Source organism: Brevibacterium oceani (assembly GCF_017948325.1).
In the GTDB taxonomy this organism is placed as follows: Bacteria; Actinomycetota; Actinomycetes; order Actinomycetales; family Brevibacteriaceae; genus Brevibacterium; species Brevibacterium oceani.
This window is the reverse complement of record NZ_CP072846.1, coordinates 1,151,763-1,207,023: the sequence shown is the minus strand read 5'-3', so window position 1 is coordinate 1,207,023 and position 55,261 is coordinate 1,151,763. Positions and strand designations below refer to the sequence as shown.

Sequence of the window (55,261 nt, the reverse complement as noted above, 5' to 3'; positions counted from 1 at the left end):
GCGGTCTGCTCGTCATCCGTCAGCCCTGGCCGTCGATGCTGCGCGGCATCTGGAAAGATCCGGAGCGTTTCAAGGAGACCTACTGGTCACGGTTCGAGGACACGTACTTCGCCGGTGACGGTGCCCGCCGCGACGAGGACGGAGACATCTGGTTCCTGGGTCGCGTCGACGATGTGATGAACGTGTCCGGCCACCGTCTGTCGACCGCGGAGATCGAGTCCTCCCTCGTCGCCCATTCCAAGGTCGCCGAGGCGGCTGTGGTCGGTGCCGCCGACGAAACCTCCGGTCAGGCGGTCATCGCCTTCGTCATCGTCGTGGGCGGCGTCGAGGACTCCCCGGAGACCGCCGAGGAGCTGCGTCAGCACGTGGGCAAGGACATCGGTCCGATCGCGAAGCCGAAGAAGGTCCACATCGTCACCGATCTGCCGAAGACCCGGTCGGGCAAGATCATGCGTCGACTGCTCAAGGACGTCGCGGAGAACCGAGAGGTCGGCAATACGATGACGCTGGCCGATGCCTCGGTGATGGAGGGCATCGAGAAGTCGGTCGCCGAGTCCTGAGTCGAAGCCCCTCGGCGGCGACACGGTCCGTTCGCTGAGGACGACCCGCCGGTGACGGACGGCTGCAGCGCAGCTGCGCGGTCCGGATCCGGCGGGTTTTCTCAGTTTTCGCCCGGTTCGCCTTTGGCCGCAGGGCGCCTTCAGACTACTCTTTAGTTAGATTGTCCTCTCGTTCTCGATTTAGGAGCACTCATGGCCGAACGGTCGATCAGCGAACTGATCAAAGGCATCAGCGACGATTCCAAAGCGATCGCCGAAGAAGAGATTGCGCTGGCCAAGGCCGAGGCCACTGCCGGAGCCAAGAACCTGGGCATCGGCGCCGGTCTCGCCATCGTCGCCCTCTTCCTGCTCTTCCTCTCCTCCTTCATGGTGATCTTCGCCGGCGCGGCCGCCTTCCACGAGGGCCTCGACTGGCCGTGGTGGGGCAGCTTCCTCATCGTCTTCGGCATCCTCGCCGTCATCGCGATCATCCTCGTCCTCGTCGCCCTGCCGCTGTTCAAGAAGGGCAACCCGGTGCCGGGCACGGCGATCGGCTCGGCGAAGTCGCTGGTCGCTTCGGTCAAGCGCGCGGTCAAGAACCCCTCAGGCCCGAGGTACTGAACACGCTTCGCACCTGAGAGCCACCGCCAGAGAACCCCCGAGACACACAGGAGGCGCCGGACATCACGTCCGGCGCCTCCTTGCGTATTCACTATGCACCGATAAAGAAGCGCAAACTGTGCGAAAGCGTGTACTGGCAGAAGCGTGCCCGCTCAGTCGCCTGTCCGCTCAGAAGTCGATGGCGATGGGAGCCTGCTTGTCCCAGCCCCCCGCCCAGCCGAGGTGGTCGAGGGCGAAGTCGAGGATGCCGGCGGTGAAGCCCCACACCTTGAGCACACCGACGTCGAAGGCCGGGGTCGTGAGCCCCAGATCCGGGCGGGCGAAGGTGCCGCGGTTGGCCGGGGCGACGAGGTCGGCGATGGCCACACGGTAGACGGAATAGGACTCGCGGTGGTCCATCACCTGCACCGCTCCGGGTGTCCTCCAGTAGCCGATCACCGGGGTGACCTCGAACTTCGAGACCGGAATATAGAGCGGGTCCATCTCCCCGAGCACTTCGACGGTGTCCGGGTGGATTCCGGCCTCCTCTTCGGCCTCACGCAGCGCCGCCGCGGACATCGATGCGTCCTCAGGGTCGCGTCCGCCGCCGGGGAAGGCGACCTGGCCGGGGTGGTGCCGCAGCGTCGCCGCGCGTTGGAGGAGGACGATGTCGACGTCGGCGACGCCGAGGTCCGACAGGCGACTGGCCTCGGCCCGTCCGGCATCGGTTCGCGGCGCTCCCCCACGCCCGAAGAGCATGAGCACCGCGGCGTCCCGCGCCTGGTCCTCCGCCGAGTCCTTCTGCCGCCGCAGCCACAGCGGCGAACCGTGTGAGGTCGCGAGCTCCTCGAGCTGGCCCCTCAGCGCTCCGTCCGCGATCGTCGCGGACTCGGGTGGCAGGTCGGGGATCCCGGTGCTCACTTCTCGGCCTCGGGAGCGTCAGCGGTGGTCACGGCCGTCGTGTCGGCGGCGACCGCCTCGGCGGGGGTGGCCAATGGGGCCATTTCGAATCTGAGCATGGCGCGGGCGTTGTCCGGGTCGAGTTCCCCGATCCCGAAGGACGGGCACAGATCCGTCAGCGGGCAGGCTCCGCAGGCTGGCCTGCGGGAGTGGCAGATGCGGCGGCCGTGGAAGATCACCCGATGCGAGAGCAGGGTGAGGTCCTTCTTCGGGAACAGGGCGGCGATGTCGTGTTCGGCCTTGACCGGGTCGGTCTCCTCCGTCCATCCGAACCGGCGGGCCAGCCTGCCCATGTGCGTGTCGACGGTCAGACCAGGGGTGTCGAAGGCGTTGCCGAGGACGACATTCGCGGTTTTGCGACCGACACCGGCGAGCTTGACGAGCTTGTCCATCCGGTCCGGCACGACTCCGTCGTAGTCATCGACGAGTTCGTTCGCGAGCTTGACGATGTTGCGGGCCTTCGCGCGGTAGAAGCCTGTGGAGCGGATGAGCTCCTCGACCTCGATGAGGTTGGCCACGGCCAGGGAATGCGCATCGGGGAAGGCGGCGAAGAGGCCCGGGGTGACGGCGTTGACGCGGATGTCGGTGGTCTGCGCGGACAGGACGGTGGCGATGAGCAGCTGGAACGGGGTGTCGAAGTCGAGTTCGCATTTCGCGTTCGGATACACCTCAGCGAGGATGCGATGGATCTTCCGGGCCCGTCGCGTCCGCCCCAGCGGGGTCTCCTTCGCGAACTTCCGCGCGCTCTTCTCTGCCACCGTCAACACGACTCACCATCCTAATCCGTGCCTCCACAATCCGCAGTGAGGCCGCTCACATCAGGTGGTCAGGTGCCCGGAGGAGTAGAGTGGCGCGGGCTGTGACGTCGGCTCGGCGGTGATGTGAGGGTCGCGGGCAGGGCGGGTTTTCATACTCATGGGCCACACTCCCGCGTCTTTGCTGGTATCGATGCTGTTGACCAGGTAGATTTATGTGTGATTATCACGACAAGGAGGAACCAGTGGATATTGAAGTGGTGCGGGGCGCGACGCTCTTCGCAGGTCTGGACGATGAAGCCACCAGTGCATTGATGAAGTTCATGAACCCGCGGAGTCTCCGTCGGGGAACCGTGCTCTTCCATGAAGGCGATGCCGGCGATGAGCTCTACATCGTCTCCAGCGGCAAGCTCAAGATCGGCCGGGAGTCCTCCGACGGTCGCGAGAACCTGCTTTCCGTGGTCGGCCCCGGCGAGATCATCGGTGAGCTCAGCCTCTTCGATCCGGGCCCACGTTCGACCTCGGTCACCGCTGTCTCTCAGTCCGAGCTGCTCAGCCTCAAGCACGAGGACCTCACCACCTGGCTCCATGAGCGCCCGCAGGCCGCGATGAACCTCCTCAAAGCTCTCGCGCAGCGTCTGCGTCGGACGAATGAGACCGTCGGCGACCTCGTGTTCTCCGATGTGCCCGGACGTGTCGCCAAGGCGCTGCTCGACCTGGCCGCCCGGTTCTCGAAGCCGGCCCCGGACGGTGTCCTCGTCGCCCACGACCTGACCCAGGAAGAGCTCGCGCAGCTCGTCGGCGCCTCCCGTGAGACCGTGAACAAGGCTCTGGCTGACTTCGCCGCCCGCGGCTTCATCCGCCTCGAGGCCCGCTCGGTCGTCATCCTCGACATGGACCGGATGCGCAACCGCGCCCGCTGATCCTCCCGCGGCCCCGACGCCGCACGCGTGACGAACGCCCCAGCCGATCGGCTGGGGCGTTCGTCATGTCCGGGGCGAAAGTGGCGGTGGAGTCCTGGCCGCCACTCGGACGAAGGTGTTTCAGGCGTCGTCGGTCTCTCAGACGTCGTCGGCGGCGGGAAGGGCGTCGAGGTAGGCCAGCTGGGCCTTGACGATCTGCTCGGCGGCCGGTCGCACGCTCGCATCGACGTCGTGGTAGACGATGTCGCACACCTCGGCGGCGGTCGTCGCACCCTGTGTCAGGGCGGCTTTGACCTGTTCGATGCGTTCCAGGCGGTGGGAGCGGTAGTAGTCGATCACCTCGGCGGGGTCATCGATGCGCGGGCCGTGGGCGGGTTCGATGATCGCGAACTCGCCCTCGTCGAGCAGTGTCCTGAGGCGGCCGAGGGAGTCGAGGTAGTCGCGCAGCGACCCTTCGGGGTGGGTGACGATCGTCGTCCCCTCCCCCAGGATCGTGTCGCCGCTGTAGAGGGCTCCGGCGTGGATGAGGCTGATGCTGTCGCTGGTGTGGCCGGGGGTGGCCACGACGCGCAGGACGTCGGCCGGGGAGTCGCCGAAAGCGACCTCGTCCCCGTCGGCCACGGGATCGGTGTGCCGGGCGAAGCGCTCGAGCACGGCATAGACGGGCACCTCGGGGGCCCACTGGTCGATGCTGCCGAGCATCTCCGAATGGTCGGCGTGCTGATGGGTGAGCAAGATCGCGCGCAGATCCCGGTCGGCCACCTCGGCGAGGAAGGCCTCACGATGATCGGCCATCTCCGGGCCGGGATCGATGACGACCGCCGAGGTGTCGTCCTGGCTGGTGAGCACGTACGTGTTGGTTCCGGTCAGGGTCATCGGGCCGGGGTTGTTCGCGCGGATTCTCATGAGTCCTCACTCTCCTCGTCTGTTCGGTCGTCTTCGTCGTCATCGCCGCTGAAGGTCAGGAAGCCGGGGTTCTGGTCGTTGTCGTTCTCACCGACGGCAATCGCCCGGTCGCGCAGCGATCCCTTCCCGTGCGGGTCCTTGCCGGCTTGGATGACGACCTTCCACTCGCCGTCGACGCTGATGACCTCGGGGCGCAGCGGATGGACGTTGCGCACCTGTGCCATGGCTGCTCCGACGGTGGCGACCTCGGCGAGGCTTTCGACGATGAGACGGGCGCTGGCACCGATGCTGTTGGGGTCGCCTCCGGCCTCGGCAAGGATCTGACCGGGGCGTTTCCACCCGCCGGAGGTCTCGTTCGGTGACAGGAAGTCGACCTCCTGTCCGAAGGGTACGGTCGCGATGAAGAAGGTGGTGTCGAAGCGGTGCAGCTGGGTGGGCGTGTTGATCCAGCGCAGCCACGGTTTGCACAGGTCGGGGCGCAGGCGCAGGTCACGGTCACGCAGGATCTGCGACCAGGAGACTTCGTTGGTGAACAGCCGGGATCGGGTGCCTCGCCAATCTGTCTGCGGGGCGGCGACGATCTCACGGTCGACGTCTTCGGCGAGCAGAACGCCGGTGGCGGCGAAGGCGATGCGTGCGGCTGCGGAGAAGTGGTGGAGTGCGCGGGATTTGTTCTCGATGCTCAGTGCCCGTGCGCAGCGGGCGGAGTTCCACCCGGCCAGCGGCAGTTTGCGCACATCACCCGGGCGCAGGCTGGTGGTGGGAAATGCCCACCGGTTGCGGTCCTCGACGCCGCGGGCGTCGAGCTGTCGGGTGATGAAGACTTCAAGACCGTCGACAGCGTCCCTGATCAGCACGATCGCCGAGGTGGGGCGTGGGGCCTCAGGGACGGGCCACCGTCCGTCGGACTGCCACTGGTCGAGCAGCCAGCGCAGTTCCGACGAGACGGGAAGGGTGCGTCCGCTAAGCGGCATCGCCTGCGACCTCGACGACGACCTCGACCTCGACCGGGGTGCCCAGGGGCAGGGTGTTCACGCCGACGGCGCTGCGGGCGTGCTGACCGCGGTCGCCGAAGATCTCGCCGTAGAGTTCGGAGACGCCGTTGATCACGGCCGGCTGCTGGGTGAAGTCATCGGCGGAGTTGACGAAGCCGGTGACCTTGACGACGCGCACGATCTGATCCAGGTCGCCGATGACGCCGGCGATCGCGGCCAGGGCGTTGAGGCCGGCGGTGCGGGCCAGCTGGTAGCCGGTGTCGAGATCGACGTCGGAGCCGATGTGGCCGGTGGCCGGCAGTTTGCCGTCGACGACGGGCAGCTGGCCGGAGGTGTAGACGTAGTCACCGGTGCGCAGTGCGGGAACGTAGGCACCGGCTGGTGCGGCGATCTCTGGCAGTTCGAGGCCGAGTTCGGCGAGGCGGTCAAGGGTTTTCGACATGGTTGCTCTTTCGACGTTGGTGGTGTGAACGATGACGGCGGACCCGGGAGGGCTGGCAGCTACCTCGGCGCCGGGGTTTCGCTTATTCCTTCGGGCGCTTGAGGTAGGCGACGAGGCCGTTGTTGTCCGGACCGGGGACGACTTGGACGAGTTCGTAACCGTCCTCGCCCCACTGATCGAGGATCTGCTTCGTCGCATGGACGATGAGCGGCACGGTGACGTATTCCCACTTGGTCATGATTCTCCTCGGTTGTCACTTCAACATTGGCAGGTGCCAATCCCAACACTATCCGAGAAGACCTTTTTCAGTGAGGCCGTTGCGTCAAGTGGGGAGACACGGCGGCGGCGCTCTTGATAGCTCGCTGAACGCCGTCGGTCAGTCGATGAAGGAGGCGGCCGTGAACCAGGCGACGGTCCCGACGGGGCCGGCGCACAGCACGCCGAACCACCACCAGTAGAACCGCGTCCTCCGGTGCAGGATCACCCACACGAATGCGGCGGCGAAGAAGGGCAGACATACGAACGCGAAGATGATGAGACTGAAGGCCAGATCATTCTCGTAGCATCCTGAACCGACCGGTCCGTCGGGGCACTCCATACGATTGAGCCATTCCGAAAATCCGGCAATCACGAAGATCGTCGGTCCGATCGAAGCCACAGCACCGAGCAAGCACAGAACCGAGTAGATCCACTCCGCGCCTTCCGGCCACAGTCTGTTGCGCGATTCAGCAGGTGTTCTCTCACGCATGCCAATCACCTTGCCTGACCTCGACTGCTGACCGTCTGCCCGCCGAACCCATGTAGCGAGTCTACCGGCGTATCGCCAGGCACGACTTGGTTGTATCGGTTGCCGCCGGAGAAAGACACCTACCAAAGCAGCCTCTCACAATACGGCTCCGGATCGGCCGAAACAGATTGTGATAGGTGCGAGGTATGCCTGTCGCGCTATGAAGTATTGGTGAGGGCCGGAGAGTCCTCTCCGGAGCGGACAATGGTGCAAGAAACTCATTTCCATACATGGTGTTCGTAGTAGTAGCGCACCAGCGCCATGCCTGGGTCAGGAGTCCGTGTCGCGCTCCCCGGTGTGGCGAAAACACCAGGCAACTTGGTCAAGTTGTTGCTCATCATCGTGTGCACAGTCTGATCCCCCATCGTGATGTCGGCTGAGAACCCGGCAGTGTTCCGGTCTTTCGGCAGGGGGTTGAAGTCGTCACCAGACAATTCCCATATCGTCCAGTATTTCGTGTACCAGGTGTCATCACTGAGATACTTGATCTTCTTGCTTCCGACAGGCGTGAGCTTCAGCGTAGTCTCGGGCCCGCACTTCTTCACTTCCAAACCATCGCGGAGACCGATGATGACCTGTTTGACGGACACATCGGTGATCTCGTCGTTCGCGACGGCCCCAGATCCGAGCGGGGTGGACGTGAGAAGGATCTTGTCCGTCGAATAGGGAATGTAGGTGTAATTTGATGTCTCGTTGTCTAGCTCGCTCTTGATCTCATCGGTCGATCCTACGAACACCGGTAGATACGCGAAAGCCATCTGTCCGTCATCCACGTCTCGCCAGCCGCCCTCGTTGACTTCGTCAAGCGAGCAGTAAGTATCCGGGTCCTCATCGTGAGCCGCCTGCTGGAACTGTTCAGAAGTGTTCGTCGTTGGAGACTGTTTGCTCTCGTCTACGCCGTTGTTGTCACTGATGGGAGAGGCATTTTCGGAACCGCCGAGTACGGAACAGCCGGAGAGAGCGATCAGTCCGATTGCAATGCTGCTCAGCATTGTTCCGAAGGTTGCTGCGCGGCGAGGCGATCTGCTGGGCCGCGATGACGAGTACGACAATTTCACGTAGGGGATTTCCTCAGTGCGGGGAGGTCAGATCTTATGACTTTAGATCTCCGGAGCTTCCAGACTACATGAGCAATATATAAGCTTCCTGACCGGCAGTGACTACGAATCATCGTCGGTTCACCAGTGCGCGACTCTGAAGACTCCCCGGAACGACAATCTGTGCTCGTGTCGGTCAAATAGGAGAGAAATTGGACGTAGGCCGTTTGATGTCGCCCATCTTCAACGCTGGTCGCCCAGTAACGGGCACGGGCACCAGATCCTGTTGCGACTTCCGTGGGCTATAGTCGCTGCTCTCAAATCCGATGCGTCGAGAACTGGAAGGCTCCTCAAGTTGCGTAGCGAAGGGTGGGACCTACCAAGCGGGGTCGTTATCTGATAGACGCATCTATCAGTTAACGACCCCGCTTGTATGATCAGTTGCCGCCGAGACCTGGTGCCTCGTCGCCGCCGTCTCCGCCGCCGTCGCCGCCATCTCCTCCGCCGTTGCCGCCGCCACCGCCGCCATTCGACGAGCCGCCGTTCGACGAGCCGCCGCCACCGGTGCCACCGCCACCGCCGGTACCGCCACCACCGCCGCCGCTGCGGCCGTTGGTCGACGATCCGCCGCCGCCTCCGGAGCCGCCGCCCTGGAAGTACTTGCCGCTGGGCTTGGGGAAGCCGGTATTGCCCTTGGTCTCCTTGACCGCCTGGCTCATGTAGGCCTGCCAGGTCTTACCGGAGATCGTGGCACCGTAGACGTGTCCGCGCACGGCACCGGCGCCGTTGGTACGCCAGTCGCGGGTTCCGCTGGGGTCACCGGTCCAGACCGCAGTTGCCAGGGTCTTCGTGAACCCGAGCAGCCAGGTGTGGCCGACGTCGAAGTTCGTCGTACCGGTCTTCGCACCGGCAGGCACGCCGATTCCGAGACCGGTGGTCGTACCACCGTTGAAGGTCTGCGTCAGCGCATACGCGACGCCCTTGGCCACGTCCTTGTCGAGGACTCGTTTGCAGCCTTCGCCCGGAACATCGACCTTTTTCCCGTTGCGGTCCTTGATCTCGGTGATCGGCTTGGGGCCGCAGAACTCTCCTTCGTTCGCGAAGGTCGCGAATGCCGCGGCCATGGCGATCGGGGTGGTCTCGGTCGTACCGAGGATGGATGAGGGCGACAGGGCCTGGATGAAGCCCTGCTTGTTCTTGTAGTCGAGGGTCTCGCCGCTGCCGTAGCGGATGCCCAGATCCATCGCAGTGTCCATGATGTCGCACATGTTGAGCTGATTGCCCATAGCGGCGTAGCCCGTGTTGACGGACTTCTTCGTCGCTTCGAGCGCGGTCATCGAGCCTTTTCCCTCGCCGTCGCCGGCGTTGTTCGGATCCCAGTCGCCGCCCATGTTCGGGCAGCCGCTGTACTTCCAAGAGCTCGCTGGGAAGTTGCGCTTCGTGGCGTTGACTGTGGTGTTGAGGCTCTTGCCTTCCTTCAGCCATGTGGCCAGCACGAAGGGCTTCCATGTCGAACCGACCTGGAATCCGCCACCGCCGTTGTGCTTCTTGTCGACGGTGTAGTTGATCGAGGTCTTCTTGTTCTTGTCCTTCTTCTTGACCTCTCCGGCGGTGTACTCACGGTTCTCGGCCATGGCGATGACCTCACCGGTGCCGGGTTCGATCGTCACCAGCGCGTGACCGGCACCGGAGGGGTCACCGACGGGCACACGCTTCTTAACCTCTTTGTCCGCGATCTTCTGGATATCGGGATTGAGGCTGGTCTTGATCGTCAGGCCGCCACGCTGGAGGAAGGCGAGTCGCTTATCGACTGTGTCGCCGAAGGTGTCATCATTCATGATGACGTTCTGGACGTAGTTGCAGAAGAACTCTGACTTGCTCTTGGCCGCCGAGCAGCCGTTCGGCGTCTCATGCAGATCGAGGTCGAGGTCGGTCTTGACCGCCTTGTCGTATTCCTTCTGCGTGATGTGCTTGTACTTGAGCATCTGCCCGAGCACAGTATTGCGGCGTTTGAGTACCTGGTCGGGGAACCGCTGCGGGTTGAACGCGGAAGGGTTCTGCACGATTCCGGCGAGCATCGCCGACTGCTGGATGTTGAGATCCTTCGCGTGGATGCCCCAGTACCGGTAGGCGGCGGCTTCGACGCCGTAGACGTTCGGAGATCCCGAGTAGTTGTTGATGTTCATGTAGCGGTTGAGGATTTCTTTCTTGTCATACTTCTTCTCAACCGCAACAGCGAGCTTGGCCTCACGCAGCTTACGCGCGTAGCCGGCGGTGCCTTCGGACTCCTTCGCCGCTGCGACGCCTTCTTCGTTCTCCTCGGCGTGGGCGTTCTCGGCGAGCACGTTCTTCACGTACTGCTGGGTCAGTGTCGATCCGCCCTGCGTCGTCGAGGACACCATATTGTGCACCGCTGCACGGGCGATGCCCTCGATATCGACGCCGCCGTGTTCGAAGTACCGATAGTCCTCGACGGCGATCGTCGCATTCTGCATGTTGTCCGAGATTTCGTCCAGCGGCACCTCTTGGCGGTTCTGCCAGTAAAAGTCCGCGAGCTTGGACCCATCGGAGGCGAGCATCGTCGACTTCTCGCCGAGATCCTTGATCTCCAAGGTGGCGGGAAGCGAATCGAAGATCTCGACCGCGCTGTTCGCGCTGGCTGTGGCTACGCCGACTCCGGGGATGGCAAGACCGGCGGCGACGATGCCCGCCACCGCGCTGACGGCGACGAACTGCATGAACGCGCCCATCTTGGTCGGAGTGGGGTTTGACTCAGGAGACACCATGAAAACAAGTTTAGCGAATTCGCCTTGTGCAAATCTTCAGAAACCGCTGAACGAGTCAGACCCGGGCGACGAGTTCGAGGACGCTGACTTCCGGTCGGCAGGCGAAACGCACAGGTGAGTACGGTGAGAAGCCGAGGCCGGCGGAGATCTCGACGAGGCTGCCACGATAGGAAAAGACGCCTCTCGCGCGTGTCCGATCCAGATCGCAGTTCGTCACCGGCGCTCCCCAGAAGGGCACCCGGATCTGTCCGCCGTGCGTGTGCCCGGCCATGATGAGATCCGTCCCCGCCGAGGCGAACGCCTCCAAAGTCCGCGAATACGGGGCATGCGTCACGCCCACCTTGAGACCGGCCTCCGGGTCGAAGCGCGGATGCTCGAGCACGCCGTCTCCCGCCGCTTCCCCACTCCACCGGATGCGGTCACGGTCGATGTGGGCATCACCGAGCCCGGAGAAATCGATGCGGGTGCCCTTGATCGTCAGGGCCGCCTCGGCGTTGTCGAGGAAATGCCAACCTGCCCCGCCCGTCGCGGATTCGCCTTCGAACCCGCGAACAAGGGCCTTGACGTCGAGGTCGGGGTCGACACGGTGCTTGACCTCCGAGGGGGAACGCAGATACTTCGCCGGATTCTTCGCCTGCGGAGAGAAGAAGTCGTTCGACCCGAGGACGAAGACGCCGGGGACATCGAGGAGGCCGGAGAAGACGTCGAGGACGTCGGGCACGATGTCGGCAGAGAGGTTGTCGCCGGTATTGACGACGAGGTCGGGCTCGAGCCGGGTGAGCGCCTTGACCCAGGAGGCGCGGTGCTTCTGCCACGGTGCCAGGTGCAGGTCGGCGACGTGGAGGACGCGGATGCTCTGCGCACCAGCAGGCAGGATCGGGAGGGTATGGCGACGGATCGCGAAGAGATGCGGTTCGATGACCGCACCCCAGATGCCGGCGGCCGCGGGAACGGCGAGAGCACCGGCGAGGAGAGCGCGTTTCTTCATTTCCCCAACTCTATCCCCTCCCCTTGCTACTGTGAGGATTGATAGTGGCTGGTCTGGGACTGGCTGGCAGAGTAGGAACCGACCGTCCCATCGATCATCATGACTCTAATTGCTACTGACTCAGACGATGTCATCGTCAGGATCTGTCTGGTGATCGGTGGGCGGCCGGCCCCGGCTCGGCCCACATCGGTAACTTGATCAGAAGGTTGTCCGTTCCTGACCGAACGTGACTCATCACAGTAGTGTTCCGACGTGACTATCTCCCGGACCGGAGCCGACCGTTCGACGGTCGGACATCATCCGCTCTAACACGGGAGAATCACGAACCGTCATGACTATCATCTCGCATTTATATGCGTTTGTCGTCGGCGTCGACACGCATGCGAAGAACCACGTCTACGCCGTGCTCACCAACACCGGCGAGCACATCGATACCCGCGAATTCCCAACGACGAATGCTGGACTGGCACGAGCGTTGGCCTGGGTCGGTCGTCGCACCGGCGGGCACTTGGACACCTTGTGGGTGATCGAGGGTATCGGCACCTACGGAGCAGTCCTGGCCGAGAACGTCGCTGAGGCTGGATACACAGTCGCCGAAGCAGCGAGCATGAATGTTCGCGACCGTCACAGCACGGGCAAGGATGACCAGATCGATGCCCGCAGAATCGCGGCCACCGTTCTGCCCTTGGAGCAGTCACAACTGCGTGTGCCCAGGCAGGCCGATGGGCCGCGCCAGGGACTGCGGATCCTGGTGGGTGCCCGCGAGTCCATGACGCGGGAGAAGACCCGCACCATCAACGCGCTGACCGCATTGTTACGGGCGAACGATCTCGGTCTCGATGCGCGAAGGAAACTGTCAGTCGCCAAGATCCGAACGGTGTCGAAGTGGCGGGTCAGGAACGAGCCTGTGGCACGTTTGGAGGCACGTCGGGAAGCGATCCGGTTGGCCAAACGTGTCATCGAACTCGATGCGGACATCAAGGATTACGCCACACGGATTCTGGCTCTGGTCAAGGACAGTCCGGCTGCTGTGTTGCTGGCTCAGCCGGGGATCGGGCCGATCACTGCCGCCGTGTTCTATCTGGCGTGGTCGCATCCGGGGCGGGTGCGTTCCGAGGCTGCGTTCGCGAAGCTGGCGGGGGTGAGTCCGATTCCAGCGTCGTCGGGCAATGTGGTGAGGTTCCGGCTCAACCGCAGTGGGGATCGCCGGTTGAACTCCGCGTTGTACATGGTGGCCATCACTAAGTTGTCCTTCGATGAGGAGACTCGAGCGTACATGGCCAAACGGCTCAGGGAAGGGCTGTCGAAGAAGGAAGCTATCCGGTGTATCAAGCGGTTTGTGGCTCGGAGAGTGTATCGGCTTCTCGAGGCGACGAACGTGGTTGGGCAGGCCGCTTGACAAGCATAGAAGGATCCCGACGGCGGCCCAGCAACCTGGCGCCACGTTGCTGCGCCGCCGTCAGGTAGCAATTAAGGGGTGGCGGGCTGGGGTGTGTTGTGGTCTTTGGCCGCACGGGCGGCGCGGCGTCGGTGCAGGGACTTCATCCGGCGTCCCCCGACGAGGCGGCAGACGACGTAGATGAGGAACGAGATCGTCGTGACGAACGGGCTGATCGGCACCACGGGAGAACCCAGGGCGATGAGGATGCCGCCCACCGAGGCTGTCACCGCGAAGATCACACTGAGCACCGGCACCCACACTGGGGAGGCAGAGAGCTGCGTGGCCGCGGCCGCCGGGGTGATGAGCAGGGCGAGGACGAGGAGGACGCCGACGACCTGCACGCTCAGCGCCACCGCCAGTCCGAGGGTGAGCATGAAGACGATCGTCAGCAACGAGACCGGCACTCCCTTGGCCCGGGCCACCTCGGGATCGAGGCTGGAGAACAGCAGCGGGCGCCACACGATCACAAGCACCACCAGAACCGCGAGGGCACAGATGATCAGGGTGAGGATCTGGCTCGGGGTGATCGCGACGATCTGTCCGGTCAGCAGCCCGAACTTGTTGGCTGCACGCCCGTCATAGAGGGCGAGGAAGAGGATCGCCAACCCCAGACCGAACGGCATGAGCACACCGATGATGGCGTTCTTCTCTGAGGCCTTGGCTCCGCCGACTCCGATGATCAGTGCCGCCACGATCGATCCGACGATCGATCCGGCGACGACGTCGAAGCCGATGAGCAGGGCGAAGGCGGCTCCCGCGAAGGAGAGTTCGGAGACTCCGTGGACGGCGAAGGGAATGTCGCGGGCCATGACGAAGACGCTGATGAGGCCCCCGACGACGCCGAGCAGTGCCGCAGCGATGAGGGAATTGGCCAGCAGACCGACGAGTTCGCCGTAGTCTTCGAAGGTGAAGAGGTTGCCGAAGATCTCTGTGATGCTCATCGGTTCACCGCCGCATCCAGGTCGAATTCCTCGTCGGGCATGTGATGGTGGTCCACGCACTCCTCTTCGCCGCCGACGACGACGAGGCGTCCGCCGACCTGCACGACCTCGACCGGGGAGCCGTAGAGGCGGGACAGCGACTCGGTGGTCATCACCTCGGCGGGGGTGCCGACGAGGAAGTGTCCGCCGACGATGTAGAGGATCCGGTCGACGTAGGGCAGGATCGGGTTGATCTCGTGGGTGACGAAGACAACCGCGGTGTCACGTTCGACCCGCTGCTCGTTGAGCAGTGCCGCGACGACCTTCTGGTGATGCATATCGAGCGAGAGCAGCGGTTCGTCGCACAGGAGCACGGAGGGATCGTTGGCCAGGGACTGGGCCACTCGCAGTCGCTGCAGCTCACCGCCGGAGACGGTGCCCGCGGGCGCATCGGCGTAGTCGGTGGCACCGACAGCGGCGAGCAGCTCGTCGACCTTCTTCTTCCGGCCTCGCGAGAGCAGGCCCATCCCCCATTTGTGACCGTCGATGCCCATCCGCACGAGGTCGCGCCCGCGCATCGGGGTGTGCGGGTCGATTCCGCGCTGCTGGGGAATGTAGCCGATAGCCGGGTTGCCCGAATGCACCTGCCTGCCGCCGACCTCAGCAGTGCCGGCGGACAGCGTGTTCTGCCCGAGTAATACCTTCAGCAGAGAGGTCTTGCCGGTGCCGTTGGGGCCGAGGACCGCCACGAACTCCCCCGGCGCGACGTCGAGGTCGAGATCATGCCAGAGCACGCGGGGACCGAACCGCAGTTCGGCCCCGCGCAGGCGAATCACCGGCTCCCGGAGTGACGTCGGTGCGGAAGCGTCGGATTCTTTTGCCATTGTCAGTGTTTGTGTCCTTCGAGAGCAGTCGAGATGTCGGAGACGTAGCCGCCGATCCAGTCAGTGTAGTGCTCACCTTCCGGCATGGTCTCGGCGAGGTCGACGACCGGAACATCGGAGTCCTCAGCCGTGGACTTCAGCTCTTCCGCCTGCGGACCTGCCGCCTGAGTATTGTAACCAAGAACCACGGCTTCCCCATCGGAGATCTGCTTCTTCGCGGCCTTGAGCACCAGAGGCGGCACATCATTGCCTTCTTCGACGGCCTCGAGGAACTCATCAGAGGTGATGTTCTCCAGACCCATATCGTCAAACAGCCACAGCGGCACAGGTTCGGTCGCTGCGGCCTTCTCGCCGCCGTGCTCCTTCTTCACCGCATCGATATCGTCCTGCAGCCCCCCGAGTTCGCCCTTGTAGTCCTTCGCATTCGCCGCGAAGTCGTCCTTGTGCTCCGGCAGAGCCTCGCCGAGGTGGTCGGCCACTTCGTCGACGAGCTTCGTCATCGTCGGCACCGAGTACCAGACATGTTCGTTGAACTCGCCGTGATCGTGGCCCTCGTGGTCATGTCCTTCGTGCTCTTCCTCGGAGTGCTCATCGCCCTCGTCGGAGTGCTCGTGCTCGTCACCCTCTTCGTGGGTGTGGCCGCCACCGTGGGCCTCTTCCTCATCATCACCGTGTTCGTGACTGTGGTCGTGAGGTTCGTTGCCGAGGCCTTCAGAACCGGGAAGACCGGAGATCGAGACAGCATCGATCGTCTCCACATCAGCATCCGAGGCTTCGAGCATCGTGGTCATGAAGGCGTCGTAGCCGCCGCCGTTCTCGACGACGAGGTCGGCTTTCGACAGCTTGAGACGGTCCTGGGTGGTCGCCTCGTAGGAGTGCGGGTCCTGGTTCGGGTCATCGATGATCGGGGTCACTTCCGCGAAGTCGCCGGCAACCTGGGAGACGATGTCGGCGTAGACGTTCGTCGAGGTGACGACCTTCAGGTCCCCCGAACCGGAGTCAGAGCCGGAAGCGGCAGATCCTCCTCCGCAACCGCTGAGGACCAAGGCCGTCGAGGCGGCGATGGCTCCGGTGGTGAGAGCGATGCGGGAAGATGTCATGGTGGGCCTTTCAAAACTGAGTTCAACGTGGTCAACATCGACGACGATACTCAGATCAGCGGCTCGCCACTAATATAAATATTTATATATAGCAACGCTTTTATGTGTTGCGGCGCGCTCGCCGCCCCTCCGGCCCTCAGGTAGCGCAAAACTCGAAAAGCACGTCGCTGGCGACGCGTCTTTCGAGTTTCGCGTTACCCGAGCGGCCAAGCGATGCTCCCGCAAGACGACGAACCGCCCGGGAGAATCCTCCCGGGCGGTTCATGGTCTCAGCTGCCGCGCTGCCCCCAGCCTTTCGGGGGCCGATCGCGACGATCACCTCGCCGAGGCGGCTGCGATCAGGCGGCCTGTGCCTCGAGCTTCGCGGCCAGCAGGCCGGCGATCTGCACGGTGTTCAGCGCCGCACCCTTGCGCAGGTTGTCGTTGGATACGAAGAGGACGAGTCCCTTGCCGGCCGGTGCCGACTGGTCCGCGCGGATGCGTCCCACGAAGCTGGGGTTCTTCCCTGCCGCCTTGAGCGGGGTCGGAACCTCGTCGAGGACGACTCCGGGAGCAGCGGACAGCACCTCGGTGGCCTTCTCGGGGCTGATCTCCGAGTCGAACTCGGCGTGGATGCTCAGGCTGTGGCCGGTGAAGACGGGCACGCGCACGCAGGTGCCGGCGACCAGGAGCTCGGGCAGGCCGAGGATCTTCCGGCTCTCGTTGCGCAGCTTCTTCTCTTCGTCGGTCTCGTTCTGACCATCGTCGACGACCGATCCGGCCATCGGCAGAACGTTGAACGCGATCGGTTCGACGTAGTTCTCCGGTGCCGGCAGGTTCACAGCGGTTCCGTCGGTGGTGAGCTTCCGGGCATCGGGGATGCCGGCCTCGAGCTGGCTGGCGAGTTCCTCGACTCCGGACAGGCCCGAACCGGACACCGCCTGGTAGGTGGCGACGATGAGGCGGGACAGACCCGCCTCGGCGTGGAGGGCCTTGAGCACGGGCATGGCGGCCATGGTCGTGCAGTTGGGGTTCGCGATGATGCCCTTGGACACCGCGTCGAGAGCCTCGGGGTTGACCTCGCTGACGACGAGCGGAACCTCTGGGTCCGAGCGCCAAGCCGAGGAGTTGTCGACGACGATGACCCCGGCGGCGGCGAAACGCTCTGCCTGGGCACGCGAGGTCGCTCCGCCGGCGGAGAACAGGGCGATGTCGAGTCCGGACGGATCCGCCTCGGCGGTGTCTTCGACGGTGATGGACTGGCCCTTGAAGACAACGGTCTTCCCGGCCGAACGGGCCGAGGCGAACAGGCGCAGGGTCCCGATCTCGAACCCGGGTTCGTCGGCCAGGAGGTCGAGCATGACACCGCCAACCTGGCCGGTCGCTCCGACTACTCCGATATTCACACTCATCGTCCGGTACCTCCGTACACCACTGCTTCGTTGTCTTCGCTGTCGAGTCCGTAGGCGGCGTGCGCGGCCCGGACGGCGTCGTCGAGCAGGTCTGCTCGGGTGACGACGCTGATGCGGATCTCCGAGGTGGAGATCATGTCGATGTTGACCTGGGCGTCGCTGAGCGCCTCGAACAGGGTCGCGGTCACGCCCGGGTGGGAGCGCATACCGGCGCCGACGACGGAGAGCTTTCCGATCTGGTCGTCGTAGCGGACCTGGTCGAAGCCGATCTCGGCCTTGACCGCGTCGAGGGCTTCGAGCGCCTTGGCTCCGTCGTCCATGGGCAGGGTGAAGGAGATGTCCGTCTTGCCCGGCTCACGGGTGGAGATGTTCTGGACGATCATGTCGATGTTCGCCTCTTGCTTGGCCAGGGTCTTGAAGATCTCGGCCGCCTTGCCCGGGACATCGGGAACGCCGACGATCGTGACCTTGGCCTCCGACCGGTCATGGGCGACGCCGGAGATGATTGCCTGTTCCATGGTGGACTCCGTTTCTGATTCCGCTTCCGGGGTCGATGGTCCCCGTCCCTGTCGGAAGGCTTCTGGGATGGGTGAATCGGTCACCCAGGTTCCTTGGTTGCGAGAGAATGAGGACCGCACATGCACGGGCACGTTGTAGCGGCGGGCGTATTCGACGCAGCGGAGCATGAGGACCTTGGCGCCCGAGGCGGCCATCTCCATCATCTCCTCATACCCGATCTCATCGATCTTGCGTGCCGTGGGCACGATGCGCGGATCGGCGGTGAAGACGCCGTCGACATCGGTGTAGATCTCACACACATCGGCATCGAGGGAGGCAGCCAGCGCCACGGCCGTGGTGTCGGAGCCGCCGCGGCCGAGTGTGGTGATGTTCTTCGCGGTCTGGCTGACTCCCTGGAATCCGGCGACGATGGCGACGTATCCCTCGTCGAGGGAGGAGCGGATGCGGCCGGGGGTGACGTCGATGATGCGGGCCTTGCCGAACTGCTCATCGGTGATGACGCCGGCCTGCGAACCGGTGAATGACTGGGCTTCGAAGCCGAGGTTGGCGATCGCCATGGCCAGGACCGCCATCGAGATGCGCTCACCGGCGGTCAGCAGCATGTCGAGTTCGCGTGCGGGGGGCATGGGAGAAACCTGTTGGGCCAAGTCGATGAGATCGTCGGTACTGTCTCCCATGGCCGACACCACGACGACTACCTCGTGGCCGGCTTGACGGTACTCGACAATTCGTTTGGCCACCCGCTTGACCGATTCCGCATCGGCTACCGAGGACCCACCGAACTTCTGGACGACTATGCTCACTGAAGTATCTTCCTTATCGCTGATAAGTTCCGTGCCAGGCGATCGATTCCATGGTTCCAAACATGGAGGTCTCGTGCTCCATCGATCAGGATTTCAGCCGTGTCGGGCTCCCGGCACCTCGACCATTGTATGAGGTAGGTCATTTCGGTTCACCTTCGACCGCCATTCAGACAGCCTCTGACCGGGCCGGATGCTGGCCATCGGCGACCCCTCCGTTCGCTGTCCTGATGGGCGAGACGCGGGTTCGTCACAGGCCGTTCAGCCCCTGCTCAGAAATCGTTATATTGCAGGCCCTGCGAGCCGCCGAGACCTCGACCGCTCACCTCGGTCGGCGTTCGACCGTGAAGAGGTCTCCGGGCTGGCAGTCGAGGACCTCGCACAAAGCGATGAGGGTGGAGTAGCGCACGGCCTTCGCCCTGTTGTTCTTGAGCACGGAGAGGTTCGCCAGGGAGACGCCGACACGCTTGGACAATTCGGTGAGGCTGAGATCCCTCTGTGTGAGCACCGAGTCGAGGTGGCAGATGACGCGTGATGAGTCGAACTCTTCGACCATCACACAAGCCCTTCGAGTTCTTCTTGGGCCTTCCGGCCCGAACGGAAGCAGCGGCGCAGCAGCTCGGCCCCGCCGAGGATTCCGAGAACCAGCCACGACTGCATCACGGTGATGCCCGGTCCGACTCCGTCACCGATGCCGATATCGGCGGCGATCCAGTTGCTGCCGAGCATCATGGTGATGAAGTAGATGATCCATCCGATCACCACGATCCAGGTGAGCACGCTGAAGGCGCGGGACGCCCGGGACGTGAAAGGGGTGCCTGCGGCGATGTCGCGGATGACCGGCACAAGGGAGATCGCAGCGCCGAGAACGGTGAGGATGAGAGCGATCTTCGCGATGATCACGAAGACCACTGCCCCCGCGGAGACATCGCCGGTCGCCACGGAGATCTCGGTGAGCCCGCGCAACGAGGCGGTGCCGTTCGGGACGTCGAGCGCGGACACCACGTCATCCTCGAAGTCCACCGACAGCGAGACCTCGGAATGGACGAGTCCGGTGATGAGATCGGTGACGGCGTAGACGACGTAGAGCCCCACCGCCAGACCGATCCAGAGTTCGTAACCGGTGCCGAAGGCCTTGCGCTTCTGTGGATCATCGTGCGGCTTCTGTTCGGACGTCGGTGACATGACAGTGCCTTTCCGCCTCGACGGGCGATCGACCGAGCACCCGGTCCTCGCCCCGCCATTGTCGAACGCTTATCGTTTCTCGATATATCGATAAACAATATATTTCACGATTATCGATATGGTGTCAAGGGTTCGAATGACCGCGGTTCAGTTCAGGACAAGCCGACTGGGCGAAGGTCGGGACGGCGTTCAGTCGATCTCGCGGCGGCCGGAGAATGCCCGGCCGAGAGTGACCTCATCGGCGTATTCGAGGTCACCGCCGACGGGCAGGCCCGAGGCCAGGCGAGTCACGGTCACACCGAGCGAACCGAGCAGCCTGACGAGGTAGGTGGCGGTTGCTTCGCCTTCGAGGTTCGGGTCGGTCGCGATGACGGTCTCTTTGACCTCACCGTCCTGCAGGCGGGTCATGAGTTCCTTGATCCGCAGGTTGTCCGGACCGACACCGGCCATCGGGTCGATCGCTCCACCGAGGACGTGATAGAGACCCCGGTATTCGCGGGTGCGTTCGATCGCGACGACGTCCTTGGGCTCTTCGACCACGCAGATCATTGATCGGTCGCGGCGCGGGTCCTGGCAGACCGTGCATTCGGCCTCTTCGGACACGTTGCCGCAGATTTCGCAGAACCGCACACGTTTCTTCACGTCGGTGAGCGCCTGCGCGAGCGCGTTGACGTCGCTGGAGTCGGTCTGGAGGATGTGGAAGGCGAGTCGCTGCGCCGATTTCGGCCCGATGCCCGGAAGCTTGCCGAATTCTTCGACCAGATCCTGGAGGGCACCTTCGTAGACAGCGCTCATACTTCTCTTTCGTCAATGATTTCGCCGCCGAGGACGCGTGCGATCACGTCGACCCCGATCTGGGGTGCCTCGGAGACGTCGAGGTCCGTTTCCGGATCATACTCGTCCTCGTCCGATCCCGTGGCCTGCGGGTAGGGGTCGGACCCCGGCGCCGAGGCGGCGCTGGGCTGGGTGCTGGCCCCGGCGTTGGTCTGCGGGGCAGATCCGAAATCGGATCCACCGGGCGGAGTCGTGTGGACACCGTGCTTCTCCGCGAGGGCGGCGAAGCGGGACTTGAAGGGTTTGGATTCGTTTGCGCGGTTCGGCGGCGGGGTGTGGGCGAGGGTCGATGTCTGCACGGCCGATGCCGCGGCCTCTCCCCCGAAGTCACCGGTGTCACTGAGGTCGGGGTAGTCGAGGTCGTCGTCGGGTGGAGGCACGACCACGGCTCCGACATCGACCGCACCGCTGCCTGCGCTCGTCGTATCGACATCGGCAGAAGTGGTGACCGTCGGACCGGTGTCGGGTCCGTCGTGCCAGTTCGGCTCGTCCCACCGCGGCTGGACGTATTCCATCGGTGAGTTGTCGTCATCGCGCGACGGACCCGGTTCATCGGATGGCTGCGACTGCGCATCCGGTGAATGCGCGTGCCCTTCATCGGCCGGTGTCTCGCCCTCGGGATGGGCCGACCGACTGTCGGATGCCCAGTCCTGGTCGCCAGAATCTGGGCCGCTGCCACCGACACCTTCGGGCGCCTGGTCGACGGGAGATCCGAAGAAGTCGTCGTCGGAGAGATCGGGCACGACGATCTCAGGGACGTCGGCTTCGGCACCACTTTCGTCGGCGACGGTGGCGGGCTCGACCGGTGTGTCCGATTCGTCCGAGTGCGCCTGTGTGGCGGCACCTTCGTTCGCAGCACGGTCGTCGACAAGGTCGGCGATGCCAGACTCGGGGGCGCCGAACTCTGGCTTGTCCGGATTCGCCGGAGCCTGTTCGGACTCGCTCTCGTCGTCGGGGCGGTTGTTCTCAGGAGTCGGTTCGCTGGGTGGCCCCGGCTGTTCTCCCTCCTCGTCGTCGGAGGACCAGGGGCCTTGAGTCGGTCCGCTGGGCTCCCAGAACTTCTCGTGATCGACCTGTGGTTTGTCGACTTCGCGGGTGCCGACGACCGCGGCGACTTCCTGCGGGCTCGGGCGGCGCTGGCTGGGCGCCGGACCGTGATTGCCCCCGGTGTCGTTCATGGGCGGGGCCGAAGCTCCCTTGCCCTGATGTCCGCCGGATGCGTTTCCGCCTCCGATCCGGCCGACATCGCCGACGTCGATGCGCGCCTGGATGCCGAGCACGTCGTTGATGGCGGCGGCCAGTTTTGCGCCGTGGTCGCGCTGCTGGAAGCCCTGGACGGATCCGGGGTTGTTGAAGCCGAGGTAGACGACCCCGTCGGAGAATGACTGCGGAATCGCGTTGGCCGCGATGATCGCGCGGGTGAGGCGGCTGCGCTTCTCGACGGCGGCGAGGATGCTCGGCCAGGCGCGACGGATCGCTTCGATCTCTCCGCCGATATCTCCCGATCCCGCCACCGAGATGGCTTCGGGTGCCGCTGCCTGCTCAGTCTGCGAGGTCTCCCCCTGCCCAGAGGGCGAGGACGAGTCCGGTGCCGACACTGGCGCCTGTTCGGAAGCGGTCGGTTCGGGCACCTGGCGCTGCGGTTCGGGCCGCTGGTTCTCGGGCTGCTGGTTCCCCGGCTCCGGCGCGGATGCTGATGCGGCCGCAGATTCCGACGGGTGAGTGGGCCGCTCCGGCTGTGCGGACCGATCGGTCTGCGCGGATCGGTCATGCTGCGCGGGCCGGTCGGACTGGACCGGTCGTCGGTCCTGCTGGGCCTGCTGCGGCCGCTGAGACTCCTGAGACTGCTCCGGCCGCTGCACCGGCTGCGCCCCCTCCGGCTGAGACTGACCCGGCTGGGCCGGCTGGGCCTGAGACTCCTGGAACTGATCAGGCTGAGCCGGTGGATTGGGCTCGTTGAGCATCGATTCTGCGGCGACGGCCATGGCGGCGATGTCATCGAAGTCGTCGTGATCGGCAGTCTGGGGCTGCCCCGCAGGTGCGTTTGCCGCCTGCGCTCCGTCGCCTCGTCCGGCATCGCCCGTCGGCTCCTGCCCGGCGGGGCGCCCCTGACCCGACGCCTGACCAGGCGCTTGGCCCTGCGTCTGGCCAGCAACCTGCCCCGACCCCGGAGCCTGACCCTGGTCCGGTGCCTGCGCCGGGGGCAGATTCGCTGCCACACCGGTGGCCGACATGCCGATCCGTCTCTCCATCCGCTCCATGCGGCTGAGTACGGCGTCGCGGCTGCGACCGGAACCGGGCAGCAGAATGCGCGCGCAGATGAGTTCGAGCTGCAGCCTCGGCGAGGTCGCCCCCGACATCTCGGTCAATCCCTCATTGAGCAGATCCGCGGCGCGGGAGAGCTCCCCCTGGCCGAAGCCGGCGGCCTGCAGGGTGAGCCGTTCCAACCGGTCCGGCGGCACCTCGGGCAGGAAGGCATGGGCCGCCTCGGGGGCAGCATTGATGACGATGAGATCGCGGAAGCGCTCGAGCAGGTCCTCGACGAAGCGCCTGGGGTCCTGACCGGATTCGATGACGCGTTCGACGGCACGGTAGACCCCTCCACCATCACCGGCGGAGAAGGCATCGACGATGTCGGAGAGCAGAGAGTCCGGGGTGTAGCCGAGCAGCGCGATGGCCCGGCCGTAGTCGACTCCGTCGGGCCCCGAACCGGCGATGAGCTGGTCGAGCACGGACAGGGTGTCGCGCACGGAACCACCGCCGGCACGCACGACCAGGGGCAGCACACCCTTGGCCACATTGACATCCTCCCGACCGCACAGATCCTCGAGGTAGTTCGTCAGCGCCTCGGGCGGAACCAGCCGGAAGGGATAGTGGTGGGTTCGCGAACGGATCGTGCCGATGACCTTCTCCGGCTCGGTGGTCGCGAAGACGAACTTGATGTGCGGCGGCGGTTCCTCGACGATCTTGAGCAGGGCATTGAATCCCTGCGAGGTGACCATATGCGCCTCATCGAGGATGAACACCTTGTACCGGTCGCGGGCAGGCGCATAGATCGCCCTCTCCCGCAGGTCACGGGCATCGTCGACACCGTTGTGGCTGGCCGCGTCGATCTCGACGACGTCGAGGGAACCGGGCCCGCCGTTGGCCAGGTCCCGACAGCTCGGGCATTCACCACACGGCACCGGGGTCGGCCCCTTCTCACAGTTGAGGCACCGGGCGAGGATCCGCGCCGAGGTGGTCTTTCCGCACCCGCGCGGCCCCGAGAACAGATAGGCATGGTTGATGCGGCCGCGGTCGATCGCGGCCTTCAGCGGATCGGTCACATGCTCTTGACCGATGACCTCGTCGAAGGTCTCTGGGCGGTATCTTCTGTACAGTGCGGTGGACACGTCCCCTAGCCTAATGCCAACGACTGACACGAGACACGGCCCCTGCGCCCTCCCCCGATCTTTCAGCTCCCTACCCCGTCACGGCCCCCGAGACTCCCGCCGTTGTCGCTCACCGCACGATCAGGCACGATAGAGATCATGACCCAGCCCAACCCCTCCGGCCCCGCCGACAACGACCCCGCGAAGACCTTCCGCATCGGCCACAAGGAACGTGACGAGGCGATTGAGATCCTCCGCGAAGCCGCCGGTGACGGACGGATCACGGTCGATGAACTCGACGAACGGATGGAGAAGGTCCACGCCGCGAAGTTCCCCATCGACCTCGACGAGGTGCTCGCCGACCTCACCACCGAACTGCCCTCCGATCGCTTCCGCCCCACCTCGGCGATCGCACCCGCCGCTGACCGCGGGCAGGCGATCCAGGGACACAACCTCCTCGATCCGCTCGTCATCAAGGCCGGCTGGGAGTCCGAGGTCCGCCGCGCACGCTGGGCCGTGCCGCCCTACATCCGCTGCGAACCCTCGATGTCGAACATCGAGCTGAACTTCCTCGAGGTCGACACGGATCTGCAGACCATCGACGTCGAGATAGTCGCCGGCATGGGTTCGGTCACGGTCGTCATCCCCGATGACTGGGCTGTCAATGTCGACGAACTCTCGAAGTCCTGGGGCAGCGTGAAATCCGTGGTCAACGCCGTCCCCACCGGTCGCAAACCGATCGTGCGGGTCGGCGGTTCGATCGGCATGGGCTCGTTCAAGGCCCGCTTCGCGAACTACTTCGACCGTCGGCGAATGGCCAAATGATGGAACCCGGTCTCGGTGCGGTCATCTTCCTCACCTTCGCCATCATCATCGTCTTCAGCCTCGGCGCGTGGCTCGTCTACCGGGTGATGACCAAACCCGGCGCGCACATCGGCTCCCGCCTGCCCAAGCACGACCCCCACGCCGAGGCGGACCCCACCGATCCGTCCCACCTGGGCCCGGGTGACAGCCCCGATGACGGCCCCGACGAGCTTCGGTGAACCGGCTCCAGCGACCCCGATGTGCTTGAAAACACCTTCGGGCCGTGGTCGACTCAACTCATGTCTGAGATTCGGATCACCCGCCTCGATCACACGGATGAGGACGCGCTGGTCGCATGGAACGACCTCATGCGCATCGCCTACACCGACGATCGCACCGCGGCCTGGTGGCGCAGCCCCGAAACGACGGTGACCCAGTTCGCCCATCCGCGCACGGACAAGACGGACATCGCCCTGGTCGCCCACCTCGGTGAGGAGGCCGTCGGCGGAGCCGAGATCAACCTCACCGACGAATCCCCGGCGTATGCCGAGCTCGGGGTCATCCCGCCCCACCGTCGCCACGGTGTCGGCACTGCCCTCGCCGAGGCGGTCGAGCAGATCCTCGCCGACGTCGACAGACCGTCGGTGATCGTCCAGACCGAGACCTACTGCCCGGCCGGGGTCGCGTTCGCCGAAACGCGAGGCATGAGCGTGGGCAATGAGGAGCACCGGCTGCTGCTCGACCTGCCCGCGTATCTGCGCGCCGATGCCGACCGGTACAAGGACTCCGGGGCCTCGACGACCGTGCCCGTACTCAAGACGGATCCGGACTTCTCGGTCACCTCGTGGATCGGTGCATGCCCGGAAGAGGTCCTCGAGTCCTGGACCAGGCTGCGGGAGCAGATGGATGAGGACGTACCCGTCGGTGACCTCACCCGCCCGGTCACTCACGCGAGCACCGCCGCGATCCGCAGCCATGAGGAGCGGATGGACGATCAGGGGTGGGTCCTGGTCAGTTCGATGGCCCATGTGGGAGATCTCGCCGTCGGGTATACGGAGATCATGGTCTCGGTCCATGCCCCGGAGATCGTCATCCAGGAGGACACGCTCGTCGACCGCGCCTATCGGGGGCGGGGAATCGGTCGGGCGCTCAAGGTCGCGAATCTGCGTCAGCTGCCGGCGGTGCCGGCGACCGCCTCGGCGAAATGGGTGCAGACGTACACGGCGACGAACAACGGACCGATGCTCGCACTCAACCGGGATCTCGGCTTCAGCGTCGCGGACACGATGACGGCCCTCGAGTGTTCCGTCGGACACAGCGAAGCGGCGCCTCGCCCTCAGAAGTGAGGATGCGAGACGCCGCCGACCGGGGCCGTGGGCACTGCCGAGAGGTGGCCAGGTTGCCGGGCCGGACTCAGCCTGCCATGAGACCGGCGAGTCCGCTGACGATGCCGAACGAGATGCCGAGCACCCAGCCGAGGACGAGCAGTCCGAGGAAGACGTAGCCGAGGATGAGTCCCCACTTGCCCATCTCGTTGTCGGCGCGACCGTCCTCACGCGAGCGCCTGCGAGCGATGTGACCGGTGATGATGCCGACGACGGGGCCGATGAAGTTGAATCCGAGGAAGGTCGAGAGCGTAGCGACCAGTGAGATGATGCCGAGCACCTTGCCCGGATCCTCCTCGGTGCGCTGATGCTGATAGCTGCCGGCGGCCTGGTAGCTCTGCGGGGCGTCCGGGTAGTCCAGCGGCGAATGGGGCGGCAGGGCCGGGCCGGTGCTCTGGGGATGGTCGAACTGTCCGGGGGTCGGTGCGGGTGCTGCGTTCATGATGTGTGAGTCTCCTCTGCGATGGCTGATGAGACCAGCCTAGGAAACCGCAGCCGCTCGCGACAGGGACCAATCCCCCGATCCGGTGGAGGAAATCCCGACCTTCAGCGCACGTCGACGAGGGCGTGGTCCTGCCTGCCCATGAGGTAGAGGAGGAGCTCGAGCGGTGCACCGGTGATCGTGACGCCGTCGCCTTCGCGCTTCTTGCCGGCGGAGCGGGTGCCGAAGCCCGGTGCCTCGATCGTCACGGGGCCGTCGGCCTTCGCGGCAAAGGGAAGGAGTGCGACCTTCGTCTGCGCCCAGACGGTCGCGGTCTCCGACTGTGAAAACCGGCGCGGGATCCACTCGATGGCTGCGCGGCGGATGTCCTCGTGGTGAACGAGGAATTCGGTCGTGTTCATCGCGGACTCGACGCCGGGCAGAGCACCCGGAGTCCACTTCGGCGGGGAGGCGACGAGGCCGAGCAGCTGAGCATAGGGCATCGACGCGTAGTCGTTCTCCTTCGCCCGTCTGCGGTCGTCGAACTTCGAGACGAAGATGCCCAGAGCCGCCGAGGGGTGGCGTTCGCGGATGATGAGGTGAGTGGCCAGGTCCCTGGTCGTCCACCCTTCGCATAATGTGGGGGCGTCCTCGCCCGCACGGCGGGCGGTGTCGACGAGTCGCAGTCGTTCGGCGCGAGCCAGATTGTCTCTCATGATTCTCAGTCTTTCATCCTCGGCTTGGACTCACCTGGACGTGGGCGAACCGCCTGACCTGCAGGCACGCCTCCACGGATGCGGGCCGCCTCGGCGGTCGTCTCACCTCGCTGCCCAGAGTGCGACGAAGTCGGCGACCCGGGAGATCGACCGGTAGTCGGCGAGGTCATCGCCGCGGGTGGGACCGTCGGTGACGATGACGACGGGCTTGCCGTCCTTCGCTGCGGCACGGACGAAGCGCAGGCCCGAAAGCACGGCGAGAGAGGATCCGAGCACGACGAGCCCGCGCGCGTCATCGCAGATCCGGTTCGCCTTCTGCAGCCTGGCCGGCGGCACCGAGTCGCCGAAGTAGACGACATCGGGTTTGAGCAGTCCCCCGCATTCGGGGCAGTCGAGGACGACGAATCCCGCGGTGTCGTCGAGTTCGACGTCACCGTCGGGAGCGGTCTCGACGTCGATGGGGTCGATGCCGACCTCGTGGGCGAAGTCCGGGTTGAGTTCGCTCAGTCTCCGCTGCACCCAGTCGCGGGCGAACAGGTGCCCGTTCTTCAGGCAGATGACCCGGTCGAGGCTGCCGTGGAGGTCGATGACGGGACTGGGCGCGAGATCCGCGCCGCAGTCGGCACGGTCGGCGGCGACCGCCTCGGCGGCGGCCTGATGGAGTCCGTCGACGTTCTGGGTGACGATCCCGGCCACGGGCAGCCCGGCCAGCGCAAGGTGCCCGGCGTTCGGTCGGGCGCCGCGCATCCGGGGCCAGCCGACCCAGGAGCGCGCCCAGTACCGTGCTCGCTGATCCGGGTGGGAGAGGAAGGTCTGAATGGTCATCGGGTTGCGCGGGGTCGCGTCGGGTCCCCGATAGTCGGGGACGCCGGAGTCCGTGCTCATCCCCGCGCCGGTGAGCACCGCCCAGTCCGTGCTCGCATAGTCGCCGGTGAGGACGTCGACGATCTCATCGTCGGGGTGGCTGGCTGCCGGACGGGTGCGTCCGCGCATCGGATCGAAGATGACGGCCATGGCACCACCTTATGCGCGGGGGCTGACCCGAGTCATTCCCGGGGCTAGGGTGGGGACATGGTCAACGTGCTGCTCGTTCATCACTCACCCTCCGATGCCACTTCGCAGATCGCCGAGGCGGCCCTGACCGGGCTGCGCCTTCCCGAGCTCGGCGACATCGAGGTCACCGTCCGGCCGGCTTTGGAAGCCAGTGCCGAGGATGTGCTGGCCGCCGATGCGTATGTGCTCGGCACGACGGCGAACTTCGGCTACATCTCCGGTGCCCTCAAGCACTTCTTCGACACCACCTATGACGCCGTGCGCGAACCCACAGCGGGTCGGCCGTTCTCCTACTGGATCCACGGCGGCTACGACACCACCGGGGCCGAGACCGCGATGAAGCAGATCACGACCGGCCTGGGGTGGACGCTCGCCTTCGACCCGCTGATCTTCACCGGCGAGGTCACCGAGGACCACCTCGAGAAGGCCACAGAGCTCGCCGCCACGGTTGCGGCCTCGGCGCTCTGACGCACATCTCACCTCAGCACTCTGAGGCACCGGCCACCGCGACTCCGCTCTGCCTTGCGCGTGAGTCCTCGGGGGCCTATGCCCGCACCGAAAGCCATCATCGAAAACCTCTTCGCGAAACTATTTTCCATATTGGAAAGCAGTTGGTACTGTGAAACTACTTCCACAGATCGCATCGGACTTCCGACCGATGCCCGAGCAGAGGATCCGACGTGAACACCACCCCCACCCCGGAACAGGCCAACGAACTCCTCGCCCAGGCCGAGGCCAGTCAGACACAGGCCCGCACAAACGACGCCTGGCCGCTGGTGACGCTGTTCTTCGTGCTCTCGGCCGGACTCTCGGTCGGGCTCGTCGCAGTCGGTCTCATCGAGGACAACACCACTCAGCTCATCGCCCTCGGGGCCGGACTCGCCTGGCTCGTGCCTGCCATGATCGTCTACCTCATCAAGGCTCTGAGCTGGAGCCGCCGCTCAACTGCCGTACTCATCATTTGGCTTGCCGTCATCTTCATCGGCTTCATCGGCGGCGTCATGGCCGACTCCCTCGCCACCTCGACACCGATCCCGTTCATCGCCGCCGGACTCCTGTGGGTCGCGGCCCCGGTCTTTTCCCTGCTGGCCCTGCGCCGCTGAGGCAGCACTGAAGCGACGCGAACCGAGCGCAATACACCGATTGTTCGGTCGATCCACTGCGTTTCGAAGCTCGATTTCGAGGCGGATCGACCAAACATTTTCGCCACCGCAGCCAGCAAGCGGCACGACAGCCAGCGACCGGCACAACTCGACGAATTCATTGAAGGAGTAGCCACGATGACGGCGAAACAGAACTCCACGACAGACCCCGACGAGGCGCACGCAGCCGACAACGCACACGTAGCCGACGACGCACAAGCGGCGGAGGAAAACGAGGTGATCCCCAACCTCGGCGTTTCGATCGCACAGCTCGAACCGGATCTCAACAACCCCACCCGGCTGGGCATCGTCTCGAGCCTGAAGAACCGAGAGCGAGCGGAGTTCAAGCTGCTGCGCGACAGCCTCGGCGTCTCCGACTCCGTCCTCTCGCGCCACATCACCGCCCTGGAGAAGACCGGACTGATCGACGTGAAGAAAGGGTATGTGGGCAAGCGGCCGCGCACCTGGGTCTCAATCAGCACCGAGGGACGGGGACGACTGGAGTCCCACATCCGTGCACTGCGCGAGCTCGCCGGCGGGTGAACCTACCGCACCCTGAGGCCGCGTATTCTGAGGCCGTGACCACGATCAAACCGTTCCACTCCCGGGACTCGGCCTCGGAGCACGCGACCGAGCGCCGCCTGCCCCGCTACTCCGCCGGGCAGGTGCGTCTGCCGATGCAGATCCTCGGCTCCGCGGAGACGATGGACCGTGAGACCTACTGGGCGGAGCACTCGCATCCGACCCATGAGCTGCTGTGGCGGGACAGCGGTGTGGGAACGGTGACGATCGGCGCCCGGACGTGGACGATCACACCACCCCTGGGGATGTGGATTCCGGCCGGCGTTCCGCACTCCGGGTGGACGCCCGCCGGAGTGGTGGTCAATGCGGCCCAGTTCGACGTCGACGAACCCCCGATCAGCGATGTGCCGAACGCAGTGAGAATCCACCCACTGCTGCGCCTGCTGCTCGCCAGGCTGCAGACCCTGGAGCCGCAGACCGAGTCCTATGTGCTGACCGAGGCGATGATCCTCGATGTCATGCCACCGGCCGAGCACGAGGTCCTCCTCCACCGTCCGACCGCCGAGCTGCTGGCACCGATCGTCGACGCAGTGCTCACCGACCCGAGCGATCCCACGACCCTGCAGAAATGGGCGACGCGCCTCGGCACGAGCGCCCGCACCATCACGCGCGCCTTCGCTGCCGAGACGGGCCTGAGTTTCAACCGGTGGGTCACGACCGCCCGCATCCAACATGCGATCACCCTCATCGGTCTCGGCCAGGAGATCCAGGATGCCGCCGTCGATGTCGGCTACGCCTCGGCGAGCGCCTTCACCACAGCATTCAAACGGATCACCGGGACCACCCCGGCCCAATTCAGAGCCGAGCCTCCCATCATCGTGTCCGATTGACGAAACCGACTGTCGGAATTGCTCGATTGCGCCAACCCTTTCCCTCGGATACTTTGATGAGGCACACCTAATTAATTCTTCTTTCCAGGTGTGTCTCAAGCATCTTGCGAAAGGCAGCAATGACCCGTTCAGTCCGCGCCCTGGCCATCTCCGCCACCATGGCCACCGCCCTCGTCCTCTCGGCCTGCTCGTCACCGGACTCCTCCGCCGATGCCGATTCCGAAGACGGCTCCTGGGAGCCGGTGACGATCGAACACGCCCTCGGCACGACGAAGATCGAGAAGAAGCCCGAACGGGTCGCCACCGTCAACTGGGCCAACCACGAGGTGCCGCTGGCCCTCGGCGTCGTCCCCGTCGGTATGGCCAGTGCCGACTTCGGCGACGACGACGGCAATGGTGTCCTGCCCTGGGTCGAGGACAAGCTCGAGGAGCTCGATGCGGAGACCCCGACCCTGTTCGACGAGACCGACGGCATCGACTTCGAAGCCGTCGCGGACACGAAGCCCGATGTCATCCTCGCCGGCTATTCGGGTCTGAGCCAGGAGGACTACGACACTCTGTCGGAGATCGCGCCGGTCGTCGCCTACCCGGAGACGGCGTGGGGCACGCCGTGGCGGGAGATGATCGAGATCAACAGCGAGGCCATCGGCATGAAGGACGAGGGCGAGAAGCTCATCGGCGACCTCGAATCCGAGATCGATGACAAGGTCGCCGACCATCCGGCGATCAAGGACAAGTCGACGATGTTCCTCACCCACGTCGACCCCTCCGACCTCTCCGAGGTCAACTTCTACACCACGCATGACACCAGGGCGATGTTCTTCGACGACCTCGGAATGAAGGCGCCTGAGAGCATCGCGAAGGCCTCGGAGGAGACCGACCAGTTCTCCTCGAAGGTCAGCGCCGAACAGGCCGATGTCTTCGACGACGTCGACATCATCGTCACCTACGGCGACGACGAACTCGTCAAGACCCTCGAAGACGACGAACTGCTCTCGCAGATGCCTGCGGTGAAGAACGACGCGATCGTCAACCTGCCCGGCGATCAGCCCCTGGGCACCGCGGCGAACCCGACTCCGCTGTCGATCTCGTTCATCCTCGACGACTACCTCGACGAGCTCGACGCGGCCGCGTCGAACGGCGAGTAGGACGCACCGACCTCGATGACCGTTCCCACCACCGTCGAGTCGACCGCCGCCCGGCTGCGGCGGTCGACTCACGTCCGCCTCCTGTGGATGCTGACAGCCCTCGCCCTCATCATCGCCCTCATGGTCGCCTCGATCATGATCGGCTCCCGCAGCGTCGACCTCGGCGATGTGCTCGCCGCACTCGGCGGATCCGCCACCGGCTTCGACCAGGCCGCCGTGGCCAAACGCATCCCGCGGACCCTGCTGGCCGTCTGCGTCGGCGCCGCCCTCGGCGTCTCCGGCGCCGTGATGCAGGGAGTGACCCGCAACCCCCTGGCCGATCCCGGCATCCTCGGCGTCAACACCGGCGCCTCCCTGGCCGTGGTCATCGGCATCGCGAGCTTCGGCCTCACCACCGCCTCCGGCTACATCTGGTTCGCGATCGCCGGTGCCGCCATCACCTCGGTGTTCGTCTACGCCGTCGGCTCGCTGGGCCGGCAGGGAGCGACCCCGCTCAAGCTCGCCCTGGCCGGTGCCGCCACCGCTGCCGCCCTGTCCTCGTTCATCTCCGCCGTCGTCCTCCCCCGCGGTGACATCGCCGACCTCGCCCGCGACTGGCAGATCGGCGGAGTCGGCGGAGTGACGATGGACTCGGTCGAACTCATCCTGCCCTTCCTCGCAGGCGGCTTCCTCCTCAGCATCTACTGCGCGCCGGGGCTCAACGCCCTGGCCCTGGGCGACGAACTCGCCGCCGGCCTCGGACAGCACGTGGGCCTGACCCGAGTCCTGTCCGCCGCCGGCGCCGTCGTCCTCTGCGGTGCCGCCACCGCCGTGGCCGGGCCCATCGGCTTCCTCGGGCTTGTCATCCCCCACGCCTGCCGGCTGCTCATCGGCGTCGATCACCGGTGGCTGCTGCCGTTCTCCGCGGTCACCGGCGCCGGCCTGCTCACCGCCTCGGACATCCTCGGACGCATCGTCGCCCGCCCCGCCGAACTCGACGTCGGCATCCTCACCGCGCTCATCGGCGCACCGTTCTTCATCGCCATCGTCCGCCGTCAGAAGGTGAGGTCGCTGTGAGTCCGACCCCCACCCGTTCGCTGGCCCCGTCCACCACCGCCGAGGCGGTCGCCGGGCTCCGTCGTGCCCGGACCCGCCGCTGGGCGTCGGTCGTGACCGTCCTATCCGTGCTCGTCATCGCCGTCTTCGTCGCCAGCCTGATGATCGGTCAGACCTTCTACCCCATCGACGAGGTGGCCCGTGTCGTCGCCGGCCAGCAGGTGCCCGGAGCCTCGTTCACCGTCGGTCGCCTCCGGCTGCCCCGAGCGGTCCTGGCGGTGCTCGTCGGACTGTGCTTCGGCCTCGGCGGAGTGACCTTCCAGACGATGCTGCGCAACCCTCTGGCCAGCCCCGACATCATCGGCATCAGCTCCGGTGCTTCTGCCGCCGCAGTGTTCGGCATCGTCACCCTCGGCCTCGGCAGCACGGGCGTCTCGGTCCTCGCGATCGTCGCGGGCCTCGGAGTCGCCCTGCTCATCTACGCCCTCGCGTTCAAGAACGGAGCCGCCGGAATCCGCCTCATCCTCGTGGGCATCGGCATCTCCTCGATGCTCACGGCACTGATCAATTGGGAGCTGACCCGGGCCGCACAATGGGATCTGCAGGAGGCGCTGCGGTGGCTTGCCGGCAGTCTCAACGGAGCGAACTGGGATGCGGTGATCCCGGTGCTCATCGCCCTCGTGATCCTCTCCCCTCTGCTGATCGGCCAATCGAAGAATCTCGCGATCACCCAGCTCGGGGACGACACTGCCGAGGCGCTGGGCGTCAGGGTCTCCCGGACCCGGCTGTTCGTCATCGTCACCGCCGTCGGACTCATCGCCTTCGCGACCGCGGCGGCCGGGCCCGTCGCGTTCGTTGCGTTCCTGTCCGGTCCGATCGCCGCCCGGCTCACCGGTCCCGGCCCCTCCCCGCTCATTCCCGCCGGACTCGTTGGGGCGCTGCTGGTGCTCACCGCCGACCTCGTCGGCCAGTTCGCTCTGGGCACCCGATATCCGGTCGGCGTCATCACGGGCATCCTCGGTGCCCCGTATCTTCTCTACCTCATCATCAGGATCAATCGTTCGGGAGGCTCCCTGTGACCACGGATCATTCGCTCTCAGCTGAGGATCTGCATCTGTTCTACGGAGGCGCCGACATCATCTCCGGCCTGAGTCTGGAACTGCCGGCCGGGGACATCACAGGCATCGTCGGGGCCAATGCCTGCGGCAAGTCGACGCTGCTGAAGTCGATGTCGCGACTGCTCACCCCGCGTCAGGGGCGGGTGATCCTCGATGGGCGTCAGGTGCATTCGATGCCGGCCAAGCAGCTGGCCCGGACCTTGGGCCTGCTCCCGCAGACGCCGATCGCCCCGGAGGGCATCACCGTCGCCGATCTCGTCGGGCGCGGCCGGCATCCGCATCAGGGGGCGTTCTCCCGGTGGAGTGCCGCCGATGATCTCGCCGTCGCCGAGGCGCTCGATGCCACCGGGACCGCCGACCTCGCCGATCGGTCCGTCGACGAGCTCTCCGGCGGTCAGCGGCAACGGGTGTGGATCGCGATGGCCCTGGCTCAGCAGACCGACATCCTGCTGCTCGATGAGCCCACGACGTTCCTCGACGTCAACCATCAGGTCGAGGTGCTCGACCTGCTCACCGAACTCAATGCACGCTCCGGGGTCACGATCGTCATGGTCCTCCACGACCTCAACCTCGCCGCCCGCTACTGTGATCGGCTGGTCATGCTCGCCGGAGGTGGAATCCACGCCGCAGGCACCCCCGCCGAGGTGCTCACCGAGGACAACGTCGAAGAGGTCTTCGGTCTGGCGAACCGGATCATCGACGACCCCGTGTCCGGTCAGCCGCTGATGCTGCCGATCGGCCGCCACCGGACCCTCTGATCGATCCGGCCGTGGCCGTCGCCGGCACCGAACCGTCGCCCGGGCCTGCTCAATTCCCAGCTCTGCGGGCCACCATCTCCCTGATCCAGACGGGGGCGAAGGGCGAGGTGCATCCCGGGGACGTCGGGTAGTCACGGAGCACACCGAGGCGCTCACCGATGTCGATGGCCCGGCCACGCAGCCCCGGGTTCTCGATGCCGATGGCGGCAAGGGTCTCATTCATCGCCCACTGCAGTCGTTCGGGCGCATCGGCCATCTCGGCCTCGATCACATCCAGCAGGCCGGGCAGGTCGAGCCCCTCGGGACGACGGTTGACCCGTTCTGCGGTCAGCGCCCAACCGGCAGAGGCCACCACCGGGTCGGAGTCATCCATCCAGGACCGCCGGAGTGCTTCGGCGTGTGGAGACTTCTTGACGATGTAGCTGACCAGCCAGCCATGGACCTTCGGAACCCGGGAATCGCGAAGCATCGCCTCGAGCTGTTCCCGACTCCACGATTTGGGGCGCATGATGAGGATCGCGACGAGACGGGCCGCAGTGTCACCGGTCTCCCACAGCTCAGCGGCGAGTTCGTCGTTCTTCTTCAGGTCTTTCGCCACGGCGCGCAGCTTCGTGAGGTTGACTGCGTGATCGTCGCCGTGACGCTGATTGACCGCGCGGATCTTCTCGTCCTCAAGTGAGGCCAGGGTGGAGAGCACCTCGGTGCTGGTGGTCATCGTTGCCTCCCGGATCTGGTCGGACGGTGTGAGCCGATGATAGCGAAGAAGCGGCCCGACCGCCGCAGGTCGCTCTCAGCGGTCCACTCAGTCGTCGTCATCGGAATGCGGAGACGCCGCGATCTCGGCCGCACGCTTCCTCTCCCGACTGAACCCGAGGAGGACGACGACGAGTCCGACCAGGACGCCGATGACGGTTTCGATGGCCCGTGAGGTCAGCAGTTCCGCCACCGGCTGCGGGTGGCCGAGCTGCGTCATCAGCAGCGCCAGCGGGGTGATGAAGAGCAGCGCCACCGAATAGTTGCGCAGCACGAAGATCTCGGCGAAGAACTGCAGCAGGATGACCCAGACGACGAGCTGCCAGTCTGCGGTGGGGAAGGACAGCAGGAAGGCGGTGACGACGACACCGCCGAGGGTGCCCACCACTCTGTGCAGCCCGCGTTTGAGCCTGGCCGAGCGCCCCGGCGGGGTGATCGGGGCGACCGCGGCGACCATCGCCCAGTAGCTGTGGGAGAGGATCGGCAGCACGTCGATGAGCAGGGTGCCGAGGATCCCGGCGATGAGCGGGGCGATCGTGAAGCGGGTGGCGTGCGCGGCGAGGTTGGCCTTGCCCACCGGGGAGAGTCCGACCCGGACATAGGACTGCTTCTCCGGCGGCATCCGTTCCCCGACGAGGTGGGCGAGTGCTCCCAGACCGATGCTCACCAGCGCCGAGGCGGCCGCCACCCCGATCGCGATCGGCACCGGCGATCCGTGCGGGATCGACCCGACGGCTCCGGTGGCGAAGATGAAGAAGATCGACCCGCCCGGTTTGAGGCGGAAGCGCAGGGCCAGGGCCGCGCCGAGTCCCGAGACCAGTGAGGTGACGACGATGAGCACCCAGATCGAGGCGTGTGCGGTGGACAGCGTCGCACCGATGCCGACGCAGACGACGAGGATGATCGCTGCAATCGACTGCCGCCGGGTGCGTGAACGTGGGGATTCGAAGCGGGCGTAGATGCCGGTGAATGCTCCGAACGCGGCGTAGACGGCGAGGTCGAGGCGGTCGATTCCGAGCAGCACGAGCAGCGGGATGGCGACTCCCAGGGCGATGCGGAACGCGGGGATGTGGTCGCGTTCGCCCGGTGGGATGCGGAAGAACTCCTGCACGTGACTCAAACGGATTCGGCCTCTTTCGGACTCGGGAACGGAACCCGGTGACGGGTTCGCTGATTGGGAGGATGAGCTGGACGCTCCCTTCGATCCTAGTCCTCCCCCGACCGTGTGCGTGCCGCCTGCCGGTTGAGGTGGTCGCGTTCGGCGAGGCTGGCGGCCCGTTCGGCGGCCCGGGCGTAGAGGCGGGCGGCCGTCTCGAGGTCTCCCAAGCGTTCGCGCAGGTGCGCTTCGACGGCGAAGTAGCGAGGCAGATCCTCATCGAGTCCGCGCAGTTCGGCCAGTCCTGCCGCCGGCCCATCGGCCTCGCCGACGGCCACGGCCCGGTTGAGGCGCACGATCGGGGTGTCTCGCAGCCTCAGGAGTTCGTCGTACCACTGGGCGATCTGCACCCAGTCGGTGTCATCGACGTGCTGAGCGTCGGCATGCAGTGCTGCGATCGCCGCCTGCGCCTGATATTCGCCGAGGTGGTCACGGGCGAGCGCGGCTTGGAGGGTCCCGATGCCTTCGCCGATGAGTCGGCGATCCCACAGGCTCCGATCCTGATCGGCCAGGGCGATGAGCCGGCCGTCGGAGTCGAAGCGGGCGGCTCGGCGCGCGTGGTGGAGGAGCATGAGCGCGAGCAGACCGTCCACCTCGGCGGAGTCGGTCATCGTGCCAAGCCGCCGGGTCAGGCGGATCGCCTCGGCGACGAGGTCGAGATCCCCGGAGTGGCCCTCGTTGAACACGAGGTAGAGGGTGGTGAGCACCGAGGACAGGTCGCCGGGCGTCGTGAGGCGGCGGCCGGCGATGGTGGTCTTGGCCCGACTGATACGTTGGGCCATCGTCGCCTCGGGGACAAGATAGGCCGCGGCGATAGGCTTCGTCGTCAGCCCTCCCACGGCCCGTAGGGTCAGGGCCACCGCCGAGGCGGGGCTCAGCTGCGGGTGGGCGCAGAGGAAGTAGAGATCGAGGGTGTCATCGGCATTCCGGGCACCGCCGGTTTCGGCGAGGGTGGCGGCCGCGACCCGCTCCTCTCTTCTGGCTCGGGAACCTTCGGAGCGCACGCTATCGAGGAACTTCCGCCAGGCCACGGTCACGAGCCATCCGCGCCGATCCCGGGGCGGATCGCCCGGCCACGTGCGCAGGGCCTCGATGAGCGCGTCCTGAACGGCATCCTCGGCGGTCGCGAAATCTGCTCCACGGCCGACGAGGACGCCGATCACGGCGGGGACGAGCTCACGCAGCTCGACCTCGGCGAGGGGATCCGCACCGATCATCGCGGGCTCCGTTCGCGTCCCTGCTCACTCGTCCACGCACGGGGCGTGGTCGAGGAAGGGCCTCAGTTCGAGCCATTCGTTGATCGGTTCCCCGTTCTTGCCCGGTGCCGCCGAGAGCTCCGCGGCGAGTTCGAGGGCGCGGTCGTAAGTCTCGACGTCGATGACCATCCAGCCTGCGATGAGGTCCTTCGTCTCGGGGAACGGTCCGTCGGTGACCGGCGGCCGGCCGGCCCCTCCGGATCGGACGAAGGTGCCGTCGGGCTGCAGCGCCTGGGAGTCGACGAACTCGCCGGAGTCTTTGAGACGGTCGGCGAAAGCGTTCATGTACGCGATGTGCGCATCGACTTCCTCAGGGCTCCATTCGTCCATCGGGGTGTAGTCCATGTACTGCTCGGGCATCCGGTAGTGCTTGAGCATGAGGTACTTGGCCATGATCGTCTCCTTGTCTCGTGCCGCTCGCACCGGTTGTGCTTGCTGACACCTCTGGGACGAAGCCGCGGGTCGGTTCTCGACATCGTCGCCGGGAAATCCTTACCAGGATAGGCCGATGTGTCCGACCTGGAACATGAGTCACCGGATGCGAACACGAATCAGCCTCGGTGAGAAGCTCACGCTGAGAAGCTGAACAGGTAAGTAACACCGACAGCCACTTGCTTGATCGCCCATGAGACCAGGAGCAGACCATGAAGACCAACGTCCTTCTCAAGACCATCACCGTCGCCGGAGCCGTGGCCGCGACCCTGTCGCTCTCGGCCTGCGATATGCACATCTCCTTCGGCCAGGAGGGCCAGGAACAGGGGCAGAGCCAGGAACAGGAACAGGGCCAGGCACAGGAAGCTGACGATGCCGGCGCTCCCGCTGCCGAGGAGTCCGCCCCCGATTCGGACGCCGGGCAGGGCTCGACCACGGGCAGCGATTCCACCACGTCGAACGATTCGGCCACCGACGGCACCACGTCGAACGGAAGCACGAGCAGCGGCGGATCCACGGATTCGGGAAGCGCCACCTCGGCGAGCGATTCCGGATCGTCGTCGAGCGGCTCTTCATCGAGCGGGTCGAGCGGTTCGACCGAGAACGAGGGCTACTCGGGCCCTCGCATCGGTGAGGACGGAGTCGAACTCGACCAGGACGGCTATGGGAAGATTCCCGCCGACGTCTTGGAAAAGGACATCACGAACGCCTACGCGAAGCGGGGCACCACGGTCGACACGGTCGACTGCTACGCGGATCTGCGGATCATGGCCCACCGCGGTTCGCAGAGCTGCACCGTCACCGCCGCCGGCAAGAAGCACTACGGCACGGTGAAGATCACCTCGGCGTCGCAGTCGGGCATCGGCTACAGCCTCGAGTTCCCGAACATCTGAGCCGGCCCCCTCGACCGCTCCCCTCGAGCTTCCCGCGATCCGCTCGCCTCGAGCGACTCGCATCCCCACCGCACTCCCCTGGTCATCTCGACCCGGGGAGTGCGGTCATTTCTGGCATCGAACACCCTGAGATGGAACAAGTTCGCCTCCGTCATCGTTGTCCCTGCTGTGGGCATCGGCGCAGGCCGTGACCCCGCCCTCGTCAACCGATCAGGAGACAAGATGGCACGACGCGTCCAGTACACCTCCAACGGCGACATCGATCAGCTCCACCTCGCCGAGGCGGCCACCCCCGAAGTCGGCCCCGGCCAGGTCCTCGTCACCGTCCTCTACGCCGGGCTCAACCCGCTGGACTGGAAGATGCTCCAGGGCGGTCGCTTCGGCACCGTCGAGGGCAGTTCGGGCAACGGCGTCGACTTCTCCGGTGTCGTCGCGTCAGTCGGTGCCGGAGTCGAGGACTTTGCGCCCGGCGACCTCGTCTACGGCGGGTTGCCGAAGCAGGCGCAGACCGAACAGCTGCTCATCGAGGACCCCGCGGACCGTCTCGATCGGATCCCCCGCGGGCTCGGAATCGACACCGCCGGCGGTCTCTACATCACCGGGCGCACCGCGATGTCCGGGATCCGGGCCTTGAATCTGAGCGAGGGCGAGACGCTCTTCGTCTCCGGGGCCTCCGGAGGAGTCGGCATCATCGTCGCTCAGCTCGCGCGCAACCTCGGCGCCCGGGTCATCGGCAGCGCCAGCGAGGGCAACCACGAATTGTTGAGAAGCCTCGGCATCGAACCAGTCACCTACGGTCAGGGCCTGTGGGCGAGTGTCCGTGCACTTGCCCCGAACGGGATCCAGGCCGCGTATTCGACCCAAGGTGAGGACGAAGTCGAAGCGATGATCGATGCCGGCGTCCCGGCCGAGCGCATCGTCTCGATCGGAGCCGGGCCCGCCGTGGCGGAGAAGCACGGGGTGAGCACCGCCGGAGAGTCCGCCGCTCGCCGGGAGGACATGGTCTGGCTCGGTCAGGCGATCGCCTACGGCCATATCCATGTGCCCATCAACCGAGTCTTCGACGTCGACGAGGTCCAGGACGCCTACCGGCACCTGCTCAACGCTCACCCGGCCGGGAAAGTCCTGCTGCGCTTCCCCGCGAAGCCGCTGACCGATGAGCAGCGGGCTCACCTGCACTGACAGCAACGACGACAATCACGACCGATCACAATCCACCACAGATAGATCCACCACAGAAAAGGAGCACCATCATGGCCATCTCCGATAAGAAGATCGCATTCCTGCTCACCCGCGGTGTCGAGCAGGTCGAGCTGACCAGCCCCCGCGCGGCGCTCGACGAGGCGGGCGCCACCACCGTCATCGTCTCCCCGTCCGAGGGAACGCTGCAGGCGATGGAAGGCGATTGGGAGCATGCACAGACCTTCGACGTCGACGTTCCCGTCTCCGATGCCTCGGTCGATGACTTCGACGCTCTCGTCCTGCCAGGCGGAACCCTCAACGCCGACGCACTGCGGCTGGATGAGGACGCCGTCGACCTCGTCAAGGCGTTCTTCGCCGCAGACAAGCCCGTCGCCGCGATCTGCCACGCCCCGTGGATCCTCGCCGAGGCGGGAGTGGCGAAGGGACGGAAGCTCACGTCGTTCATCTCGACGAAGACCGACCTCATCAACGCCGGAGCCGACTGGACCGACGCCGAGGTCGTCGTCGACGGCAACCTCATCACCTCCCGCAACCCCGGCGACCTCGACGCGTTCAACAAGGCGATCGCCGACAAGCTGAGCTGAGCAGGGACGACGCATCCCTCGCCGAGGTGGGGCCACCTCGGCGAGAGATCATTCGTCCGGGCCCGGCAGGGCCGCAGAAGAACTCCCCGAAACGATCGTTTCGGGGAGTTCTTCCGTAGGCACAGGTCGCGCACTAGTTGCCTCTGTAGCAAGTGAGGCTATGGATCACTCAAGGCAACATTGCTACAATTGATCTCCAAGCAGGAGGAACACCATGTCCGCTTGATCTCCAAGCAGGAGGAACACCATGTCCGCTTGATCTCCAAGCAGGAGGAACACCATGTCCGCTTGATCTCCAAGCAGGAGGAACACCATGTCCGCTGAGGCGTACGAGCCCATCCAGATCAGAACCGCCGGCAACCACGTCGAGGTCGACGGTCTCAACCAGGCTGACATCTCGGCCGCCATCGACCTGTATCAGGCCGTGGTCCAGCGCCAGGTTGAGGCGCGCGCTGACTTGTCAGCTCAAGTCAACAAGGCCTTCGCGGAACAGAACCTGGACCTGATCTCCGGGGAGTCGCAGAAACAGGTGATCCAGAATGTCGCCCTCCGCGAACGACTCCTCAAAGAGGAAGGGTTCCTCACCTACGCCTCACTCGCCGAACTGCGGGACTCCACCGAGAAGGCAGCACGCACCTGGGTAGCCCGCCAACGTGACAGGAAAGAACTGTTCACGGTCGAGATCAGAGGCCGAACACTGATTCCGCAAGTTCAGCTGACCTCAGCAGGCGACGTTGATCCATCGATCGCAGAGCTGACTCGACCATTGCTGACCTCCGGTCTTGGTGGTTGGAGCCTCTGGGCGTGGTTGACCAACCCGACGGGTCGGTTGAGTGGCGAGGTCCCTGCGAAGCTGGTCCGCACCGACATGGCCAGAACGCACCGGGCTGCTCAACGGTACGCGTCGGAACTTCGCCTGGCGCAGGGCGCGGACTCCTGATCGTGCCAATCCCACCCGAAGATCTGGTCTGCCCCGATCCTTCAGGGTGCCCCGTCGCTGTCGACGAACTGTCGGATCTCGCAGCGGCGGGAAACCTCCCCCAAGCAGACATGGATGCCGACCACGACTGGTTCAGGGTCTACGACGCTCGAGACGGGTACGCGGAACCGAACCCCGGCTTCGGGGACACCCGGTTCGCGCCCTTCGACGACGCCGACGGCGTTCGCGTCCCCACCTTCTATGCGGCAGACTCTCTGGCTGCGGCGCTGTTGGAAACCAGTCTGCATGACGTGACCGGGATGAAGCCTCGACTTGTGTCTGAGCATGCTCTGCTCGGGAAGCACCATGCCCGTTTGGTTCCACCGGAACCTCTTCGTTTGGCGGATCTGCGTGACTCGTCTCTGCAGACGCTGAACATCCCACGACAGGCTGCCGTCACAAGTTCTCAAGAGCACTACCCTTGCACACGTCGGGTGGCAAAAGCGATGCACTCCGGCCCCCAGCAGGCGGCCGGAATCATGTGGCACTCCCGTCAGGCCGAGCTCAACGGCCAGCCAGCCGCGGTGACTGCCGTCCTGTTCTGCGACCGAGTGCCTGTCCACCGCGGCGCCTGGACCTTGGCGCAACAGCCGGGGGCCTCCGGTCCACTGCTGGAGGGGCACGGACGCCTCATTCTGGACAAACTCGCCGTCGAGCTGGGCGTCACCATCGTGGACGAGGGGCTCTAGCGGGCAGGCGTCACGTGAGATCTTGACAGCCCAGCATATGATCTGATCATGCCAGCTTCCCCGTTCGTCAAGGCGACGACTCCTGCCCTCGCGGCTCTGCTCATCGGGCTCCTGCTCACACTCTTCGCTACTCCGCCCCCTGCCCATGCCGCGTACCCCACATCCGGGGCGATCGGGTCCCTGCACAAGACGCTCGGAGGGAACGCGGGCAAGCTCGGCCCGGCCACCGGTCCGCAGCGGTGCACGCTGATCCAGAAGGGTTGCTATCAGTCGTTCAAGAACGGCAGCATCCATTGGACGAAGGCGACCGGTGCGCATGCCACCTGGGGCGCGGTCCGCACCGCGTGGAAGAAGTCCAGCTGGGAGCGCGGGCCGCTCGGATACCCGACGAGCAATGAGTACCGGTCCGGGTCCGAGATCAGGCAGAAGTTCCAGCACGGTCGCATCGCCTGGACGGCGAAGTCCGGCGCGAAGATCACGCTCACAAAGACGGCGAAGACGGCGGCCCCTTCGTCGTTCACGGTGACCGGATCGGGCTTCGGCCACGGTGTCGGTATGAGCCAGTACGGGGCACGCGGAATGGCTGCCGCCGGGAAGTCCTCGACGCAGATCCTCGAGCACTACTACCACTCGGCGAAGGTGACGACGACGTCGAAGAACGCCGATGACAGCCTCAGGGTGCAGCTGCTGACCGGGAAGAAGTCGGTGACGGTGACACCGCGATCCGGGCACCTGCGCGTCAAGGCCGGGTCGAAGACCATCGAATCGGGGGCGAAGGTCACCATCGAACGCACCTCGTCCGGCACCGTTCAGGCGAAGATCGGATCGAAGAGCTATGCGGGCGCGAAGCTCGTCGTCGAATGGCAGGGCACCCGGTATTGGAAGGGCTCAGCGGCGACGACGGTGTCGGTCAGTGGGGCGCAGAACGGGGCGAGCGGCACCTACCGGCACGGTCGACTCGAGATCGGGCAGCTGAACAGGACGCTCAACGTCATCAATGTCCTGAAGCTCAACAAGGAGTATCTGCCTGGGGTCGCCGAGATGCCGGCCTCCTGGCAGTCCGAGGCGCTGCGCTCCCAGGCGATCGCCTCCCGCACCTACGCCTACCGCAACCTCGGTGCGCCGAAGGCCGCGTGCGGGTGCAATGTCTACGATGAGGTGGCCTCGCAGCGCTTCCTCGGGTGGAACCATGAGAACGCGAAGGATTCGGGTCCGTGGCGCAAGGCCGTGGCGGCGACCCAGACGACGAGCGGATCGACCGTGAAGTCGGCCCGCGTCATCACGTACAAGGGCAGCCTCATCGACGCCGTCTACTCCTCTTCGGCGGGCGGCAGGACGCATTCGGCCGCCGAGGTGTGGGGGTCGGCCGTGCCCTACCTCGTCTCCGTCGATGACTCTCCGTCGAAGTATGCCTCGGCGAAGAACCCGAATGCCTCGTGGACGGTGACCATCAAGCAGGCCGACATGGCGAGGGCGTTCGGTCTGAGCGACGTCCGTTCCCTGTCGGTGTCGAAGACCAGGTCGGGCCTGGTGAAGACGGTCAAGGCCACCTCGATGGCAGGGAAGACTGCCAGCCTCACCGGCGCTCAGCTGCGGACGAAGCTGACGCTGAAGTCCCCGTCGTTCAGTGTGAAATGACGGATCGCGTCCCCGCGGCTAGGTAGTCCCTCGGCGGCAAACTGGCCTCAGGTAGCGCGAAACTCGAAAAACGCGTCGCCAGTGACGACTTTTTCGAGTTTCGCGTTACCTGAGCGACTCTCTCCAGCGGATTCAGACTCCTGCAGGGGTGAGCAGACCCTTGTTGACGAGTTCGGCTTCCTTCTCACGGACGATCGGGATGACGGTCTTGCCGAACGCCTCGAGTTCTTCCTGGAAGTGGAGGAACGCGGTGAGGACGAGGTCGACGCCGAGCTTCTTGTATTCGATGATCCGGTCGGCGACCTGTTCGGGGGTGCCGATGAGCTGGGTGCGGAAGCCGTCGTTGTACTGCACGAGGTCTTCGAAGCTCGAATCGGCCCACATGCCCTTCTTGTCCGAGGTCGAGGCACCCGCCTCCTGGACGGACTTGCGAAAGCCGTTGACCGATCCTTCGTCGGCGTGGGCGATGATCTCGCGCAGCTGTTCGCGGGCCTCTGCCTCGGTGTCGCGGACGATGGCGAAACCGTGGAGTCCGAAACGGACCTTCCTGTTGTTCGCCTCGGCGACCTTCGTGACGTCGGCATACTGCTCACGGAAGCCGTCGAAGTCCTTGCCGTTGGAGAAGTACCAGTCGGCGTGACGGCCGCCGTTGTCGCGGGCGGCCGTGGAGTTCCCGCCCTGGAAGATCTCCGGGTAGGGCCGACCTTCGACCGGGTAGGGTCCGGGCCGGAGGGTGAAGTCGTTGACGGTGTAGAAGTCGCCGCGGAACTGCACGTTCTCCTCGGTGAAGAGTTTGCGGACGACCTCGATGAACTCGGCGGAGCGGCGGTAGCGTTCGTTGTGGTCGAGCCACGGCAGCCCGAGCTTCGTGTATTCGTCCTTGAACCAGCCGGAGACGACGTTGATCGCTGCGCGGCCCTTCGAGAACTGGTCAGCAGTGAGGATGTACTTCGCGAGCACCATCGGCTCCCAGATGCCGGGGTGGATCGCGGCGATGACCTTGAGCCGCTCGGTCGCGAGGAGCAGTGCCAGGGAGATCGAGGTCGACTCATGCTGTTGGGCCGCACCGTAGCTCGAGAGGTAGCGGACCTGACTGAGTGCGTATTCGAAGCCGACGTTCTCGGCGGTCTGGGCGAGCTTGACGTTGTAGTCATACCCCCAGTCGGTGCGCTGCTCGACGTTCGAGACCACCAGGCCGCCGGAGACGTTGGGCACCCAGTAGGCGAACTTGAGGTCTTCGGGCTGCCCCGTGTAGATCGGGTTGGCGGAGATGAATGGCTGCGTGCTGGCTTCGGTCATGGCGTTTCGCCCCTTTCCACCACTGTCGGCGGTCGCAGGTGATTGACTCAGCCAGCGTAGTGAGACTCACACCACACCATGCACCGGGACTTCGCACGCCGACGCGCGCTGTCACAATGACACACTTCGCCATACACCGTCATCTGACTTGCGCAACACCTGAGCCAGTCGTCTGGCGCGCGCCGCATCCGGGCAACCCGGGTTCGCGCGCGGGTGGCCGCAGAGCATCCCTCACCGTTCGCCCCATAACTCCCCGTTGCAACGGGGTGTTTTCTCGGCAACGGTGATGGATGCCTCGGCAGCTGTAGGAGTTATCGCCACGCGGAGGACGTGCTGCGAATGGCGACGGACGGCCTGAATCGCCGCCGAACAACGAAGTCCCGGCCCGCAGCATCTGCGAGACCGGGACTTCCGTGGCGGAGGATAGGGGATTCGAACCCCTGAGGGCGTTAACCCAACCCGCGTTCCAGGCGAGCGCCATAGGCCACTAGGCGAATCCTCCGCGGATCAGCTTATCCGAGTCGTGACGACAATGCGAAATCGCAGTGGCCGAGTGTGAACCATCACACGATCCTCAGGTGAACGGGTGCCTCGTCGACCGCACCGGCGACTGCTCCGTCGTCCGTCCCGGCGAGCACCTCGGCGCGTCTGCGCTCGATGCTGCCGTCGTTGATCCACCCGTGCAGCGTCTCCAACCGCGACCGGGTGAGCGAGTCCACGGGCTGGTAGACCGAGAGCGTCAGCCGTTGGTTCTCCTGCGCGATCATCGTCGTCATCGTCATCTTGAGTGTGCCGACGTACGGGTTCTCGATGCTCTTGACCCGACCGGCCGAGCGTCCCACCGCGCCCGAATCCCAGAGTCGGCAGAACTCCTCATGCCGACGCAGGCGGCTCAGCAGCGGCGACCATTCCGGGTCGTCGATCGACTCCGCGTACGAGGCCCGCAGCTTCGCGACCAGGTGCGGCCGGTGTCCGTCGTCGCTGCGGAAGGCTCGCGCCCATTCGGGATTCTCGAACGTCTGGATGGCACAGTTGCGCTCCCCCGCCGCGAATTCCTCGAGGTCGGAGGCGAGGTACCTCTGCACAGTGTTGTGCGCGAGCACCGTATTCCGGGGGTCCGTAACCATCGCCGGCAGCGGCAGCATCTCGTCGAGCAGGGTGCGCATCGCCTCCCCCACCGCGGAGTCCCCGGGGTTCGCCACCCGGTCGGGATACCCACCGAGCAGGAAGAGATGGGCACGCTCCTCACGATCGAGCAGGAGCGCCTCGGCGATGGATTCGAGCACCGATTCCGAGGGTTGGACGTCTCGTCCCTGCTCGAGCCACGTGTACCAGCTGGTGCCGATGTTCGCGAGCACCGCGACTTCTTCGCGGCGCAGCCCCGGCACCCGACGGCGCCCGCCTGTCGCCAGACCCACGTCACAGGGGCGCACCCGGTTGCGTCTCGAGCGGAGGAAGAATCCGAGCTCCTCGTTTCTCACTTGTGCCATGCCTCCATTGTCCGCCCGAACCGCCCCGCCCAGCCAGGTGGTGCAACCAACACCATCCACACGCCCTCCCGGAATCGGCTGGCGGACTCGACACTGGAGACATGAGAAACATTCCCGAACACACGACCGCCGACAGCACGGCGCCCACCGACACCATCACCGAGGCGGCTCCCCGCCCCGATCCTGCCGACGTACCGGCCCCGACCCTTTGGCCGCTCCACCTCGGCGCATTCCTCGCCACGTTCATGTTCTCCGTGTCGAACGTCGCCATTCCCGCGGTGAAGACGAACCTCGGTGCCGGGGAGTCGACCTCGGCGCTCGTCGTCGGCCTCTTCTCCGCAGCCTTCGCCGCCGGCCTCATCCTCTGCGGCCGGATCGGCGACCGCTTCGGTCGTCGCCGCCTGTTCACCATCGGCACCGGCGCCCTCGTCCTCGTCTCCCTCGCCGTCGGACTCGCCCCGGACTCACTGACACTGCTCGTCGCTCGCACCACACAGGGACTGGCCGCGGCGGTGATGATGCCGCAGATCCTCGCAAGCTTCCAACACGCGCTGGCCGGGTCCGCCCGGCTGAGGGCGCTCAGCCTCTTCGGCGCCTTCTCAGGCGTCGGCACCGTCGGCGGCCAGGTCCTCGGCGGGGGTCTGATCTCGGCCTTCGGCGGCACCTGGGGCTGGCGCGCGGCCTTCCTCAGCTGCGGAGTCGTCGCCCTCGCCGCCTTCCTCGGCTCGCTCAAGCTCACCGAGTCCCGCAGCGCGCACCCGGCACCCCTCGACGTGCCCGGTGCCGTTCTGCTGGGCATCGGCATGGTCAGCCTCGTCATCGGCCTCGCTCTCGGTCCCGTCACCGGATGGCTGCCGCTGCCGACGCTCCTGCTGGCCGCCTGCGCGTCCGCCCTCATCGCATTCGCACTCTGGCAGAACCGCGCCGAGGTGACCGGACGCGACCCGCTCATCCCACCGCAGGTGGTGCGCGTGTCCGCCGCCTGGATCGGGATGGTCATGGCCCTGCTGTTCTTCGCCGGTTTCGGCACCTTCCTCTATGACTTCGCGCTCACCTCGCAGACCGGCCACGGGGACCCCGCCGCGGTCTCCGGACTCACCCTCGGCCTCTTCGCCGCGGCCTTCCTCATCGTCTCGCTCCTCGTCCCCCGCGTCGTCGGTCGCCTCGGCGGGCCCGGCACGATGATCCTCGGCACCGCCCTGCAGGTGATCAGCCTCCTCGGCGTCGCATGGGCCTCGGCCGAAGCACCGGCCACGGAGTGGAATCTCTGGTTCCAGCTGCCGGGCATCGTCCTCGGCGCCGCTCAGGCACTCCAGTTCGGGCCCCTCGTCGGCACCGTCGTCGGAGCGGTCCCCGACCGGGTCGCGGGCTTAAGCGGCGGACTGATCTCGACGATGCAGCAGGCGGGCATCGCCGTCGGCGTGGCCCTGCTCGGGGCGCTCTTCCACGTCTTCACGCTCAGCCTCGGGTACGACTCGGCGTTCGCCCTCGCCTGCCTCGTCCAGGTCGGGCTGAGCCTGGCCTTCGGTGCGGGTGCGCTGGTTCTGCTGCGTCTGAATCGGCAGTCACGGGACCACGAGACGACCATCGTTTTGTGTGCCGAGGATGCTCTCGACTAGACTGGTCGCTGGCTCCCCGTGCGGCGCCATCTTGTGAACTCCCCCAGGGCCGGAAGGCAGCAAGGGTAAGCGAGCTCTGGCGGGTGCACGGGGAGTCCTCTTTCCCCGAAGATCACAATTCCACAACTCCCCTTATCCTCCGTCGGCCCAGGTCAGCACCGACCTCTCCCGCCTGCGAGCGCCCGATCCGGGGAAGATATGCGGATTCTTTAATACTTTCGTGATTTCACTTCACTACCATTGCTCGAAGTTCTCATCCCTGTGCTCGAACGAGGTTTCCCTGTTGTCCACGAAGATCCATGGGGCCGTTGCCGCCCTTTCGGCGTTGGCCCTTCTCACGGCGTGCACGCCGTCGAGCTCCGACCCTGATGCGACCCGCAATGATGCGAAGACCGCCGAGGCGGCCGACGAACCCGTCTTCCGTGTCGGAACGGTCACCGACGAGGACGCCGAGGCCGGGGCGACGTCCGCTCCGACGTCGACGGCCCAGCCCAGCGGGGACCCGACCTCCTCGGCTTCAGCGAGTGGCGATGCGACCTCTCCTGCCGGGATCCCCACCGGCGAGGAGTTCGGCGAGGCCGTCGAGACCGGCGACAAGCTGAACTTCGACCCCGGGAACCGGGTCGGCATCTCCGTCGAGAACGCCACCCTCACCGACATCACCCTCACCGAGGAAGACCACCCACGCATCTCCGCCGACTCCGGGAAGTTCTTCGACACCGACGGCCAGGCCCTCAAGGCGGATGAGGACGCACAGGCCGGATCGTCGACACCGAGTGAGACCGCGTCCGAATCGAGCGACGAGGAGACCGCCGACTCCGAATCGACGAAGGATGCGAAGAAGGACGACGACGCCGAGGCGGTCGAGGCCCCCGATGATTCTGCGGCGTGGGTCTCGACCTACGATCTCGTCGCCGACAGCAGCTACACGCTCACAGCCACCGCGACCACGCCTGATGGCGACGAAGTCGATGTCACCACGGACGTCACCGTCGGTTCCACCGATGCCTCGCCGATGTCGGTGCGCACGACGCTGTCGGACGATCAGACCGTCGGTGTGGCGGCTCCGATCATCCTCAGCTTCGGCTCCACCGTGTCCAAGGAGTTCCGGGACGATGTCGAGCATCGGCTCTCGGTCAAGGTCACCGATGAGGACGGCAAGAAGCGCAAGGTCGAAGGGTCGTGGGCCTGGCTGCCCGATGACCCGCAGTCCCGCCTGCATTTCCGGCCCAAGGAGTTCTGGCCCGCACATTCGAAGGTCTCCGTCGATGTGCCGCTGAAGAACGTGCCCACATCGGAGAACAGTGTGGGGCAGAACGACCTCACCCTCGATTTCGAGATCGGACGCAAACAGGTCGTCGAGGCCAGCGCGAAGACCCACCGGATGACCGTCACCCGCGACGGCAAGGAAGTGATGAACTTCCCGGCCTCGCTCGGCGCCCCGAAGTCACCGTCGTACAACGGCACCCATGTCGTGATGGCGAAGGCCGCCGACTATACGATGACCTCCCAGCAGTGGGACTACGAAACCGACGTGCAGTGGGCCGTGCGCATCCACAACAACGGCGAATTCATTCACGCCGCACCCTGGTCCGCAGGGGTGCAGGGTTCGCAGAACGTCTCCCACGGCTGCATCAACCTCACCACCGAACGCGCGAAGCAGTACTACGACTCCGCGATCTTCGGCGATCCCGTCGAGATCACCGGTTCGGATGTCAGCCTGTCGACCGAAGCCAGCGACATCTCCGACTGGGTCTACAGCTGGGACGACTGGAAGAAGCTCAGCGCCCTGAACTGACCGGCGCTGCTACTTGTCGAGCTTCTTCACGGCCTCGTCGATCATGGGCACGTAGCGCTTGAGCGTCCATGGGACGGTGAGCGGATTGATGATCGAGGAGCCGGTGACGAACGGCTGATCGTCCGGCGCCACGACGGCTCCGGCCTTGACTGCGGGAATGTTCGCGTACAGGCCCTGCCCTTCGACTTCCTTCCGGTTCTTCTCATCCGAGTAGAAGGTGAACAGGAGGTCGGAGTCGTTGAGCTTGTCGGCGTTCTCCAGACCGATGAGCGCCGAGTCCGTGCCCGGCTCGTCATAGTCCTTCTTCAGCTCATCGATGACCGGGTCCGGGGTCAGCCCGAGGGCCGAGACCATGGCCACACGCTGTTCGGTGGGGTAGAAGACACCGAGCGTGCCTGGGCCGTCGTTGTAGACGAAGGAGAAGGTGAGGCCCTTGTACTCATCGCGCTTGGCGTCCTTGAGCTGCTTCTTGACGTCCTCGACGAGGCCTTCGGATTCCTCTTCGTGACCGAGCGCCTTGCCGATCGTCGTGATCTGGTCGTCCCATTCGATCGTCCACGGCTGCTTCGGATACGCCACGGTCGGAGCGATGTCCGTGAGCTTGTCGTACTGCTTCTGAGTGATGCCCGACCACGGGGCGAGGATGACGTCGGGGTCGAGTTCGGCGATGGCTTCGACATCGAGCTCGGTGTCTCCCTGGACCTGCTTCGGCAGCTCGTCACCCTTCTTATCGATGGCTTCCTTGATCCACGGCATGTAGCCGGAATCATCGCTGCCCCACGCGTACTCCTCCATCCCGACCGGGGTCTTGCCCAGCGCGATCGCGGTCTCGGTCGAGCCCTGCCCGAGGGTGACGACGCGTTCGGGTTCGGATTCGATGACGGCCGTGCCCAGCGCATGCTTGATCTTCACCGTCTCGAAGTCTCCGGAGCCGGCCTGCTCGGCGGCCTCCGACCCTTGGCCGCACGCGGTTGCGGTGAGCGAGAGGGCGACGAGTGCCCCGGCGATGACAGCACGACGGCTGCGAGGAACTGACATTCCTGTCCTTTCGACAGTGGATGGGGCCTCAACAGCCCCAGAGCATTGGCATAGGACAGCCTAACCTGACTCACCACGGTCACCGCAAGGCATGTGAGTCACTTCACGTCACACCGTCAGCTCGCCTTGCCTACTCACCTCGTCTGCTCAGAGCAGAAACCCTCGCCGAGGCGGCCCTGCGAATCGTAGGATCGCCCCATGACCGCTCCCTCGCCTTCCACCCCGACGCCGCCGCTGTGGCGTGAGGCGCTCGGCCGTGCCCTGCGTCTGCGCCGCACCGACCTCGGCCTGACCTTGGCCCAGGTCTCACGTCGCTCCGGGGTCTCCACGCAGTTCCTCTCCGAGGTCGAACGCGGGCTCAAGGACCCGTCGTCCGAGGTCATCGAGGCCGTCGCCGTCGTCCTCGGACTCGAGCTGCCGCAGGTCCTCGTACTCGCTGCCGGCGTCATGGACGCGAGACGCTTCGCTTCGGCAACCCTCACGTCGATCCGCTCGACTCAGGCCGCACCAGGTCCCCCGACAGCGGGCCAGGCACAGCTCTCCTTGGCCGCCTGAGTACTCTGGCTGCCTGAGCTCCCTGACCGCCTCGCTGGGAGGACAGCGGCCCGGCGGTCAGACGATGGCGTCGATGAGCCCGAACTCCTGTGCCGCCCGAGCGTCGAGGACGAGGTCCCGGTCGAGGTCGTGGTGGATCTGTTCCTCCGTCCGCCCGGTGCTGGCAGCGAGCATTCCTTCGACTTCGCGGCGCTGCCGGACGATCTCGTCGGCGGCGACGATGAGGTCGGGGATCGTCCCCCTGGCGCCTTCGGCATGAGGCTGACGGAGGACGGCGCGGGCGTGTTCGAGCATGGTCCGCTGTCCCGGCTCCCCGGCGGCGAGCAGCACCGCGGCATCGGCGGCGGCCTGGCCCACGCAGGTGGTGGCCACCGGAGAGCCGATGTGGTGCATGGCGTCATAGATCGCGGTCATCGCCGTCAGCGATCCGCCCGGAGAGTTGATGTAGAGGCTGATCGGCAGCTCCCGACTGCTCGCGTCGAGGTGAAGCAGCTGGGCGATGATCGTGTTCGCCACCCCGTCGTCGATTCCGACACCGAGGTAGATGATCCGCTTGCCGAGCAGGTGGGAGTAGACGTCGACGATCTTCTCGCTGCCGCCGGAGCGGTCGACGACATTGGGGATGGTGTACTGGCTCATCGGCTCGCTCCGATCGTTCCGCGCAGATCCGACGGGGACTCGAGGATCCGGTCGATGAGTCCGTACTCACGGGCCGCCTCGGCGGTGAACCATTTGTCACGAAGGGAATCGGCGAAGATCGTGTCATAGGTCTGCCCCGCAGCCTCGGCGAGTCGGCTGAGGACGGAATCGCGGACGTCGCGCAGGTCGCTGCCCTGGAGTTCGATGTCAGCGGCGGCACCGCCGATTCCCGACGATCCCTGGTGGAGGAGGATGCGGGCGTGGGGCAGCGCGAGGCGTCTGCCCGGGGTGCCGAGGCTGAGGACGAACTGCCCCGCCGAGGCGGCCCACCCGAACGCGATCGTGACGACGTCGTTCGGCAGGGTCGCGATCGTGTCGGCGATCGCGTGCATCATCGGCACGGACCCGCCCGGTGAGTTGATCCACAGGTGGATGTCGGACTCGGGGTCTTCGGCGGAGAGGAGGACGAGCCGGGAGATGATCTCCATGCCGTTCTCGTCTCTCAGCTCCCCGTTGAAGACGACGGAGCGGTAGGCGTAGAGCATCCGCTGGGATTCGGGGATCGCGGTCATCGCCGGAGACTCGTCCGCTTCGGAGAACTCCAATGGGCTGGTTGCGGTTCGTGTGTGCATGTCTCAACTCTGCGACCCAGCGACGGCGAACCGAACACGGATCCGCTGGAAGCGGGACCGTGCCGCTGTGAGCAGATGGGCACCGACATCTGCGGCTCCGGCGACCCTTGACTCTTCGACTGGGCGCGGACTTAGGATCGACGGCATGAGCACACAGCGAGATCGGGCCGGTCACCTCATCGAGGCGCACGGTCGCACATTCGCCGCAGAGGCCGCGATCACACTCCGGGACAAACCGGCCCCGCTGTGGCAGCTGCTCGTCCTCAGCCTGCTCCTGTCCACGCGCATCGGCTCCGACATCGCCCTCGCGAGCGCGCGCGAGCTGTTCTCGGCGAAGTGGAGAACGCCGCAGCGTCTGCGCACGAGCACATGGCAGCAGCGCGTCGATGCACTCGGACGCGGCGGATATCGCCGCTATGACGAGAGCACCGCCACCCGTCTGGCCGAGGCCGCCGATCTGCTCATCGACCGATGGGACGGGGACCTGCGGAAGCTGCGCGACGAGGCCGAGGGGAAGCCTCATCGGATTTCGCGGCTCCTGCAGGAATTCACCGGGATCGGTCCGACCGGGGCGTCCATCTTCCTCCGAGAGGTCCAGCAGGTCTGGCCGTCGGTGAGGCCTGCCTTCGACCCTCTCGTTCGCAAGGGCGCGAAGACGGCGGGGCTGCCGGAGCAGGACGAGAAGCTGGCCGCGTTGGTCGACGACGAGGACCTCGCAGGACTCGCGGCCGCGCTCGTGCGTCTCGCCCGAGATCCGGACCTCGCCGCCGACGCGCAGGACTGAGACCTCCGCACAGGCTCGCGTGCTAGCATCGGGGCATCCGGAAAGGGGATGAGATGCTGGCGAATCTGTGGCTGACTCTGCAGCTGCTCGTCGTCGTGCTCTCCGCCGACCTCGACTCGGTCGTCCCCCAGTCCCCCACTCACCTCATCGTCCTCGCTCTCCTCGGCGCAGCCCTGCTGACGCCGATCGCCGCGTGGGCGAGCATGGCGCTGCTGCGCGTGCTGTCGCTGTCGGTGCGACCTCCGTCTCTGCCGGACGCGCGCCGAAGCATCCGCGAATTCCGCATGCCCGAAGAACCGGGCACCCCGGGTACGGCTCTCGCCAGAGCACCCTCATCCGTCGCTCGCCTCATCGGCTGAGCGACGTCTCCGCGCCTCCTCGGCGCTCCTCTGCCTCCGCAGGTCCTCTGACCCGCCAGGCTCCAGGGTCCTCCGCACTGTCACCGTGCCCGTGAGTCCCGATGTCGCAGTCATGTCGATGATCACTCTGCCCCCATCGACCTCTGTGCCGAAACGCCCGACCGAGTGCGTGGCACACCACCTCTGCGAAGGACATCTATGAACATCTACGAATTCCTGCCCATCCGCCTGCTCGTCGAAGCCGCCTATACGGTGGTGACGACGATCAGCTCGTTCCTCGAACCCCTGACCGGCGGCTTCAGCGCGGCCC

58 protein-coding genes, 1 tRNA gene and 1 other RNA gene (2 of these 60 only partly in view) are annotated in these 55,261 nt (G+C 65.6%); 28 read left to right on the top strand and 32 right to left on the bottom strand.

Going from position 1 to position 55,261, the window contains the following annotated elements:
* On the top strand, positions 1-560 hold the final stretch of the coding sequence (gene acs / locus J9314_RS05195) for an acetate--CoA ligase (RefSeq protein ID WP_210604846.1). The gene continues 1,378 nt to the left of window position 1, outside the view; the window shows 560 of its 1,938 coding nt (coding positions 1,379-1,938); its start codon lies beyond the left edge, outside the window; it ends in the stop codon at positions 558-560.
* Between the two features lie 192 nt (positions 561-752).
* Complete coding sequence (locus tag J9314_RS05190; protein WP_181274655.1) at positions 753-1,160, top strand: phage holin family protein; 408 nt, start codon at positions 753-755, stop codon at positions 1,158-1,160.
* Positions 1,161-1,328: 168 nt separating this feature from the next.
* Here the strand turns inward: J9314_RS05190 and J9314_RS05185 are convergent, their stop codons facing one another.
* Together J9314_RS05185 and nth are read right to left on the bottom strand one after the other, a co-directional pair.
* Positions 1,329-2,060, bottom strand: a complete 732-nt coding sequence (locus J9314_RS05185) for an NUDIX hydrolase (protein ID WP_210604845.1) — start codon at positions 2,058-2,060, stop codon at positions 1,329-1,331.
* Positions 2,057-2,866: an endonuclease III gene (gene nth, locus J9314_RS05180; protein WP_425514175.1), complete on the bottom strand. Its 810-nt coding sequence runs from the start codon at positions 2,864-2,866 to the stop codon at positions 2,057-2,059. Before nth ends, J9314_RS05185 begins: the two co-directional genes overlap by 4 nt.
* A 233-nt stretch (positions 2,867-3,099) precedes the next feature.
* On the opposite strand from nth, the gene J9314_RS05175 reads away from it, so the two are divergent.
* Complete coding sequence (locus tag J9314_RS05175) at positions 3,100-3,777, top strand: Crp/Fnr family transcriptional regulator (RefSeq protein WP_181274653.1); 678 nt, start codon at positions 3,100-3,102, stop codon at positions 3,775-3,777.
* A 138-nt stretch (positions 3,778-3,915) separates the two neighbouring features.
* Here J9314_RS05175 and J9314_RS05170 read toward each other — a convergent pair whose 3' ends face one another.
* From J9314_RS05170 to J9314_RS05135, 8 genes are all read right to left on the bottom strand, one after another.
* Positions 3,916-4,683 carry an MBL fold metallo-hydrolase gene (locus tag J9314_RS05170; RefSeq protein WP_210604844.1) on the bottom strand — a complete coding sequence of 256 codons (768 nt, stop codon included), beginning with the start codon at positions 4,681-4,683 and terminating at the stop codon, positions 3,916-3,918.
* Positions 4,680-5,657, bottom strand: coding sequence for an NUDIX hydrolase (locus tag J9314_RS05165; protein ID WP_210604843.1), 978 nt, complete (start codon positions 5,655-5,657; stop codon positions 4,680-4,682). The genes J9314_RS05170 and J9314_RS05165 overlap by 4 nt, the downstream gene beginning before the upstream one ends.
* Positions 5,647-6,120 carry a RidA family protein gene (locus J9314_RS05160; protein ID WP_210604842.1) on the bottom strand — a complete coding sequence of 158 codons (474 nt, stop codon included), beginning with the start codon at positions 6,118-6,120 and terminating at the stop codon, positions 5,647-5,649. The genes J9314_RS05165 and J9314_RS05160 overlap by 11 nt, the downstream gene beginning before the upstream one ends.
* Positions 6,121-6,202: 82 nt before the next feature.
* Positions 6,203-6,358, bottom strand: coding sequence for a Sp36 family protein (sp36, locus tag J9314_RS05155; protein ID WP_009883339.1), 156 nt, complete (start codon positions 6,356-6,358; stop codon positions 6,203-6,205).
* Positions 6,359-6,496: 138 nt separating this feature from the next.
* Positions 6,497-6,868, bottom strand: coding sequence for a hypothetical protein (locus J9314_RS05150; protein ID WP_210604841.1), 372 nt, complete (start codon positions 6,866-6,868; stop codon positions 6,497-6,499).
* Positions 6,869-7,125: 257 nt separating this feature from the next.
* Positions 7,126-7,899, bottom strand: a complete 774-nt coding sequence (locus J9314_RS05145) for a hypothetical protein (protein ID WP_210604840.1) — start codon at positions 7,897-7,899, stop codon at positions 7,126-7,128.
* A 482-nt stretch (positions 7,900-8,381) separates the two neighbouring features.
* Positions 8,382-10,730, bottom strand: a complete 2,349-nt coding sequence (locus J9314_RS05140) for a transglycosylase domain-containing protein (RefSeq protein WP_210604839.1) — start codon at positions 10,728-10,730, stop codon at positions 8,382-8,384.
* 55 nt (positions 10,731-10,785) lie between these two features.
* Complete coding sequence (locus J9314_RS05135; protein ID WP_210604838.1) at positions 10,786-11,718, bottom strand: metallophosphoesterase; 933 nt, start codon at positions 11,716-11,718, stop codon at positions 10,786-10,788.
* 331 nt (positions 11,719-12,049) lie between these two features.
* Here J9314_RS05135 and J9314_RS05130 point away from each other — a divergent pair, with 331 nt between their 5' ends.
* A complete protein-coding gene (locus J9314_RS05130; protein ID WP_210604304.1) occupies positions 12,050-13,117 on the top strand; it encodes an IS110 family RNA-guided transposase in 1,068 nt (355 codons plus the stop codon).
* 71 nt (positions 13,118-13,188) lie between these two features.
* On the opposite strand, the gene J9314_RS05125 is transcribed toward J9314_RS05130, so the two are convergent.
* The 9 genes from J9314_RS05125 to J9314_RS05085 form a co-directional block, all read right to left on the bottom strand.
* Positions 13,189-14,100, bottom strand: coding sequence for a metal ABC transporter permease (locus tag J9314_RS05125; protein ID WP_210604837.1), 912 nt, complete (start codon positions 14,098-14,100; stop codon positions 13,189-13,191).
* Positions 14,097-14,963, bottom strand: coding sequence for a metal ABC transporter ATP-binding protein (locus J9314_RS05120; protein ID WP_210604836.1), 867 nt, complete (start codon positions 14,961-14,963; stop codon positions 14,097-14,099). Before J9314_RS05120 ends, J9314_RS05125 begins: the two co-directional genes overlap by 4 nt.
* Positions 14,964-14,965: 2 nt before the next feature.
* Positions 14,966-16,063 carry a metal ABC transporter solute-binding protein, Zn/Mn family gene (locus J9314_RS05115; protein ID WP_210604835.1) on the bottom strand — a complete coding sequence of 366 codons (1,098 nt, stop codon included), beginning with the start codon at positions 16,061-16,063 and terminating at the stop codon, positions 14,966-14,968.
* 338 nt (positions 16,064-16,401) lie between these two features.
* Positions 16,402-17,454 carry an aspartate-semialdehyde dehydrogenase gene (locus J9314_RS05110; RefSeq protein ID WP_210604834.1) on the bottom strand — a complete coding sequence of 351 codons (1,053 nt, stop codon included), beginning with the start codon at positions 17,452-17,454 and terminating at the stop codon, positions 16,402-16,404.
* The gene (locus J9314_RS05105; protein WP_181274643.1) at positions 17,451-18,776 is read right to left on the bottom strand and encodes an aspartate kinase; all 1,326 of its coding nucleotides are present in this window, start codon (positions 18,774-18,776) and stop codon (positions 17,451-17,453) included. Before J9314_RS05105 ends, J9314_RS05110 begins: the two co-directional genes overlap by 4 nt.
* Positions 18,777-19,095: 319 nt before the next feature.
* Positions 19,096-19,329, bottom strand: coding sequence for a helix-turn-helix domain-containing protein (locus J9314_RS05100; RefSeq protein ID WP_210604833.1), 234 nt, complete (start codon positions 19,327-19,329; stop codon positions 19,096-19,098).
* On the bottom strand, positions 19,329-19,958 hold the full coding sequence (locus J9314_RS05095; protein ID WP_210604832.1) for a DUF2975 domain-containing protein: 630 nt from the start codon (positions 19,956-19,958) through the stop codon (positions 19,329-19,331). Before J9314_RS05095 ends, J9314_RS05100 begins: the two co-directional genes overlap by 1 nt.
* A 189-nt stretch (positions 19,959-20,147) precedes the next feature.
* Positions 20,148-20,753 carry a recombination mediator RecR gene (gene recR / locus J9314_RS05090; protein WP_181274640.1) on the bottom strand — a complete coding sequence of 202 codons (606 nt, stop codon included), beginning with the start codon at positions 20,751-20,753 and terminating at the stop codon, positions 20,148-20,150.
* Positions 20,750-24,184, bottom strand: a complete 3,435-nt coding sequence (locus tag J9314_RS05085; protein ID WP_210604831.1) for a DNA polymerase III subunit gamma and tau — start codon at positions 24,182-24,184, stop codon at positions 20,750-20,752. The genes recR and J9314_RS05085 overlap by 4 nt, the downstream gene beginning before the upstream one ends.
* A gap of 138 nt (positions 24,185-24,322) precedes the next feature.
* On the opposite strand from J9314_RS05085, the gene J9314_RS05080 reads away from it, so the two are divergent.
* From J9314_RS05080 to J9314_RS05070, 3 genes are read left to right on the top strand one after another with little or no spacing between them, the layout of a single operon-like run.
* Entirely contained in the window at positions 24,323-24,988 is a 666-nt protein-coding gene (locus J9314_RS05080; protein ID WP_210604830.1) for a DUF1707 SHOCT-like domain-containing protein, read from the top strand.
* Positions 24,985-25,206: a hypothetical protein gene (locus tag J9314_RS05075; RefSeq protein WP_210604829.1), complete on the top strand. Its 222-nt coding sequence runs from the start codon at positions 24,985-24,987 to the stop codon at positions 25,204-25,206. The genes J9314_RS05080 and J9314_RS05075 overlap by 4 nt, the downstream gene beginning before the upstream one ends.
* 60 nt (positions 25,207-25,266) lie before the next feature.
* Positions 25,267-26,313, top strand: a complete 1,047-nt coding sequence (locus tag J9314_RS05070) for a GNAT family N-acetyltransferase (RefSeq protein ID WP_210604828.1) — start codon at positions 25,267-25,269, stop codon at positions 26,311-26,313.
* Between the two features lie 67 nt (positions 26,314-26,380).
* Here J9314_RS05070 and J9314_RS05065 read toward each other — a convergent pair whose 3' ends face one another.
* The 3 genes from J9314_RS05065 to J9314_RS05055 form a co-directional block, all read right to left on the bottom strand.
* Positions 26,381-26,794 carry a DUF4190 domain-containing protein gene (locus tag J9314_RS05065; RefSeq protein ID WP_210604827.1) on the bottom strand — a complete coding sequence of 138 codons (414 nt, stop codon included), beginning with the start codon at positions 26,792-26,794 and terminating at the stop codon, positions 26,381-26,383.
* 104 nt (positions 26,795-26,898) lie between these two features.
* Positions 26,899-27,489 carry a TIGR03085 family metal-binding protein gene (locus J9314_RS05060; RefSeq protein ID WP_210604826.1) on the bottom strand — a complete coding sequence of 197 codons (591 nt, stop codon included), beginning with the start codon at positions 27,487-27,489 and terminating at the stop codon, positions 26,899-26,901.
* Between the two features lie 102 nt (positions 27,490-27,591).
* Entirely contained in the window at positions 27,592-28,503 is a 912-nt protein-coding gene (locus J9314_RS05055) for a Sir2 family NAD-dependent protein deacetylase (protein ID WP_210604825.1), read from the bottom strand.
* Between the two features lie 57 nt (positions 28,504-28,560).
* Here J9314_RS05055 and J9314_RS05050 point away from each other — a divergent pair, with 57 nt between their 5' ends.
* The 8 genes from J9314_RS05050 to J9314_RS05015 all read left to right on the top strand — a co-directional run bounded on the left by J9314_RS05050 (position 28,561) and on the right by J9314_RS05015 (position 35,155).
* On the top strand, positions 28,561-29,010 hold the full coding sequence (locus J9314_RS05050; RefSeq protein WP_210604824.1) for a flavodoxin family protein: 450 nt from the start codon (positions 28,561-28,563) through the stop codon (positions 29,008-29,010).
* A 212-nt stretch (positions 29,011-29,222) separates the two neighbouring features.
* Complete coding sequence (locus tag J9314_RS05045) at positions 29,223-29,645, top strand: hypothetical protein (RefSeq protein WP_210604823.1); 423 nt, start codon at positions 29,223-29,225, stop codon at positions 29,643-29,645.
* A 177-nt stretch (positions 29,646-29,822) separates the two neighbouring features.
* Complete coding sequence (locus J9314_RS05040; protein ID WP_210604822.1) at positions 29,823-30,227, top strand: winged helix-turn-helix domain-containing protein; 405 nt, start codon at positions 29,823-29,825, stop codon at positions 30,225-30,227.
* A 35-nt stretch (positions 30,228-30,262) separates the two neighbouring features.
* Positions 30,263-31,096, top strand: coding sequence for a helix-turn-helix domain-containing protein (locus J9314_RS05035; protein WP_210604821.1), 834 nt, complete (start codon positions 30,263-30,265; stop codon positions 31,094-31,096).
* Between the two features lie 119 nt (positions 31,097-31,215).
* Positions 31,216-32,244, top strand: coding sequence for an iron-siderophore ABC transporter substrate-binding protein (locus tag J9314_RS05030; RefSeq protein WP_210604820.1), 1,029 nt, complete (start codon positions 31,216-31,218; stop codon positions 32,242-32,244).
* A 15-nt stretch (positions 32,245-32,259) separates the two neighbouring features.
* The gene (locus J9314_RS05025) at positions 32,260-33,300 is read left to right on the top strand and encodes a FecCD family ABC transporter permease (RefSeq protein ID WP_210604819.1); all 1,041 of its coding nucleotides are present in this window, start codon (positions 32,260-32,262) and stop codon (positions 33,298-33,300) included.
* Entirely contained in the window at positions 33,297-34,358 is a 1,062-nt protein-coding gene (locus tag J9314_RS05020) for a FecCD family ABC transporter permease (RefSeq protein ID WP_246490621.1), read from the top strand. The genes J9314_RS05025 and J9314_RS05020 overlap by 4 nt, the downstream gene beginning before the upstream one ends.
* Entirely contained in the window at positions 34,355-35,155 is an 801-nt protein-coding gene (locus J9314_RS05015; RefSeq protein WP_210604818.1) for an ABC transporter ATP-binding protein, read from the top strand. The genes J9314_RS05020 and J9314_RS05015 overlap by 4 nt, the downstream gene beginning before the upstream one ends.
* A 49-nt stretch (positions 35,156-35,204) precedes the next feature.
* Here the strand turns inward: J9314_RS05015 and J9314_RS05010 are convergent, their stop codons facing one another.
* The 4 genes from J9314_RS05010 to J9314_RS04995 all read right to left on the bottom strand — a co-directional run bounded on the left by J9314_RS05010 (position 35,205) and on the right by J9314_RS04995 (position 38,713).
* Complete coding sequence (locus J9314_RS05010; protein WP_210604817.1) at positions 35,205-35,870, bottom strand: DNA alkylation repair protein; 666 nt, start codon at positions 35,868-35,870, stop codon at positions 35,205-35,207.
* Positions 35,871-35,957: 87 nt separating this feature from the next.
* Positions 35,958-37,019: an FUSC family protein gene (locus tag J9314_RS05005; protein ID WP_246490732.1), complete on the bottom strand. Its 1,062-nt coding sequence runs from the start codon at positions 37,017-37,019 to the stop codon at positions 35,958-35,960.
* 95 nt (positions 37,020-37,114) lie between these two features.
* Entirely contained in the window at positions 37,115-38,281 is a 1,167-nt protein-coding gene (locus tag J9314_RS05000) for an RNA polymerase sigma factor (protein ID WP_210604815.1), read from the bottom strand.
* Positions 38,282-38,305: 24 nt separating this feature from the next.
* Positions 38,306-38,713: a YciI family protein gene (locus tag J9314_RS04995; protein WP_210604814.1), complete on the bottom strand. Its 408-nt coding sequence runs from the start codon at positions 38,711-38,713 to the stop codon at positions 38,306-38,308.
* A gap of 251 nt (positions 38,714-38,964) precedes the next feature.
* Here J9314_RS04995 and J9314_RS04990 point away from each other — a divergent pair, with 251 nt between their 5' ends.
* The 6 genes from J9314_RS04990 to J9314_RS04965 all read left to right on the top strand — a co-directional run bounded on the left by J9314_RS04990 (position 38,965) and on the right by J9314_RS04965 (position 44,738).
* A complete protein-coding gene (locus tag J9314_RS04990) occupies positions 38,965-39,645 on the top strand; it encodes a hypothetical protein (RefSeq protein WP_210604813.1) in 681 nt (226 codons plus the stop codon).
* A gap of 222 nt (positions 39,646-39,867) precedes the next feature.
* A complete protein-coding gene (locus J9314_RS04985) occupies positions 39,868-40,827 on the top strand; it encodes an NADP-dependent oxidoreductase (RefSeq protein ID WP_210604812.1) in 960 nt (319 codons plus the stop codon).
* A gap of 71 nt (positions 40,828-40,898) precedes the next feature.
* Positions 40,899-41,432: a type 1 glutamine amidotransferase domain-containing protein gene (locus J9314_RS04980; RefSeq protein WP_210604811.1), complete on the top strand. Its 534-nt coding sequence runs from the start codon at positions 40,899-40,901 to the stop codon at positions 41,430-41,432.
* Between the two features lie 313 nt (positions 41,433-41,745).
* Complete coding sequence (locus J9314_RS04975; protein WP_210604810.1) at positions 41,746-42,372, top strand: hypothetical protein; 627 nt, start codon at positions 41,746-41,748, stop codon at positions 42,370-42,372.
* 110 nt (positions 42,373-42,482) lie between these two features.
* Entirely contained in the window at positions 42,483-43,100 is a 618-nt protein-coding gene (locus tag J9314_RS04970) for an RES domain-containing protein (RefSeq protein WP_246490620.1), read from the top strand.
* Positions 43,101-43,148: 48 nt separating this feature from the next.
* Positions 43,149-44,738: a SpoIID/LytB domain-containing protein gene (locus tag J9314_RS04965; protein ID WP_210604809.1), complete on the top strand. Its 1,590-nt coding sequence runs from the start codon at positions 43,149-43,151 to the stop codon at positions 44,736-44,738.
* A gap of 132 nt (positions 44,739-44,870) precedes the next feature.
* On the opposite strand, the gene sfnG is transcribed toward J9314_RS04965, so the two are convergent.
* The 3 genes from sfnG to J9314_RS04950 all read right to left on the bottom strand — a co-directional run bounded on the left by sfnG (position 44,871) and on the right by J9314_RS04950 (position 47,527).
* On the bottom strand, positions 44,871-46,037 hold the full coding sequence (sfnG, locus tag J9314_RS04960; protein ID WP_210604808.1) for a dimethylsulfone monooxygenase SfnG: 1,167 nt from the start codon (positions 46,035-46,037) through the stop codon (positions 44,871-44,873).
* Between the two features lie 414 nt (positions 46,038-46,451).
* Positions 46,452-46,539: transfer RNA gene (locus J9314_RS04955), tRNA-Ser, on the bottom strand.
* A gap of 61 nt (positions 46,540-46,600) precedes the next feature.
* Entirely contained in the window at positions 46,601-47,527 is a 927-nt protein-coding gene (locus J9314_RS04950; protein WP_210604807.1) for a helix-turn-helix transcriptional regulator, read from the bottom strand.
* Between the two features lie 101 nt (positions 47,528-47,628).
* On the opposite strand from J9314_RS04950, the gene J9314_RS04945 reads away from it, so the two are divergent.
* From J9314_RS04945 to J9314_RS04935, 3 genes are all read left to right on the top strand, one after another.
* Positions 47,629-49,146, top strand: a complete 1,518-nt coding sequence (locus J9314_RS04945) for an MFS transporter (RefSeq protein ID WP_210604806.1) — start codon at positions 47,629-47,631, stop codon at positions 49,144-49,146.
* Between the two features lie 7 nt (positions 49,147-49,153).
* An RNA gene (gene ffs / locus J9314_RS04940) (signal recognition particle sRNA small type) lies at positions 49,154-49,249 on the top strand.
* A gap of 180 nt (positions 49,250-49,429) precedes the next feature.
* A complete protein-coding gene (locus J9314_RS04935) occupies positions 49,430-50,944 on the top strand; it encodes an Ig-like domain-containing protein (RefSeq protein WP_246490619.1) in 1,515 nt (504 codons plus the stop codon).
* 9 nt (positions 50,945-50,953) lie between these two features.
* Here J9314_RS04935 and J9314_RS04930 read toward each other — a convergent pair whose 3' ends face one another.
* Positions 50,954-51,982 carry an iron-siderophore ABC transporter substrate-binding protein gene (locus tag J9314_RS04930; protein ID WP_210604805.1) on the bottom strand — a complete coding sequence of 343 codons (1,029 nt, stop codon included), beginning with the start codon at positions 51,980-51,982 and terminating at the stop codon, positions 50,954-50,956.
* Positions 51,983-52,180: 198 nt separating this feature from the next.
* Between J9314_RS04930 and J9314_RS04925 the strand changes: the two genes are divergently transcribed.
* On the top strand, positions 52,181-52,537 hold the full coding sequence (locus tag J9314_RS04925) for a helix-turn-helix domain-containing protein (protein WP_246490618.1): 357 nt from the start codon (positions 52,181-52,183) through the stop codon (positions 52,535-52,537).
* A 57-nt stretch (positions 52,538-52,594) separates the two neighbouring features.
* On the opposite strand, the gene J9314_RS04920 is transcribed toward J9314_RS04925, so the two are convergent.
* Positions 52,595-53,176 (bottom strand): ClpP family protease, encoded by a 582-nt coding sequence (locus J9314_RS04920; RefSeq protein ID WP_181274611.1) that lies wholly within the window; start codon positions 53,174-53,176, stop codon positions 52,595-52,597.
* Complete coding sequence (locus J9314_RS04915) at positions 53,173-53,808, bottom strand: ClpP family protease (protein WP_181274610.1); 636 nt, start codon at positions 53,806-53,808, stop codon at positions 53,173-53,175. The genes J9314_RS04920 and J9314_RS04915 overlap by 4 nt, the downstream gene beginning before the upstream one ends.
* A gap of 145 nt (positions 53,809-53,953) precedes the next feature.
* Between J9314_RS04915 and J9314_RS04910 the strand changes: the two genes are divergently transcribed.
* The 3 genes from J9314_RS04910 to J9314_RS04900 form a co-directional block, all read left to right on the top strand.
* Positions 53,954-54,592, top strand: a complete 639-nt coding sequence (locus J9314_RS04910; RefSeq protein ID WP_210604804.1) for an endonuclease — start codon at positions 53,954-53,956, stop codon at positions 54,590-54,592.
* Positions 54,593-54,645: 53 nt separating this feature from the next.
* On the top strand, positions 54,646-54,951 hold the full coding sequence (locus J9314_RS04905) for a hypothetical protein (RefSeq protein WP_166970185.1): 306 nt from the start codon (positions 54,646-54,648) through the stop codon (positions 54,949-54,951).
* Between the two features lie 198 nt (positions 54,952-55,149).
* Positions 55,150-55,261, top strand: partial view of a YidC/Oxa1 family membrane protein insertase gene (locus J9314_RS04900; RefSeq protein WP_210604803.1) — the 5' portion only. Its footprint extends 707 nt past the window's final position; only the first 112 of its 819 coding nucleotides appear in the window; the start codon lies at positions 55,150-55,152; its stop codon lies beyond the right edge, outside the window.

What these genes read in the sequence shown, in the direction of transcription:
- J9314_RS05190 (WP_181274655.1), top strand. Translation starts at nt 753, where the DNA reads ATGGCCGAACGGTCGATCAGCGAACTGATCAAAGGCATCAGCGACGAT.
- J9314_RS05170 (WP_210604844.1), bottom strand. Translation starts at nt 4,683, where the DNA reads ATGAGAATCCGCGCGAACAACCCCGGCCCGATGACCCTGACCGGAACC.
- J9314_RS05165 (WP_210604843.1), bottom strand. Translation starts at nt 5,657, where the DNA reads ATGCCGCTTAGCGGACGCACCCTTCCCGTCTCGTCGGAACTGCGCTGG.
- J9314_RS05160 (WP_210604842.1), bottom strand. Translation starts at nt 6,120, where the DNA reads ATGTCGAAAACCCTTGACCGCCTCGCCGAACTCGGCCTCGAACTGCCA.
- sp36 (WP_009883339.1), bottom strand. Translation starts at nt 6,358, where the DNA reads ATGACCAAGTGGGAATACGTCACCGTGCCGCTCATCGTCCATGCGACG.
- J9314_RS05150 (WP_210604841.1), bottom strand. Translation starts at nt 6,868, where the DNA reads ATGCGTGAGAGAACACCTGCTGAATCGCGCAACAGACTGTGGCCGGAA.
- J9314_RS05145 (WP_210604840.1), bottom strand. Translation starts at nt 7,899, where the DNA reads ATGCTGAGCAGCATTGCAATCGGACTGATCGCTCTCTCCGGCTGTTCC.
- J9314_RS05140 (WP_210604839.1), bottom strand. Translation starts at nt 10,730, where the DNA reads ATGGTGTCTCCTGAGTCAAACCCCACTCCGACCAAGATGGGCGCGTTC.
- J9314_RS05135 (WP_210604838.1), bottom strand. Translation starts at nt 11,718, where the DNA reads ATGAAGAAACGCGCTCTCCTCGCCGGTGCTCTCGCCGTTCCCGCGGCC.
- J9314_RS05130 (WP_210604304.1), top strand. Translation starts at nt 12,050, where the DNA reads ATGACTATCATCTCGCATTTATATGCGTTTGTCGTCGGCGTCGACACG.
- J9314_RS05125 (WP_210604837.1), bottom strand. Translation starts at nt 14,100, where the DNA reads ATGAGCATCACAGAGATCTTCGGCAACCTCTTCACCTTCGAAGACTAC.
- J9314_RS05120 (WP_210604836.1), bottom strand. Translation starts at nt 14,963, where the DNA reads ATGGCAAAAGAATCCGACGCTTCCGCACCGACGTCACTCCGGGAGCCG.
- J9314_RS05115 (WP_210604835.1), bottom strand. Translation starts at nt 16,063, where the DNA reads ATGACATCTTCCCGCATCGCTCTCACCACCGGAGCCATCGCCGCCTCG.
- J9314_RS05110 (WP_210604834.1), bottom strand. Translation starts at nt 17,454, where the DNA reads ATGAGTGTGAATATCGGAGTAGTCGGAGCGACCGGCCAGGTTGGCGGT.
- J9314_RS05100 (WP_210604833.1), bottom strand. Translation starts at nt 19,329, where the DNA reads ATGGTCGAAGAGTTCGACTCATCACGCGTCATCTGCCACCTCGACTCG.
- J9314_RS05095 (WP_210604832.1), bottom strand. Translation starts at nt 19,958, where the DNA reads ATGTCACCGACGTCCGAACAGAAGCCGCACGATGATCCACAGAAGCGC.
- recR (WP_181274640.1), bottom strand. Translation starts at nt 20,753, where the DNA reads ATGAGCGCTGTCTACGAAGGTGCCCTCCAGGATCTGGTCGAAGAATTC.
- J9314_RS05080 (WP_210604830.1), top strand. Translation starts at nt 24,323, where the DNA reads ATGACCCAGCCCAACCCCTCCGGCCCCGCCGACAACGACCCCGCGAAG.
- J9314_RS05075 (WP_210604829.1), top strand. Translation starts at nt 24,985, where the DNA reads ATGATGGAACCCGGTCTCGGTGCGGTCATCTTCCTCACCTTCGCCATC.
- J9314_RS05070 (WP_210604828.1), top strand. Translation starts at nt 25,267, where the DNA reads ATGTCTGAGATTCGGATCACCCGCCTCGATCACACGGATGAGGACGCG.
- J9314_RS05065 (WP_210604827.1), bottom strand. Translation starts at nt 26,794, where the DNA reads ATGAACGCAGCACCCGCACCGACCCCCGGACAGTTCGACCATCCCCAG.
- J9314_RS05060 (WP_210604826.1), bottom strand. Translation starts at nt 27,489, where the DNA reads ATGAGAGACAATCTGGCTCGCGCCGAACGACTGCGACTCGTCGACACC.
- J9314_RS05055 (WP_210604825.1), bottom strand. Translation starts at nt 28,503, where the DNA reads ATGGCCGTCATCTTCGATCCGATGCGCGGACGCACCCGTCCGGCAGCC.
- J9314_RS05050 (WP_210604824.1), top strand. Translation starts at nt 28,561, where the DNA reads ATGGTCAACGTGCTGCTCGTTCATCACTCACCCTCCGATGCCACTTCG.
- J9314_RS05040 (WP_210604822.1), top strand. Translation starts at nt 29,823, where the DNA reads ATGACGGCGAAACAGAACTCCACGACAGACCCCGACGAGGCGCACGCA.
- J9314_RS05030 (WP_210604820.1), top strand. Translation starts at nt 31,216, where the DNA reads ATGACCCGTTCAGTCCGCGCCCTGGCCATCTCCGCCACCATGGCCACC.
- J9314_RS05025 (WP_210604819.1), top strand. Translation starts at nt 32,260, where the DNA reads ATGACCGTTCCCACCACCGTCGAGTCGACCGCCGCCCGGCTGCGGCGG.
- J9314_RS05010 (WP_210604817.1), bottom strand. Translation starts at nt 35,870, where the DNA reads ATGACCACCAGCACCGAGGTGCTCTCCACCCTGGCCTCACTTGAGGAC.
- J9314_RS05000 (WP_210604815.1), bottom strand. Translation starts at nt 38,281, where the DNA reads ATGATCGGTGCGGATCCCCTCGCCGAGGTCGAGCTGCGTGAGCTCGTC.
- J9314_RS04995 (WP_210604814.1), bottom strand. Translation starts at nt 38,713, where the DNA reads ATGGCCAAGTACCTCATGCTCAAGCACTACCGGATGCCCGAGCAGTAC.
- J9314_RS04990 (WP_210604813.1), top strand. Translation starts at nt 38,965, where the DNA reads ATGAAGACCAACGTCCTTCTCAAGACCATCACCGTCGCCGGAGCCGTG.
- J9314_RS04985 (WP_210604812.1), top strand. Translation starts at nt 39,868, where the DNA reads ATGGCACGACGCGTCCAGTACACCTCCAACGGCGACATCGATCAGCTC.
- J9314_RS04980 (WP_210604811.1), top strand. Translation starts at nt 40,899, where the DNA reads ATGGCCATCTCCGATAAGAAGATCGCATTCCTGCTCACCCGCGGTGTC.
- J9314_RS04975 (WP_210604810.1), top strand. Translation starts at nt 41,746, where the DNA reads ATGTCCGCTGAGGCGTACGAGCCCATCCAGATCAGAACCGCCGGCAAC.
- J9314_RS04970 (WP_246490620.1), top strand. Translation starts at nt 42,483, where the DNA reads ATGGATGCCGACCACGACTGGTTCAGGGTCTACGACGCTCGAGACGGG.
- J9314_RS04965 (WP_210604809.1), top strand. Translation starts at nt 43,149, where the DNA reads ATGCCAGCTTCCCCGTTCGTCAAGGCGACGACTCCTGCCCTCGCGGCT.
- sfnG (WP_210604808.1), bottom strand. Translation starts at nt 46,037, where the DNA reads ATGACCGAAGCCAGCACGCAGCCATTCATCTCCGCCAACCCGATCTAC.
- J9314_RS04950 (WP_210604807.1), bottom strand. Translation starts at nt 47,527, where the DNA reads ATGGCACAAGTGAGAAACGAGGAGCTCGGATTCTTCCTCCGCTCGAGA.
- J9314_RS04945 (WP_210604806.1), top strand. Translation starts at nt 47,629, where the DNA reads ATGAGAAACATTCCCGAACACACGACCGCCGACAGCACGGCGCCCACC.
- J9314_RS04930 (WP_210604805.1), bottom strand. Translation starts at nt 51,982, where the DNA reads ATGTCAGTTCCTCGCAGCCGTCGTGCTGTCATCGCCGGGGCACTCGTC.
- J9314_RS04925 (WP_246490618.1), top strand. Translation starts at nt 52,181, where the DNA reads ATGACCGCTCCCTCGCCTTCCACCCCGACGCCGCCGCTGTGGCGTGAG.
- J9314_RS04920 (WP_181274611.1), bottom strand. Translation starts at nt 53,176, where the DNA reads ATGAGCCAGTACACCATCCCCAATGTCGTCGACCGCTCCGGCGGCAGC.
- J9314_RS04915 (WP_181274610.1), bottom strand. Translation starts at nt 53,808, where the DNA reads ATGCACACACGAACCGCAACCAGCCCATTGGAGTTCTCCGAAGCGGAC.
- J9314_RS04910 (WP_210604804.1), top strand. Translation starts at nt 53,954, where the DNA reads ATGAGCACACAGCGAGATCGGGCCGGTCACCTCATCGAGGCGCACGGT.
- J9314_RS04905 (WP_166970185.1), top strand. Translation starts at nt 54,646, where the DNA reads ATGCTGGCGAATCTGTGGCTGACTCTGCAGCTGCTCGTCGTCGTGCTC.